Here is a 45,488-nt window from a genome sequence, read left to right on the forward strand (position 1 = left end):
TGGCCGCGCGCTGGGGGGGGGGGGGCCGCCGTTAGCCCCGGGGGGGGGGGCGCCGGGGCTGGGCGCCCCCCCCCCCTCCACTCCCCCCATTTTCCCCGTTCCCCCCGTTCCCCCCGCTTCTGAAGCCGGTTACAGCTTCAGGTCCCATTGCGAGCCGTCGTACTCGAAGCTCGGCGTGACCTCGACGGTCAGGTTCTTCGCGTCCGCCGGGGCGTCGAAGCCGTAGACGACCGTGGCCTTCTTGCCGGGCAGGACCGTGCCCTCGAAGCCCATGGCGACCTTGTCGTCGATGATCTGCTCCGCCTTGGCGCCGTCCTTGCCCGAGCGGGCGTTCGTGGTCAGCAGGGCCGTGTCGAACTTCTCCTTGGAGTCGTTCGTGACGGTGACCGTGACCTTGTAGGCGTGATTGCCGTTCTTGTGGCCCGCCGCGTACTCGCTCGGGCTGAACGCGACCGCGTTGGAGACGGAGACCGTCAGGTCGTCGTCGTAGACCACGGCGTCACCCGCGGCGAGCGTCTCGCCCGCGGCCGGCTTCTCCCCGCCCTTGCCGTCCTTGTCCTTCGCGCCGCCGGACGACTTCGTGTCCTTGGCCTTCGTGTCGGACACCGACTTGTTGATCTCGTCGATCGTGTCGTCCACCGCCTTGAACGTCGTGTACGCCCCGAAGACCGCGAGGCCCATGGCCGCGAGGCCGAGGATCGTGCCGGCCAGGGCGATGCCCTTGTTCGTGGCCTCGCCGCGCTTGGCCCTGCCGCGCCCCGTCAGGCCCAGGACGAGGGCGATCACGCCGAGGATCCCCGCGAGCCAGAACAGCAGCGGGATCAGGCCCGAAAGGGCGCCGATGACGCCGAGGATCAGAGCCGCCGTCCCCAGCCCGTTGCGCGCGACCTGCTGCGGCGGCTGCTGCTGGAACGGCGGGTATTGGGGGTGCTGCTGGGGCGGCTGGGTCTGGGACATAGCTGTTCCTCCGAGATGAGAGAAGCCAACCTCCCCCCGGCTTTCCGTGTATCCGGCGGTTGGCTGAGGCAATAACAGCACTAGCTGTGAACCGAGTCAACCCGGTTCACAAAACTCGGAGCGCTCACGGCTGTGAATGCGGGTCTTACGCGGGAGTCTGTATGGTCGGTGGCACAGGCACGTCAGGACGCCCCGGCGGGACAGGCGTCCGGAGAGGAGTCGGCCCGGTGCAGGACAACGCGACAGAGGTGACGGCCGCGGGGATCGCCCGGCTCGCCGGGGTGGGGCGCGCCGCCGTCAGCAACTGGCGCCGCAGACACGCGGACTTCCCCAGGCCGGTCGGCGGCACCGAGACCAGCCCCTCCTTCGCGCTCGCCGAGGTCGAGGAGTGGCTGCGCGACCAGGGCAAGCTCGCCGAGGTCCCGTTGCGCGAGCGCGTGTGGCAGCAGCTCGCGGGCCACCCGGCGGGCCCGGTCACCGCGCTCCTGCACACGGGCTGCGCCCTGTTGCTCGTGCACGACCGGCCCACGGAATGGCTCGCGCTGGCCGGCGCGGCCGACCGGGACCGGGACCTGGCGCAGCGTCTGTCCGCCGCCCTCGAAGGCGCCCTCACCCCGCGCTTCGGCCACGCCACACAGCGGGCCGTCGCCACGCCGTCGCCCACCGACCTGCTGCCGTCGGTGCCACTGCTGCGCGGCGCCGCCGAACTCGCGGCGGAGCTGGGCGCCCGCGGCACCTTCGCGTTCCTGCTCGGCCGGCACCTCGACGCCAACCCGCGCCAGTACACGCTCACTCCGCCGGGCCCCGCCGAACTGATGGCCGCCCTCGCCGGCCCCGCCACCACCGCCCTCGACCCGGCCTGCGGCACCGGCGCCCTCCTCGACGCCGTGCGCGCCCACGCCCCACGTCCCGGCCGCACCCTGTACGGCCAGGACGCCTCCGCCGAACTCGCGGCGCTCACCGCCCTCCGCATCGCCCTCGACGGCAACGGCGGGACGGACGCCCCGGCCGTGCGCACCGCCGCCGCCGACACCCTGCGCGCCGACGCCCTGAGCGACGTACGGGCCGACGTGGTGCTCGCCCACCCGCCGTTCAACGAGCGCGGCTGGGGGCACGACGAACTGGCCTACGACCCGCGCTGGGAGTACGGGCTCCCCGCCCGCACCGAGTCCGAACTGGCCTGGGTGCAGCACGCGTTGGCGCGCCTGAAGGACGGCGGCAGCGCCGTGCTCCTGATGCCGCCCACCGTCGCCTCGCGCCGCTCGGGCCGCCGGATCCGCGCCGACCTGCTGCGCCGCGGCGCCCTGCGCGCGGTGATCGCCCTGCCCGCCGGGGCCGTCCCGCCCAACAACATCCCGCTGCACCTGTGGGTGCTGCGCCGCCCCGGCACGGGCACCCCCACCGCCCCCGAACTGCTGCTCGTCGACACGGCCTCGCTCGCCGAGTCCGGCGACGTACGGGAGCAGCAGGTGTGGGACGAGGTGCGCAGCACCGTGCTCGACGCCTGGCGCGCCTTCGACCGGGACGGCTCCCTGGAGGAGCAGCCGGGTCTCGCCCGTTCCGTGCCCGTCATCGACCTGCTCGACGACGAGGTCGACCTCGCGCCCGCCCGCCGCCTGCCCCCGCCGGTCACGGGCGGCGGAGCCGCGGAACTGACCGCCGTGCGCGAGGAGCTCGCCGACACGCTGCGGCTGACCACGAAACTCGCCCCGCGGACCGTGCCGGGCACCACGCCCCCGGCCCGCTGGCCACTGACGACGGTCGGCGAACTCGCGCGCGCGGGCGCCCTGTCGCTGCGCACCGCGTCGCCGGGCGGCGGACCGGGAGGGCACGCGCGCGTACCCGTGCTCACCGACCACGACGTGCTGACGAGCACCGCGCCCTCCGGGGGTGCGCACGCCGCGGAGGACGACCCGGTGATCCTCGAAGTGGGGGATGTCGTCGTGCCGGTGGTCGGCGGCGCCGCGGCCGTGCGCGTCGTCGACGAGGCGGACGCGGGCGCCGCGCTCGGCCGGGGCCTGGCCCTGCTGCGGCCCGAACCGGCCGCGCTCGACCCCTGGTTCCTCGCCGGTTTCCTGCGCTCCACCGCCAACAACCGCCAGGCCTCCAGTTACGCCTCCACCGCCACCCGCCTCGACGTCCGCCGCCTCCAGCTCCCGCGCCTCCCCCTGACCGAACAGGCGGGCTACGGCGAACGCTTCAAATCCCTCGCGGCTTTCGAGGACACCCTCCGCCGCGCGGCCCGCCTCGGCGAACAACTGGTCCAGGGCCTTCACGACGGCCTGACAGCGGGCACCCTCCCACCGGACGACCAATGAGCCCCCGCCGGTGCCGCGCACCGGAGGCAACCGTTCCGCCGAACCGGGTGTGAGCGGAGCGACATCCGTTCCGTACAACCCCGGGCCCGTTGTCCGAGTCCGCCTATACGCTCGAAGGAACCGGCATCACCTTGCCGTGCGTGTTCCGACTCGGACGACTGACCAGGAGCTGCCATGTACGGGCCCGGCGCGGGACCGCCCCGCCGCGAGAGCGACGGCGCGGCCATCACCCTGAGGGTGCTGTTCCCTGCGCTGTCCGTGCTCACATGCGGCCTGCTCTCCTGCGCCCCGCTGTTCCGGATCGCGGCACTGCGCCGCAGGCCCGTCGACTGGATCCTGGCGGTCGTCTCGCTCCCGGTCAGCATCACGCTGTTCGGCATCATCGGCTCGCTGCCGGAGGAGGACACGCGTACGGACGTCGCCCTCGCCCTGCTGCTGCTCCTCGCGCTCGGCAGCGCGGTGTACTTCCTCGTCTACGACATACGCAGGCTGTCCCCCGCGCACCCGCCGGGCCCCTACGCGCCGCCGGCACAGCCCGGCCCGTCCGCCTACGGACACCCGCAGCCGCGGCAGCCCTGGCCCACCCCGCCCCCGCAGCAGCACGCGATGCCCACACAGCACTCCATGAACACGGTCACGCCCACGCCCGGACCCGCGCCCACACCCGCCCCGGCCCAGCCGCCCGCCCCGCCGCAGAACCAGGCCCCGCCGCCGCACCGCATCGACCAGGTCCGCGCCGAGCTGGACGAGCTGAGCGACTACCTGCGCAAGCAGGACGGCGGCCAGTGACCGGGCAGCCCAAGGCCGGCGGCGGCCGCGTCGTCGCCGGGCGCTACGAACTCTCCACGCTCATCGGCCAGGGCGGCATGGGCCAGGTCTGGACGGCGTACGACCAGCGCCTCGACCGCCGCGTCGCCGTGAAGCTCGTGCGCCCCGACCGCGTCGCCGGCGCCGAGGCCGACGAGCTGCGCCGCCGCTTCCTGCGCGAATGCCGGGTCACGGCACAGGTCGACCACCCCGGCCTGGTCACCGTGCACGACGCGGGCGCCGAGGGCGACGAGCTCTACCTCGTCATGCAGTACATCGACGGCGCCGACCTCGCCGACCACCTCGCCGAACACAGCCCCTTCCCGTGGCCGTGGGCGGTCGCCGTCGCGGCCCAACTGTGCGCCGTGCTCTCCGCGGTGCACGCCGTGCCGATCGTGCACCGCGACCTCAAGCCGCGGAACGTGATGGTCAAGCAGGACGGCACACTCACCGTCCTCGACCTCGGCGTCGCCTCCGTCCTCGACACCGACACCACCCGCCTCACCCACACCGGCTCGCCCATCGGCACCCCCGCCTACATGGCGCCCGAACAGGCGATGGGCGGCGCCGTCGGCCCGCACACCGACCTGTACGCGCTCGGCGTGCTGCTGCACGAACTGCTCAGCGGCGACGTCCCGTTCGCGGGCACCACCGCCCTCGGCATCCTCCACCGCCACCTCTACGAGGCCCCCGTCCCCGTCCGCCAACTGCGCCCCGAAGTGCCGCAGGCCCTGGAGCACCTCGTGCTGCGGCTGCTCGCCAAGGACCCGCAGGACCGCCCGGCCTCCGCCCAGCAGACGTACGAGGAACTGCTCCCGCTGCTGCCCGCGCGCGGCGTCCCCACCGTCCCGCCCGTCTCCCACCACCGCCCTTCTGGGGAATCGCTTCGCGATGCACCCTCTGTTTTCGACCCCACCCGCCCCTACCTGCGCCCGCACGCCCCCTGGCCCGACCGCGCCGTCACCCCGGCGCCGCAGCCCGCCGGCTCCGACCTCCAGGGCGACCGCCCCGACGTGGCACGGGCCGTCGACGAGGTGAAGGTCCTGCTCGGCGAGGGCCGCATCACGCAGGCCGTCGACATCCTCGGCGCGATCCTGCCCGCCGCGGCCGCCCAGCACGGCGAGCACTCACCCGTCGTCCGCACCCTGCGCAAGCAGTACGCGGCCACCCTCATGGACGACGGCCAGTACCGGCGCGCCCTGCCCGAACTGCGCAGGCTCGCCGACGAGCGGGCGGCGGAAGCAGGACACGCCGACCCGCAGTCCCTCCAGTTCCGCTACGAGTCCGCCCAGTGCCTCGAAGCCCTCGGTGAACCCGCCGCGGCGCTCGCCGAGTACCGCTCCCTCCTCCCGTACTACGAGAACCAGTACGCGACGACGGACCTCAGGCTCGCCCTCGAAGTGCGCCGCCGCATCGGCCAGTTGCTGCTCTCCGTCGGCGACCGGGGCGCGGCCCACGCGACGCTCACCCGGCTGCTGCACGACGCCGAACGGCTGCACGGACCCGGCCACCCGTTCCCGGCGGAGGTGCGCCGCACGCTCCAGTGGCTGGGCCAGGTCAGAGGCTGATCCGCGGCAGCTTCCCCTACCTCCGGTACCTCAACTCGTAGCGAATCGTTGTCGAAAAGGTGGCCGGGCAAGCGGTCACTGCCTAACATCGATCATCGCCGGACTTTGTGCACCGAAGCACAAACTGCTCGCAGGGAGGCCCACCTTGCACCGCCGCAACAGCCGCCGCACCGCGCTCGTCCTGTCCGCCGCCGCCATCGCCGCCGTCCCCGCCCTGACCGCCTGCGGCAACGAAGCGCACCCCGGTGCCGCGGCCGTCGTCGGCGGCCAGCGGATCACCGTCTCGCAGCTGGAGAGCCGGGTGAACGAGGTGCGGGACGCGCAGCAGACCGCCACCAAGGACACCGCGCAGTACGAACAGGCCATCGCCAAGACCGGTGGCCTCACCCGCAACACGCTGCACACGATGGTCCTCGACCGGGTCCTGCACCGCGCCGCCACCGACGCGGGCATCTCCGTCACCCGCAAGGAGATGCAGAGCATGCGGTCCGGCCTCGAACAACAGGCGGGCGGCGCCAAGGCGTTGGAGGTCGCCTGGCTGCAGCAGTACAACATCCCGCCGAAGCGGCTCACGGAGAGCCTGCGCACCGAGATCGAGGCGCAGAAGCTGTCGACCGCGCTCGGCGCGGACATGCAGACCCCCCAGGGCAAGGCCGTCTTCTGGAAGGCGCTCTCCAGCGCCTCCAAGGAACTGAACGTCGACCTCAACCCCCGCTACGGCACGTGGGACGTCACCAAGAACAGCCGGGTCGACGCCAAGACCCCCTGGCTGCGGCAGATCACCAAGGAAGCCCCGGCCGAGCAGCAGACGACGTAGGGCGGGGGAGGCGGGGTTGTCAGTGGCTTGGGTTACGTTCGAGGGGTGAACGAACCCGAGGCGCACGACCCCCACGCCCCCGCCGACGCCAGGGACGACGCCGGCCGCGTCGTCCTGCTCACCACCAGCCACCGGGTCGCCCCCGGGCTCCTGTCCTGGCAGGCGTGGCAGACGCTCCGCACGGCCGACGAGGTGTTGTGCGCCGACTCCGCGCACCCGCAGCTGCCGTACGTGAAGGACGCGGGCGTCCAGGTCACGATCGCCTCGCCCACCGCCCGCGAGCTCGTCGACCGCTGCGCCGACGGCGGGCGCACGCTCGTCGTCCTCGCCACCGCCGAGGGCGACCGGCAGCTCACGGACGGCCTGGCGCGCCTCGCCGGCTCCGGCCGCGAGCAGATGCCGAACCTGGAGCTGCTCCCCGGCTCGTACGACCTGCCGGGCGCCCGCCTCCTCGACCTCGTGCAGGTCATGGACCGCATCCGCCGCGAATGCCCCTGGTCGAAGCAGCGCACCCACGAGGACCTCGCCAAGTACGCGATCGAGGAGGCGTACGAGCTGGTCGAGGCCATCGAGACGGACGACCGCGACGAACTGCGCGAGGAGCTCGGCGACGTACTCCTCCAGGTCGTCTTCCACGCGCGCATCGCCGAGGAGGCCTCCGGCGAGGACGAGCCGTTCTCCATCGACGACGTGGCGGGCGGCATCGTCGACAAGCTCATCCACCGCCACCCGCACGTCTTCGGTGACGAGAGCGCCACGACCCCGGAGGAGGTCCGGGAGATCTGGCTCCGCAAGAAGGGCGAGTCCAAGCGCCGCGCCTCGGTCACGGACGGCGTCCCCCTCGGCCAGCCGGGCCTCGCCCTCGCCGCCAAGCTCGGCTCCCGGGTGCGCACGGCGGACCTGGACGTCCCGGTCCCCTCGGGCGAGGGCGTCGGCTACGAGCTCCTGGCCCTCGCCCTGCGCGCCGAGGCGGAGGGCACCGACCCGGAGGCGGCCCTGAGAGCCGCGGCCCGCGCCTACCGGGACGCGGTACGGGCGACCGAGGGCCTCACCGGCGAGTAGCGCCCGTTACGGTCAGGAGGTGACCGAGAGCCCCACCCCCACCAGCGCCCCCGAACTCTTCAGCTGGGAGTTCGCCGGCGACCCGTACCCCGCCTACGCCTGGCTGCGCGAGCACGCACCCGTGCACCGCACCACGCTGCCGAGCGGCATCGAGGCCTGGCTGGTCACCCGGTACGCGGACGCCCGCCAGGCGCTCGCGGACCAACGGCTCAGCAAGAACGCGGACCACCACGACGAGCCGAGCCACGCCAAGGGCAAGACGGGCATCCCCGGCGAACGCAAGGCCGAGCTGACGACCCACCTCCTCAACATCGACCCGCCGGACCACACCCGGCTGCGCCGCCTCGTCTCGAAGGCCTTCACCCCGCGCCGCGTCGCCGAATTCGCGCCGCGCGTCCAGCAGTTGACGGACGACCTCATCGCCGCCTTCGAGGCGAAGGGCGAGGCCGACCTCATCCACGACTTCGCCTTCCCCCTCCCCATCTACGCCATCTGCGACCTCCTTGGCGTCCCGCGCGAGGACCAGGAGGACTTCCGCGAGTGGGCGGGCATGATGATCCGCCACGGCGGCGGCCCGCGCGGCGGGGTGGGCCGGGCGGTGAAGCGGATCCGCGCGTACCTGGTGGAGCTCATCCACCGCAAGCGCGGCGACCCGGGCGACGACCTCATCTCCGGTCTGATCAGCGCCTCCGACCACGGCGAACACCTCACGGAGAACGAGGCCGCGGCGATGGCCTTCATCCTGCTCTTCGCCGGTTTCGAAACCACGGTCAACTTGATCGGCAACGGCACGTACGCGCTGCTCACGCACCCCGAGCAGCGCGAGCGGCTGCAAGAGTCGATCGCGGCGGGGGAGACGGGTCTGCTGGAGACCGGGATCGAGGAACTGCTGCGCTTCGACGGGCCGGTGGAGATGGCCACCTGGCGGTTCGCGAGGGAGCCGCTGACCATCGGCGGCCAGGAGATCGGCGCGGGCGACCCGGTCCTCGTCGTGCTCGCCGCCGCCGACCGCGACCCCGCGCGTTTCACCGAACCCGACACCCTCGACCTCTCCCGCCGGGACAACCAGCACCTCGGCTACGGACACGGCATCCACTACTGCCTCGGCGCCCCGCTCGCCCGCCTGGAGGGACAGGCCGCCCTCGGCACGCTCCTGACGCGCCTCCCGGACCTGCGACTTGCGGTGGAACCGACCGATTTGCGGTGGCGTGGCGGGCTCATCATGCGCGGACTGCGCACGCTCCCGGTGGAGTTCACCCCGCGTCAGAATCCGACCGGAACTGACGGGCCGTCAACAATGTGACTTTCACGTGATCTACGCTGCATCGACTTGTGACAGGCGTTCGAGTGCAGCTACGTTCACGGATCATCGCGACACATGCACAACCCGCACCACTCGCACCACCCGTCGCGCGTAGCAGCATCAGTCTCGCGAAAGGCAAACGCATGCTCTCCGGGAACGGTCGTCACCGTCGCCCCCGTCAGGCCCCTGCTCTCGTCGTCGCCGCCGGAGTCACCGGCAGCGCCATCGCGATCCCGCTGTTCGCCGCGAGTGGCGCGAGCGCCGCGACCGCGCAGGCGTGGGACAAGCTCGCCGAGTGCGAGAGCGGCGGCCAGTGGAGCCTGGACGCCGGTAACGGCTACTACGGCGGTCTCCAGTTCACGCAGGAGAGATGGGAGGAGTACGGGGGGCTCGACTACGCCCCGCGTGCCGACCAGGCCAGTCGCTCGCAGCAGATAGCCGTCGCCGAGCAGGTTCTCGACGACAAGGGGCCGAGCGCCTGGCCGATGTGCTCGCTCACCTCCGACCTCACCAAGGACGACGGCTCGGCGGATGTCGACCCGGGCGTGTCCGCGTCGCCGTCGGCGCAGCCCTCCGGGTCGTCCGACACCGACGCCGACGACACGTCGGACGAGAAGACCGAGGACGCCACCGCGTCGGCGGACCCGTCCGATTCCACCGGCTCGGCCGATTCCACCGAATCGGCCGATTCGGGAGACAAGGGTCACGACGCGGCCGAGGGCTCCGAGGCCTCGGAGGACCCGTCGGCGGACGAGTCGGCCGATACCTCCGGTAACCAGGACGAGGACTCCTCGACCCCGTCAAGTGACAAGTCCCACGCGCCTTCTGACGACGCCCCCGCCGAGACGGCCTCGCCGTCCGCCCCGCCCACCGGCGAGGCCTCGGACGGTGCCACGTCCGGCCGCCACCGCGGCGACCGCGCCGACGACGACGGTGCCGGCTCCCGTGCGGGAGAGGGACGGCATGCCTCCCGCGACGACAAGCGCGCCGGCGACACGTACGAGGTGCACGCCGGCGACAGTCTCTGGGGCATCGCGAAGGCCCAGGACGTGCAGGGCGGATGGGACGCGCTCTACGAGCGGAACAAGGAGACGGTCGGTACCGACCCAGACCTCATCCTTCCTGGTCAGAGCCTGGATCTTGGGGACGGATCGGACAAAAGGCAGTGAGGGTTCAGGTTGGTTGAGGGGGCTTTGTCCGGTGTCGTTCGAGTGAGACATGGGTCTCAAAGCCCCTGATCGACTTTGAAATCGGGCGGATCGACCGCTTACGTTCGTGACCGCTCGCTTCAGCGGGCCCCGACGGATGTCACGCCGAATCCTGCCAACGTCCGTACGGGAACAGTCGTCGCGTAAGCGCCGTAGGCAGGAGCGGGGGACCCAGGTAAGTGCCCTTCCGGGAGACCGGACGGGCTTGGGGTTAAGCAGCGCACAAGGATGCGACTGCCGGGCACTCACTGGCCCGAACCCGACAGCTCACCTCGCAGGCGTCGGTGAGGAGACATCTCCATGCTGTTTTCCGGCAAGAACAAGCACCGCCGCCCGTCCAAGGCCGTCCGCGTCGCCACGCTCGGCGGCGTCGCCGCTGCCGCCGTCGCCGTGCCGCTGATGGGTGCGACCTCCGCCTCCGCCGCCACCACGTCCGAGTGGGACCAGGTCGCGCAGTGCGAGTCCGGTGGCAACTGGTCCATCAACACGGGCAACGGCTTCTACGGCGGCCTGCAGTTCTCCGCCTCCACCTGGTCCGCCTACGGCGGCGACCAGTACGCCTCCACCGCCGACCAGGCCTCCAAGGCCCAGCAGATAGCCGTCGGCGAGAAGGTTCTCGCCTCCCAGGGCGCGGGCGCCTGGCCGAACTGCGGCTCGGGCCTGTCCTCCACCCCGAACGAGGGTGGCGCCGAGGACTCCTCCGCGCAGCAGCAGGAGACCCAGCAGCAGGACACGCAGCAGCGTGCCGACCGCTCCGAGCAGCGTCAGCAGCCGCAGCAGGAGGCCCCGAAGCAGGAGGCCCCCAAGCAGGAGGCTCCGAAGCAGGACACCGTCACCACCCCGACCGGCAAGCAGGTCGAGAAGGGCGACGGCGAGTACAAGGTCGAGTCCGGCGACACCCTCAGCAAGATCGCCGAGGCGCACGGCACGACCTGGCAGCAGCTGTTCGAGAAGAACAAGGACATCGTCAAGGACGCCAACCTGATCTACCCGGGTCAGCAGCTGCACCTCAGCTAAGACGTCCGGTCCGCACAGGACCACCGGTCCGCACAGGACCACCCGTCCGCACAGGACCCAAGGCCCTCCCAGGCCATCAGGCACGGACTCGGCATCGGCGGACGCCGAGTCCCGCCGCACCCCGTCCCCACGGGCCGCTCAACTTCGGCGACCTCCGTCCCGCTCAGCCGGGACGGAGGTCGCTGTTTTTGTTCCGTTAAGGAACATTTCGCTGTCGGCGTTGTCCACGAGACGGGCGTTCGGATGGCCGATGCCCGCGAGCCGGTTACGCTCAGGGGTGCGGGACCACGTACCAAGCAGCCGCCCGCATAGCCTGCGTCACATCCAAGAAGGAGATGCTCGTGCCGTCCATCGACGTCGTCGTAGCCCGGGAAATCCTGGACTCCCGAGGCAACCCCACGGTCGAGGTCGAGGTCGGCCTCGACGACGGGAGCACCGGCCGCGCGGCCGTCCCGTCGGGCGCCTCCACCGGTGCCTTCGAGGCCATCGAACTCCGTGACGGTGACCCCAACCGTTACCTCGGCAAGGGTGTCGAGAAGGCCGTCCTCGCCGTCATCGAGCAGATCGGCCCGGAGCTCGTCGGTTACGACGCCACCGAGCAGCGCCTGATCGACCAGGCGATGTTCGACCTGGACGCGACCGACAACAAGGGCTCGCTCGGCGCCAACGCCATCCTCGGCGTCTCGCTCGCCGTCGCCCACGCCGCCTCCGAGGCCAGCGACCTTCCGCTGTTCCGCTACCTCGGCGGTCCGAACGCGCACCTGCTCCCGGTGCCGATGATGAACATCCTGAACGGTGGGTCGCACGCCGACTCCAACGTCGACATCCAGGAGTTCATGATCGCCCCGATCGGCGCGGAGTCCTTCTCCGAGGCCCTGCGCTGGGGCGCCGAGGTCTACCACACGCTGAAGAAGGTCCTGAAGAGCAAGGGCCTGGCCACCGGCCTGGGCGACGAGGGCGGCTTCGCCCCGAACCTGGGCTCGAACCGCGAGGCCCTCGACCTGATCCTCGAGGCCATCAAGGAAGCCGGTTACGTCCCCGGCCAGCAGATCGCCCTCGCCCTCGACGTCGCCGCCTCCGAGTTCTACAAGGACGGCAAGTACCAGTTCGAGGGCAAGGAGCGCTCCGCCGCCGAGATGACGGAGTACTACGAGGAGCTCGTCTCCGCGTACCCGCTCGTCTCCATCGAGGACCCGCTGTACGAGGACGACTGGGCCGGCTGGAACGTCATCACCGAGAAGCTGGGCGACAAGGTCCAGCTCGTCGGCGACGACCTCTTCGTCACCAACCCGGAGCGCCTCGCCCGCGGCATCGAGGAGAACTCGGCGAACGCCCTGCTCGTGAAGGTGAACCAGATCGGTTCGCTGACCGAGACCCTGGACGCCGTCGAGCTCGCCCAGCGCAACGGCTTCAAGTGCATGATGTCGCACCGTTCCGGTGAGACCGAGGACGTCACGATCGCCGACCTCGCCGTCGCCACGAACTGCGGCCAGATCAAGACCGGCGCCCCGGCCCGCTCCGAGCGCGTCGCCAAGTACAACCAGCTCCTGCGCATCGAGGAGATCCTGGACGACGCGGCGGTCTACGCCGGTCGCTCGGCGTTCCCGCGCTTCAAGGGCTGAGCCTCACTGAGGCAGCAGTTCCGTACGTCCCCGCACTCGGTCCCGTACCGTGTGCGGGGACGTACGTACGTGAGCGGGGAGGCGGGAGCAGGCGATGCCCGGAAAGGTCCGAGACAGGGACTCCAGAGATCGCTTCTCGACGGCCACCCGCCTGCGTGTGCTGGGCGAGCAGACCGCCGAGCGCGTCTACCGCTCGCAGAACAAGCGGCAGGCCCGCCGCTCCCGGCTCACGGGCCGTGCGGCGCTGCTGGCCCTGGTCCTGTGCACCCTCGTGGTCGCGCTCGCGTACCCGATAAGGCAGTACGTGTCGCAGCGCGGCGAGATCGAGGACCTGCGGCGCCAGCAGCAGGAGGCCAAGGAGCGCGTCGACAAGCTGCGCGACCAGAAGGCCCGCTGGCAGGACGACGCGTTCGCCGAGCAGCGCATCCGTGAGCGCCTGCACATGGTGATGCCGGGCGAGACCGGCTACGTGGTGCCGAGCGAGCGCACCGCCGCCGAGCGCGCCGAGCAGGGCGCGGAGGACCGCCCCTGGTACTCCAACGTCTGGGACGGCGTCGACAAGGCCGACCAGGCCGACAACTGACGAACACTGAAGGAAACACCCGAGCGATGGAAACTCCCCCGCCGCAGACCGAGCCCACCGCGCCCACGGACGCCGACATCCAGGCGTTCAAGGAGCAGCTGGGGCGCCCGCCGCGCGGCCTGCGCGCCATCGCGCACCGCTGCCCCTGCGGCAACCCGGACGTGGTCGAGACGGCCCCGCGTCTGGAGGACGGCACCCCGTTCCCGACGACGTACTACCTCACGTGCCCGCGTGCGGCGTCGGCGATCGGCACGCTCGAGGCCAACGGCGTGATGAAGGAGATGACGGAGCGGCTCCAGACGGACCCGGAGCTGGCCCGCCAGTACCGTGCGGCCCACGAGGACTACATCGCGCGCCGCGACGCCATCGAGGTCCTGGAGGGCTTCCCGAGCGCCGGCGGCATGCCCGACCGTGTGAAGTGCCTGCACGTCCTGGTCGGGCACTCGCTGGCCGCGGGCCCCGGCGTGAACCCGCTGGGCGACGAGGCGATCGCGATGCTCCCGGAGTGGTGGCGCAAGGGCGCCTGCGTCACGTCCGAGCCCACGGACTGACCTCCTTTCCCCCACCCCGCCCCTTCCCGAAAGTCCTCAATCGCCGGACGGGCTCGAAGTACTAGTCCCGCCGGACGGGCTCGGGGTCCGGTCCTGCTGGACGGGCTCGGGGTCCGGTCCTGCTGGACGGGTTCGGGGTCCGGTCCTGCCGGGCGGGTTCGGGGTCCGGTCCTGCTGGACGGGCTCGCAGTTCAGTCCCGCCGGACGGGCTCGGAGTTCAGTTCTGCCGGGCGGGTTCGGGGTCCGGTCCTGCCGGGCGGGTTCGGGGTCCGGTCCTGCTGGACGGGTTCGGGGTCCGGTCCTGCTGGACGGGCTCGCAGTTCAGTCCCGCCGGACGGGCTCGGAGCTCAGTCCTTCCGGACGGGCTCGGAGTTCAGTCCCGCCGGACGGGCCGCCTCAATCGTCGGCGGGGCTTGAAAGATCGAGCCCCGCTCTTGGGCGAGAGGCCGTGGGGGTCCGGGGGCGGAGCCCCCGGGGACGGGACGGGAAGGGGCGGCGGGGGCGAATCCATGTATCACCATCACCACGACGACGATCACAGGAGACCACCGCCATGACCAGGGTCGCCGCCATCGACTGCGGTACCAACAGCATCCGGCTGCTCGTCGCGGACGCGAATCCGGAGACCGGTGAACTCGTCGACCTCGACCGTCGGATGACGATCGTCCGGCTCGGCCAGGGCGTCGACAAGACGGGCCGGCTCGCGCCGGAGGCGCTGGAGCGGACGTTCGCGGCGTGCCGCGAGTACGCCGAGGTCATCAAGGAGCACGGCGCCGAAAAGCTCCGCTTCGTGGCGACGTCGGCGTCCCGCGACGCCGAGAACCGCGAGGACTTCGTGCGCGGCGTCCTCAACATCCTGGGCGTCGAGCCCGAGGTCATCACCGGTGACCAGGAGGCGACGTTCTCCTTCACGGGTGCGACGAAGGAACTCACCGGCCGCGCCGACCTGGACAAGCCGTACCTCGTCGTCGACATCGGCGGCGGCTCCACCGAGTTCGTCGTCGGCGACGACTCCGTGCGCGCCGCGCGCTCCGTGGACATCGGCTGCGTACGGATGACGGAGCGCCACCTCGTCGCCGAGGACGGCACGGTCTCCGACCCGCCGACCCCGGCGCAGGTCGAGGCGATCCGCCAGGACATCGCCGAGGCCCTCGACCTGGTCAACCAGACGGTGCCGCTGACCGAGGCCCGCACGCTGGTGGGCCTCGCGGGCTCGGTCGCGACCGTGTCCGCGCTGGCGCTCGGCCTGAGCGAGTACGACTCGACGGCGATCCACCACTCCCGGATCTCCTTCGACAAGGTCGCCGAGCTGACCGACTGGCTGCTGGAGTCCACGCACGACCAGCGCGCCCTGAAGCCGGTCATCCACCCCGGCCGGGTCGATGTCATCGCCTCTGGCGCGCTCGTGCTGCGCCTCATCATGGAGTGGACCGGAGCGCGCGAGGTGGTCGTGAGCGAGCACGACATCCTCGACGGGATCGCCTGGTCCGTCGCCTGATTTCCAGGGCGATTCGCGTCTCTCCTGAGCGCCCCGCACAGCGTCTGAGCGCCGTGCGGGGCGCTTCTGGCACCCCGCCACGACACGCTGTCGGGAAAGTTCGTGAACTTCTTCACAAGGAAATCGGCCCACTTGGTGGCTGTTACGCACTCCCGGGCCCGTTCGGGGGCTCGCGGGGGCGCAAGCGCGGGTCGCACGTGAGGTTGCCGCAGTGTTGCGAGCCGGTTGCGGACCGAAGTGGTCCAGTACCGCCAAATGCCCACTGTGGCTGCTCAAGAGGGGTGAGCAACGTCTGGGGCGGTGCCGTGGTTCCCCCGGAGTGTCATGACATGGGTCACGTGGGCGGCGCAGTGTAGCAGAGCCCCCCTACAAGCTTGTGAAGGGGCGCACGAGCACCCCCCGCCAGACGGGTGGATACTCGATGGCATGAGCACCACGGAGCGTCCCAGGATCCTCATTGTCGGGGGTGGGTACGTAGGCCTGTACGCGGCGCGGCGCATTCTCAAGAAGATGCGCTACGGCGAAGCGACCGTCACGGTCGTGGACCCGCGCTCGTACATGACGTACCAGCCCTTCCTCCCCGAGACCGCCGCCGGCAGCATCTCGCCGCGCAACGTCGTCGTCCCCATGCGACGCGCTGTGCCGGGCGCCGAGATTCTCACCGGCCGCGTCACCTCCATCGACCAGGACCGCAAGGTCGCCTCCGTCGCGCCGATCGTCGGCGAGGCGTACGAGGTTCCCTTCGACTACCTGGTGATCGCGCTCGGCGCGGTCTCCCGCACCTTCCCGACGCCGGGCCTCGCCGAGGCCGGTATCGGTATGAAGGGTGTCGAGGAGGCCGTCGGCCTGCGCAACCACGTTCTCGAGCAGCTCGACAAGGCCGAGTCGACCACGGACGAGGAGATCCGCCGCAAGGCGCTCACCTTCGTCTTCGTCGGCGGTGGCTTCGCGGGCGCCGAGACCATCGGTGAGGTCGAGGACCTGGCGCGCGACGCGGCCAAGTTCTACAAGAACGTGAAGCGCGAGGACATGCGCTTCGTGCTCGTCGACGCCGCCGACAAGGTGCTGCCCGAGGTCGGTCCCGACCTGGGCCTGTACGGCAAGAAGCACCTGGAGTCCCGCGGTATCGAGGTCTACCTCGGCACCACGATGCCGTCCTGCGTCGACGGCCACGTCGTCCTCAGCAACGGCCTCGAGGTCGACTCCAACACCATCGTGTGGACCGCGGGCGTCAAGCCGAACCCGGCGCTCTCCCGCTTCGGTCTGCCGCTCGGCCCGCGTGGCCACGTGGACACCCAGGCCACCCTCCAGGTCGCCGGCAGCGACTACATCTGGGCCGCGGGCGACAACGCCCAGGTTCCGGACCTCGTCGGTCGCGCCAACGGCAACCCGAACGCCTGGTGCCCGCCGAACGCCCAGCACGCGATGCGCCAGGCCAAGGTCCTCGGCGACAACGTGGTCTCGGGCATGCGGGGCTTCCCGCAGGGCGAGTACAAGCACGCCAACAAGGGTGCGGTGGCCGGTCTCGGCCTCCACAAGGGCGTCGCGATGATCGTCATGGGCAAGATGAAGATCAAGCTCAAGGGTCGTCTCGCCTGGTACATGCACCGTGGCTACCACGGGCTCGCCATGCCGACGTACAACCGCAAGATCCGTGTGATCGCCGAGTGGACGATCAACATGTTCCAGAAGCGCGACATCACCGCGCTCGGCGCCCTGGAGACTCCGCGCGAGGAGTTCTACGAGGCCGCCAAGCCGGCTCCGAAGCCCGCGGCCGAGGCGCCGAAGGCGGAGGAGAAGAAGGACAGCAAGGTCGAGGAGAAGGCCAAGGCCTCCTGACCTGCGGTTAGCTCAGCCCGAAGGGGTCGTCCGCCATCCGTGGTGCGGGCGGCCCCTTCGGCGTTCCCGCACCGGTATACGTGGTGGCTACAAGTATTTTGCCGTTCCGTGACTCGGTAACGGGACTGCGCAGGCGCCCTGTCGGTGTTTACGTGGTGTTGAACCGTTCCGGGATTTCCGAGAATCGTCTCGTCACGGAGGTGTCCGCCATGCAGAACGCCGCACAGCGGCTGAAGGATCTCGCCGAGAAGTTGTTCGGCGTCGAACTCCCGGTGCGCCTGCGCGCCTGGGACGGCTCGGAGGCGGGCCCTCCGGACGCCCCCGTGCTCATCGTCCGCAACCGTCGCGCGCTGCGCCGACTGATCTGGAAGCCGGGAGAGTTGGGCCTCGCCAGGGCCTGGGTGGCGGGCGACCTGGACGTGGAGGGCGACCTGTACGCGGCCCTCGACCGGATGGCCGGCCTCATCTGGGAGCGGGACCCCGACGAGGACGCCGAGGGCTCCAGGAGCCTCGTGCAGGCCCTCAAGGACCCCGAGGTGCGCGCCGCGGCCAAGGAGCTGGTGAAGCTCGCCGGCACCCCGCTGCCGCCCGCCCCGCCGCCCGAGGAGATGCGCAGGGGTGGCCGTCTCCACCTGCACACCAAGGGCAGCGACAAGCAGGCCATCAGCCACCACTACGACGTGGGCAACGACTTCTACGAGCTGGTCCTCGGCCCGTCCATGGTCTACTCCTGCGCCTACTGGGAGTCGCCCGAGTCCGGTCTCGAAGCGGCCCAGCGCGACAAGCTGGAGCTGATCTCCCGCAAGCTGGCGCTGAAGCCCGGCATGCGGCTGCTCGACGTGGGCTGCGGCTGGGGCTCCATGGCGATCCACGCCGCGCGCGAGCACGGGGTGAGCGTCGTGGGTGTCACGCTCTCCCAGGAGCAGGCCGCGTACGCCAGGAAGCGGGTCGCCGACGAGGGTCTGACCGACCGCGTCGAGATCCGCGTCCAGGACTACCGCGACGTGCGCGACGGCCCGTACGACGCGATCTCGTCCATCGGCATGGCCGAGCACGTGGGCGCCGAGCGGTACCTGGAGTACGCGTCCGACGTGTACGCCCTCCTCAAGCCCGGCGGCCGGCTCCTCAACCACCAGATCGCGCGGCGGCCGCAGCGGGACGAGTCGGCGTACGAGGTCGACGAGTTCATCGACGCGTACGTCTTCCCGGACGGGGAGCTCGCGCCGGTCGGCTCCACCGCGGGCCTTCTCGAGCGGGCCGGGTTCGAGGTGCGGGACGTCGAGGCGATCCGCGAGCACTACGCGCTCACGCTGCGCCAGTGGGTCAGGAACCTGGAGGCCCGCTGGGCCGAGGCCCTGAGGCTGGTGAGCCCCGGCAGGGCCCGGGTCTGGCGGCTCTACATGGCGGCCTCGGCGCTCAGCTTCGAACGCAACCGCATCGGGGTCAACCAGATCCTCGCGGTGCGGACACCGGAGAGCGGGGCGTCCGGGGTCCCGCTGCGGGCGCGCACCTGGAACATCGTCAGCTAGGGCCTGTCGTTCCCGTACGCGCGTCGGGGGGGCGAAGCCCCAGGGGGGGGGCCCCCCGGGAGGATAAAACCCAACCCGAAGACGGCCAGTTGGGGTGGTGCCAGGTGTGGGGGGGGCCCCCGGGGGGCGGGCCCCCCACTTCCCCCGGACGTCCTCAGACCGGGCGGACGCCGCTCAGCGCGCCGTGCGGGTCGAGGACGTACTTACGGCTCGCGCCCTGGTCGAACTCCGCGTAGCCGCGCGGCGCGTCCTCGATGCCGATCACGGTCGCGTTGACGGCCTTCGCGATGTGCACGCGCTCGTGCAGGATCGCCATCATCAGGCCCCGGTGGTACTGCATCACCGGGCACTGCCCCGTCGTGAACTGGTGACTCTTCGCCCAGCCGAGACCGAGCCGCACCTTCAGCGTCCCGGTGCGCGCGTCCTGGTCGACGCCGCCCGGATCGTCGGTGACGTAGAGGCCGGGGATGCCGAGCGCGCCACCGGCCGCCGTGAGCCCCATGAGCGAGTTGAGGACCGTGGCCGGCGCCTCGGGCGCGTCCGGGCCGTGCGCGCGGGCCTCGAAGCCGACCGCGTCCACCGCCGCGTCCACCTCGGGAACCCCGAGTATCTCGGCGACCTGCTCCTCCACGGTGCCGCGCGTGAGGTCGACCGTCTCGCAGCCGAAGCTCCGTGCCTGCGCGAGCCGTTCGGCGTTCATGTCGCCGACGATCACGACGGCCGCGCCCAGCAGATGCGCCGACGCCGCCGCCGCGAGCCCGACGGGCCCGGCCCCGGCCACGTACACTGTCGAACCGACCTTCGTGCCCGCCGTCACCGCACCGTGGAAGCCGGTCGGGAAGATGTCGGAGAGCATCGTCAGGTCGAGGAGCTTCTCGCGCGCCTGGTCGGCGTCGGGGAAGCGCAGCGCGTTGAAGTCCGCGTAGGGGATCATCGCGTACTCGGCCTGGCCGCCGACCCAGCCGCCCATGTCGACATAGCCGTAAGCCGCCCCGGGTCGTGCCGGGTTGACGTTCAGGCAGATGCCGGTCTTGCGCTCCTTGCAGTTGCGGCAGCGCCCGCACGCGATGTTGAACGGCACGGAGACGATGTCACCGACGTCCAGGAACTCGACGTCCGGGCCCTTCTCCACGATCTCGCCGGTGATCTCGTGGCCCAGGACGAGGCCCTCGGGCGCCGTGGTGCGGCCGCGCACCATGTGCTGGTCGCTGCCGCAGATGTTGGTGGCGAGCACCTTGAGGATCACGCCGTGCCGACAGGTCCTGCCCACGTTCTGCGAGGCCACTCCGGGCCCGTCCTTCAGTTCGAGCGTCGGGTGCTCGATGGTCCTGACCTCCACCGTGCCCGGCTTGAGATATGCGACTGCCCTGTTTCCGCTCATGCCTGATCGCCGTCCCTTCGGCTCCGTGACTCGTCTACGGCGGATGCTCCGGCTGTGCGCACGGCGGAGTCTGCTACCGAAACGGCGTTCTGAGGAGCCTTCCGGCCGGAGTTGTTGAAGCCTCGACGAGCCGTCCAGTCGGCGGGGCCCGTACGGCACAGGCCGTCCAGTGAGAGGAGAGGCACAGGTCATCTACGGTGACTGGTCATGACCACGAACGACCGACCCGCAAGCTCCCCGGGCTCCTTCGCCGTCCGCGTCCCGGACGTGGACCTCGAACCCGAGCCGCTCGACCCCGCCCAGATCGTCTCCGGCGCCCCCGAGGTGACCGGCAAGGTGCTGTGGGAGTCGGCCGACGGCAAGCAGCTGCGCGGCATCTGGCAGATCACGCCCGGCGTGGTCACCGACACCGAGGCGAACGAGCTGTTCGTGGTCGTCAGTGGCCGCGCCACCGTCGCGGTCGAGGGCGGTGAGACCTTGGAGCTCGGCCCCGGCACGGCCGCCGTGCTGCGCGAGGGCGACCGCACCACGTGGACCGTGCACGAGACGCTGCGCAAGGCGTACCACATCACCCTGGGCTGACCGCGTGCGAACTGCCGCTCCCGCTACGGGCTTTGGGTGCGCCGCGTGAACAGCGCCAGCGCCCCGAGCGGGAGCAGCAGGCAGGCCGCCGCCAGGTTCAGCCAGGCGTAGCTCGCCGTCGCCACCACGATTCCCGCCGCCGCGCCGCCGATTCCCGCCGACAGGCTTGTCGTGAGGTCGGACAGGCCCTGCGCCGCGGCCCGCGCGGCCTGCGGCACGGAGTCGGTGAGCAGCGCGGAGCCCGCGACGAGCCCGGCCGACCAGCCGAGGCCCAGCAGGAACAGCGCCGCCGCGCTCTGCCCGTGGCTGCCGCCGGCGGTTCCGGCGAGCAGCGCCGCACACGCCAGCAGCCCCACCGCGAGCCCGATCACCGTGAGCCGCCCGAACCGGTCCGCGAGCCACCCCATCACCGGCGAGAACGCGTACATTCCCGCGATGTGCCCACTGATGACGAGCCCGATCAACTCGATGCCCGCCCCGTGGTGTTCGAGGTCGACCGGGGTCATCGACATGACGGACACCATCGCGGTGTGCGCCACAGCCACCGTCACCAGCGCGAGCCGGGCCCGCGGGGACGCCGACACGGCCGCAAGCCCCGCCCGTACGGAACGCGCGGCGGGCGACTGGTCCTCGGCCGGCGCCAGCGCCCGGGCGGTCAGCAGCGGGTCGGGGCGCAGCCGTATGTGCACCACGAACGCCGCTATCAGGAACACCCCGGCCGCCCAGACGAAGGGCCCCGCCTCCGCGGGTATGCCGAACCCGGACACGCTGCGGCCCGCGGGCGCCGCGATGTTCGGCCCGAGGACCGCGCCGATCGTCGTGGCCCACACGACCGTCGAGATGGCGCGGGCCCGGTGGTCGGCCTCGGCGAGGTCGGCGGCCGCGTACCGGGCCTGGAGGTTCGCGGAGGAGGCCGCCCCGAACCCCATGAGCCCGATGAGCAGCAGCGGGAAACTCCCGATCACCGCGGCGACGACGGTCACCACGGCGCCCAGCGTGCCGATCAGATAGGCCAGCACGAGCCCGGCCCGTCGCCCGCGCGCGTTCATCAGCGCCGCCAGCGGCACCGAGAGCACTGCCGTGCCCGCGACGCTCGCCGTGGACGCGAGCCCGGAGAGCGCCTCGTTGCCGCTGACCTTCTTGGCGAGCACGGCGGCAAGAGCGATCCCGGTGGCGGTGCCGAGCCCGCCGAGTATCTGCGAGGCCACGAGCACCCGCTGCGTGCGCCGCTGCAGCGCCTCGGTGTCGGGACCCGGCTCGCTGCCCGTACGTCCGAGGTCCTCGCGCGGGTCGACATCCTCCGCGCGCCCGGTGCCGTCGGCACGGTCGACGCGCTTCGCGCGCACGCCTTCCGCGGGCTCGTCCGTTCGTCGTTCGAGGCGACCCTCGTCCGCGCTCAACGCACACCCCCGCCCGGAGCAACCCCGCGGACACCGCTCGTCCGCCCCGCCCCAGGACCGTCTCAGAACAACGGCTCGGGCAACACCCCTTCCAGCGCGAGCAACTTCCGCTTCGTCTCGAGGCCGCCCCCGAAGCCGCCGATCCCGCCGTCGCGCTCCACGACCCGGTGGCACGGCACCACGACCGGCAGCGGATTCGACCCCATCGCCAGGCCCACGGCCTGCGCGGCGCCCGGCTGTCCGACCCGGTGGGCCAGATCCCCGTACCCGACGACCGCCCCGAACGGGACACCGGCGAACAGCTCGCGCAGCACCTCCCGGTTGAACCCGGTGATCAGCGACCAGTCGAGCGGCACGTCGAACTCGCGGCGCCGCCCGGCGAAGTACTCCGCGAGCTGCCGTATCACCTCGGCGAGCAGCGGTGAGTCAGGTGCCTCGACGGGCTCGGCCCCCAGCCGGGAGCCGAGCCGGTCGAGAGCCTTGTCCCGCACCGCGTCGGTGGCGTGGAAGACCACGTTCACCACACCGGCGTCCGTCGCGGCGAGCAGCAGCGGGCCGATGTCGCTGCGCACGACGGCCCACACTGCCTGCCGCGGCGCGGCGGGAGCGGTCTCGCTCGATCCAGTGGCGTTCATGCCGACCACGGTACGGCCGGGCACTGACAACGCCCGGCGGGTCAGCCTCCGATGGCCGCGCGCACCACGTCAGGGGCGTTGCTGATGATCCCGTCGACGCCGAAGCCGGCCACCTTCTGCGCCGTCTGCGCGTCGTTGACGGTCCAGGTGTAGGTCTCGAGCTGCTTGCCGTGCGGGCCCTTGAGCGCGTGCACGGCCTTGACGTAGTCCGCGGACGTCGTCGTGTGCGACGGATTGATCTGGTCGGCGAACTTGGCGTACTTGGGCAGCTCGGACACGGCGGGTGTGCCGAGGAAGCCGGTCTTGATGTCGGGGCGCCGGTCGTGCACGGTCCGTACGCTGTCGGCGTTGAAGCTCTGGATGATCAGCCGGTGCTTGACGTCCCAGGAGTCCAGCCAGCCGTCCCTGCGCAGCTGGCGCAGGATCTGGTCCTCGATGCCCGGGTACAGCTCGGGCGCCTTGATCTCCATGAGCAGCTTCTGACCGTTTCGGTCGACGCGCCGCAGGTACTCGTGGAGCGTCGGGATCCGGGTGCCCGCGTACTCGGCGCCCTTCCAGCTGCCGGCGTCCAGCCTGGCGAGCTCACTCGAGGTGAAGTCCGCCACGTTCCACGGGGAGCGGTTCGGATAGAGCTGCTCGACGTTGGTGGTGCGGGCCAGCGTGGTGTCGTGAAGCACGACCAGGACACCGTCCCTGGTGCGCTGCACGTCGTTCTCGACCCAGCTGATTCCCAGGGCGCTCGCCCTGTCGACGGCCGGGAGGGTGTTCTCGGGTGCGTACGCGGAGGCACCGCGGTGGGCGACGACCACGGTTCTGTCGTTTGCGGGGGCGGCTTGTGCGGCGGTGGGCAGGACCAGGACACCGATGACGACGGAGCCCGCCACTGAGGTCAGAGCGGCTGCTGCGCGTGCGTGCACGTGTGCTCCTCATACGTCGTGGGATCACGGACTGTACGAGATTGACAGCTGAGAGCGAACGAAAAGTAGGCGCAGGATGGTCACGAGTTGAATGGAGTCACTCAACTGCGGTCGACCCCCGTGTCGTGCCTCGGGGTTCTTTGCCGGAAAATCGTTCGGACGTTCCCGTGTGCGCTTTAATCTCTGCCTCACCCGCGGCCGCCTCGGCCGCCGCGCGCGAAGGGACGAGCTGCACATCTCACGGAAAACCAGTCGGAAGGGCTGTCACGCATGCAGGGTTCGGTCGACGGCTTCAGTTACGGGCTCGTCACCCCCGTGGTGGCGTATCTCATGGCCTGCCTCGGAGGCGCCCTGGGACTGCGCTGCACCACCAGATCCCTGCTCGTCGCCAACACCTGGCGGGTGGGTTGGCTCGCCCTGGGCTCGGCGGCGATCGGCTCCGGGATCTGGACCATGCACTTCATCGCGATGATGGGCTTCAGCGTGAAGGGCATGGCGATCCGCTACGACCCGCTGACGACGTTCGCGAGCCTCGGTGTGGCCGTCCTCATGGTCGGCATTGGCGTCTTCATCGTCGGCTACAAGGGTGCGACCGGCCCCGCCCTGTTCACCGGAGGCACCATCACGGGCCTCGGGGTGGCATCGATGCACTACCTCGGAATGGCCGGAATGCGCCTTCACGGGACAATCAGTTACAACACGTTCACCGTGGTCGCCTCCGTGATCATCGCCATGGCCGCGGCGACCGCCGCCCTGTGGGCCGCCGTCCAGGTACGGGGCATCATGTGGAGCCTCGTCGCGAGCCTGATCATGGGGCTCGCCGTCTCGGGGATGCACTACATGGCGATGGCGGGCGTCAGCGTCCACGCGCACGCCGACGCCGGCGGCGCCCTCGGAGGGGACTCGGCCGCCGCCATCCTCGGACCCATGCTGATCGGCCCGCTGAGCTTCCTCCTGCTGGCCGGGGCGGTCGTCGTATTCGACCCGATGCTGGTCACGGGCCGCCCCGACTGCCGCGACAGCCGAGCGGCCGAGGCCCGGCTCGGCACCCCCGCCCCGGCCGTCACGCGGCTGCGCCGCCCCCTGGGTCGCACCTCGCGCACGCCGCAGGACCGGTGACCCGGAGCCCGCCCCGGAACCCCTGAAGGCCGGGCCCGACAGTGGTTCGGGCCCGGTTGTCAGTGGTGGGTCGTACGGTTGATTCCATGCGGCCCGTATCCAAGATCGAACGCACGGTGGCGCCCTTCGAGGTCGTCAGCCCGTACCAGCCCAGCGGTGACCAGCCCGCGGCCATCGCCGAGCTGGAGAAGCGCGTCTCCGGGGGCGAGAAGGACGTCGTCCTGCTCGGCGCGACCGGCACCGGCAAGTCCGCCACCACCGCGTGGATGATCGAAAAGCTCCAGCGCCCCACGCTCGTGATGGCGCCGAACAAGACGCTGGCCGCCCAGCTGGCCAACGAGTTCCGCGAGCTGCTGCCGAACAACGCGGTCGAGTACTTCGTCTCGTACTACGACTACTACCAACCCGAGGCGTACGTTCCGCAGTCGGACACGTACATCGAGAAGGACTCCTCGATCAACGAGGAGGTGGAGCGCCTGCGCCACTCCGCGACGAACTCGCTGCTGACCCGCAGGGACGTCGTCGTGGTCGCCTCCGTCTCCTGCATCTACGGCCTGGGCACCCCGCAGGAGTACGTGGACCGCATGGTCCCCCTGAAGGTCGGGGACGAGATCGACCGGGACGACCTGCTGCGCCGCTTCGTGGACATCCAGTACACGCGCAACGACGTGGCGTTCCAGCGCGGCACCTTCCGGGTGCGCGGCGACACCATCGAGATCTTCCCCGTCTACGAAGAGCTCGCGGTCCGCATCGAGATGTTCGGCGACGAGATCGAGTCGCTGTCCACGCTGCACCCACTCACCGGCGAGGTCATCAGCGACGACGACTCGCTGTACATCTTCCCGGCGACCCACTACGTGGCGGGCCCCGAGCGCCTGGAGCGCGCGGCGAACGACATCGAGAAGGAGCTGGAGGAGCGTCTCGCCGAGCTGGAGAAGCAGGGCAAGATGCTCGAGGCCCAGCGCCTTCGCATGCGGACCACGTACGACCTGGAGATGCTCCGCCAGATCGGCTCCTGCTCCGGCGTCGAGAACTACTCGATGCACTTCGACGGCCGCGAGCCCGGCTCCCCGCCGAACACGCTGCTCGACTACTTCCCGGACGACTTCCTGCTCGTGATCGACGAGTCGCACGTCACCGTGCCGCAGATCGGCGCCATGTACGAGGGCGACGCCTCCCGCAAGCGCACCCTCGTGGACCACGGCTTCCGCCTGCCCTCCGCGCTCGACAACCGCCCGCTGAAGTGGGAGGAGTTCCAGGAGCGCATCGGCCAGACCGTCTATCTGTCGGCGACCCCCGGCAACTACGAGCTCTCGCGCGCGGACGGTCACGTCGAGCAGATCATCCGCCCCACCGGGCTCGTCGACCCCGAGGTCGTCGTGAAGCCCACCGAGGGCCAGATCGACGACCTGGTGCACGAGATCCGTACGCGCACGGAGAAGGACGAGCGCGTCCTGGTCACCACGCTCACGAAGAAGATGGCCGAGGACCTCACCGACTACTTCATCGAGCTCGGCATCCAGGTCCGCTATCTGCACAGCGACGTCGACACCCTGCGCCGCGTCGAGCTGCTGCGCGAGCTGCGCGCGGGCGAGTTCGACGTCCTGGTCGGCATCAACCTGCTGCGTGAGGGCCTCGACCTGCCCGAGGTCTCCCTGGTGGCGATCCTCGACGCCGACAAGGAGGGCTTCCTGCGCTCCGGCACCTCGCTGATCCAGACGATCGGCCGTGCGGCGCGAAACGTCTCGGGCCAGGTCCACATGTACGCGGACAAGATCACCCCGGCGATGGAGAAGGCCATCGACGAGACCAACCGCCGCCGCGAGAAGCAGGTCGCGTACAACGAGGCGAACGGGATCGACCCCCAGCCCCTCCGGAAGAAGATCAACGACATCGTGGCGTCCATCGCGCGCGAGGACGTCGACACGGAGGCGCTGCTCGGCACCGGATACCGCAAGGGCGGCAAGGACGGAAAGGGTGCCAAGGCCCCCGTGCCCTCGGCCGGGAAGGCGGAGAAGGCACCGGCCAAGAAGAAGCGCGGCAAGGCGGAGGAGACGGTTCCCACCGACCGTCCCGCGGCCGAGCTGTCCGGGCAGATCGAGGAGATGACCGAGCGGATGCGGGCGGCCGCCGCCGACCTGCAGTTCGAGGTCGCGGCACGGCTGCGCGACGAGGTGTCGGAGATGAAGAAGGAACTGCGGCAGATGAAGGAGGCAGGCATCGCCTGACCTGCCACGACGGGCGGGGTGCCGGGGGCGTGTTGCAAGACCGCCACAAAACCCCGCCCGCGGTGGCGGCGCTGTCAGTGCCGCCCTCTAGGGTTTGGGCCAACCGCGCACTTGGCGCGGCAACAGGGGACGGTTCGAGAGGGGACAGGGCGTGGGCATCGACTTGACCAAGGGTCAGGCCATCAGCCTGGAGAAGCAGGGCGGGGGCACCCTCACCGCCGTACGGATGGGACTCGGCTGGCAGGCGGCCCCTCGGCGCGGCCTGTTCGGCACCCGCACGCGCGAGGTCGACCTCGACGCGTCGGCGGTCCTCTTCGCCGACAAGCAGCCCGTCGACGTGGTCTTCTTCCGCCACCTCGTCAGCGACGACGGCTCGGTGCGGCACACCGGTGACAATCTGGTCGGCGGCGCGGGCCAGGGTGGCGACGACGAGTCGATCGTCGTCGACCTGCAGCGCGTCCCGGTCCACATCGACCAGATCGTCTTCACGGTCAACTCCTTCACGGGACAGACCTTCCAAGAGGTGCAGAACGCGTTCTGCCGCCTGGTCGACGAGACGACGGGCGAGGAGCTCGCCCGCTACACGCTGGACGGCGGCGGAAAGTACACGGCGCAGATCATGGCGAAGGTGCACAGGGACGGCGCGGGCTGGAAGATGACGGCGCTGGGAGAAGCGGCCCAGGGGCGCACCTTCCAGGACCTGATGCCCTCGATCCTGCCCAGCCTGTAGCGGGCCCACCATGGCGGCCGAACTGGTGAGGGGGCAGAACCACCCCCTCACCCAGACCCGTCTGGAGATCCGGGTGTCGGCCGGCCGCCCGGTCGTCGCGGGCGCCACGCTCGCCGACGACCGGGGCGCCGTGCGCGGCGCGGACCGGATCGTCCACCCCGGCGCGCCCGCGCTGCCGGGCCTCGAAGTGCCGCGCCGGGCCGCGGCCGACCATCTCCTGGCCGTCGACCTGGAGGCGATGCCTCAGGACGTGCACCGCGTCACCGTGCTGCTCGCGCTGCCCGTGAGCGACGGCGGCCAGGACCGGTTCGGCGCCGCGGCGGCCCCGTTCCTCGCCGTCAGCGGGCCGGACGGCACGGAGGAGGCCAGCTACACGATCACCGACCTCGACACGGAGTCGGCCGTCGTCGCCCTGGAGCTCTACCGCAGGCACAGCGCCTGGAAGGTGCGCGCCGTCGGCCAGGGCTACGCCGAAGGCCTCGCCGCGCTCCTCGCCGATCAGGGCCTGCCGGACGCGCAGGCCCTCGCGGGCGCCATCCACGACGCGGTCGCCCACGGCGACGACCGCGCTCCGGCGCCCGCGCCGCGTGCCCCGGAGACCCGTGCCCGGGAGCCCCGTGCTCCGGAGCCCTGCACGCCGGAGACCGTGGACGGGGCGCACGTCCGCGCGGCGGCCACCGCGGGCCACGCGGCCGGGGCCCTGCCTCCGGCCGCCCCCACGACGCCCACCCCGGCGCCGGGCGGACCCATCGACTACACGCACCCCGGCCGCCAGGACCGCGCTCCGTCCGCGCCCGCGCAACAGCCCGCGGCGCCGGTCGCCGGGGACGCGACGGGCTGGTCCCTGGAGGAGCGGCTCTACAACCAGGTGTGGGGCATGTTCGAGGACCTGGCCCGCACCACGGCCGCGTACCGCGGCGCCGTCGAGTTCGCGGACTCCCGCATGGAGCGCGAGCTCGACGGGGCGCTGGCCGACTCCGCCGACCCGCGCGGCCGCCTCGACGGCCAGGGCGACACCGCGCGCGAGGCCGCCCGCTCCAGGCACGCCGCCCTGGTCGACCGGGCCAGAGAAGCGCTCGACCGGGACCTGGCGCAGCTCGCCGCCGAGGCCGAGACCGTCGAGCCCGCGCTCCCGGCGGCGTACGCGGGCTGGGACAGCCCCTGCTGGCACGCCTACCGCAGCCCCCTGGAGAACCCCATGGCGGTCCGTCTCGGCGAGCTGAGCCTGCCCGAGAGCCGGAGCGCGGGGCTGCGCATCCCGATGCTCGTACGGCTGCCGCTGGAGCGCGGACTGTGGATCGACGCGGGGCCCTCCGCGGCCGACAGCCTCACCGACGCCGACGCACTACGCGCGCGTGCCGCCCACACCGCCGTCCTCCATGCGACCCGGCTGCTCGCGGCCCATCCCGCGGGCGGGTTCAGCGTGCACGTCATCGACCCGGCGGGCACCGCGGCGGGCGCACTCGCCCCGCTCGTGGACGCGGGCGTGCTCGCCGGACCGCCGGCCAGGGGAGCGGCGGGGGTCGCGGACACACTGACGCGGCTGACCGAGCGCGTCGACCTCGTGCAGATGGCGGTCCGCGCGGGCGCGACCGACGCGCTGCCGCCGGACCTGGACGTCGCCGAGCAGCTCCTGATCGTGCACGACTTCCCGCACGGCTTCGACGACCGGGCCGTCACCCGGCTGCGCTATCTCGCGGACGAGGGGCCGGCGGTCGGCGTGCACCTGATGCTCGTGGCCGACCGGGAGGACGCCGCCGAGTACGGACCGCTGCTCGACCCCCTGTGGCGCGCCCTGCTGCGCCTCACCCCCGTACCCGACGATCACCTGGCGGACCCCTGGGTGGGCCACGCATGGACGTATGAGCCGTCGACGATCCCGCCGGGCAGCGGAATCCTGCGGCACGTGCTCGCGGAAGTGGCGGAAGCCCGTCGGAAAAGGAGTCCTTGACCTGCGGACTTGGTGACTCCTTTACCTTCCCCTTTACCTTTCATGGGTGTTTCGAGTACGCTCCTTGACGCGGAGGGGAGTACTCCAACGCGGCGTTCCCGTCAGTACGGACGACAGGCCAGAAGGCATCGATCCCGGGGCGCCGGCCCGAGACGCGCCAAGGCGCTCGGGTGGAAGAGACCTCCGGCAGCGACGACGCTGATCAGTAGCCGTACGACGCCGGAGGCGCAGTAGTGGACGTATCAATGACTGTGTGGGTGCTGACCGTTCTCGGTCTGTGCGCCCTCATCGCGGTCGACTTCTTCATCGGGCGCAAGCCCCACGACGTGTCGATCAAGGAAGCGGGCATCTGGACGATCGTCTGGATCGTGCTCGCCGCGCTGTTCGGCGTCGGCGTGATGATCTGGGGGAGCAGCCAGGCAGGCGGCGAGTTCTTCGCGGGCTTCATCACCGAGAAGTCGCTCAGTGTGGACAACCTCTTCGTCTTCATCCTGATCATGGCGAAGTTCTCGGTCCCGACCCAGCTGCAGCAGCGCGTGCTGCTGTTCGGTGTGCTGATCGCACTCGTGCTGCGAGCGATCTTCATCGCGGCCGGCGCGGCGATCATCTCCAGCTTCTCGTGGGTGTTCTACCTCTTCGGCGCCTTCCTCCTCTACACCGCCTGGAAGCTCATCAAGGAGGCCATGGCGGACGAGGAAGAGGAGGAGTTCGAGGAGAACCGGATCCTCAAGTCGATCGAGAAGAAGTTCGGCGTCGCGGACCGGTACCACGGCACGAAGCTCTTCATCCAGCAGCACGGCAAGAAGGTCATGACGCCGCTCCTGGTCGTCATGCTCGCCATCGGCATGACCGACGTGCTGTTCGCGATGGACTCGATCCCGGCGATCTTCGGCCTGACCCAGGACCCGTACATCGTCTTCACGGCCAACGCGTTCGCCCTGATGGGTCTGCGGCAGCTGTACTTCCTCATCGGCGGACTGCTCAAGAAGCTGGTGCACCTCAGCTACGGCCTGTCGGTGATCCTCGGATTCATCGGCGTGAAGCTGATCCTGCACGCGCTGCACGAGTCCGGGGTGCACGTACCGGAGATCTCCATCCCGGTCTCGCTCTCCGTCATCTGCGGCGTCCTGATCATCACGACGATCACCAGCCTCATCGCCTCGAAGAAGCAGGCCGAGAAGGACGCGGCCGAGGCGGCTAAGAAGGACAGCATCGAGGCCTGACGGCGTCGGGCGTAGGAATTACCAGCACCGGGAGCGGTGCGCGGCCGATTGCCGCGTGCCCCTCCCGGTGCTTCTTTGTGCCCTGAGCGCGTCCCGCGGGGGCGCGAGGGCACGACGGGGGAGGACCCCATGAAGTTCGTCCAGATCATCGACTTCGAGTCCCAGCGCTTCGGCGAGATGCGGGAGCTGCTGGAGGCCTTCGAGCAGCGGATGCAGGGCACCCCGGGCGGCCCCACGCACCGGATGATGCTCAAGGACCGGGACACCACGGGCCGCTATCTCGCGGTGATCGAGTTCGAGTCCTACGAGGACGCGATGCGCAGCAACGAACACCCCGAGGTGGCCGAGCTCAACAAGCAGCTCTCGGCCCTGTGCACCCGCCCGCCGGCCTTCACCAACTGCGACCTGAAGGACGCGCGCGAGCTCAAGTGACGTACGCGCGCGGCGCCCCGCGTCCGCCGGGCGCCGCCGCCCGCGAAGTCGCGCCCCCGCCCCGCCACGGGCACCATCGATGAATGATCACCAGAGTGCGGGCGCTGAGTACGCAGTGGACCGTGGTGGTGCCGCTGGTCGCGATCGTGCTGCTCGCGTTCACCTGGGGGCGCGATCTGCCCGGTGCCGTGGTCGCCGTTGTCGCGGTGGTCCTCGCGGTCTCCGTGCTCGCGGCCGTGCACCACGCGGAAGTCGTCGCCCACCGGGTCGGCGAACCCTTCGGCTCGCTCGTGCTCGCCGTGGCCGTGACGATCATCGAGGTCGCGCTCATCGTCACCTTGATGGCCGACGGCGGGCCCAAGAGCTCGACGCTCGCCCGCGACACCGTGTTCGCCGCCGTCATGATCACCTGCAACGGCATCGTCGGCGTGAGCCTGCTCGCGGCCGCGCTGCGGCACCGTGTGGCGGTCTTCCAGTCCGAGGGCACCGGGGGAGCCCTCGCCACCGTGGCCACGCTCGCGACGCTCTGCCTGGTCCTGCCGACCTTCACCACCAGCAAGCTCGGCCCTGAGTTCTCCACCTCGCAGCTGGTCTTCTCGGCGGTCGCCGCGCTCGTCCTGTACGGGCTCTTCGTCGCGACACAGACCGTCCGCCACCGCGACTACTTCCTGCCGATCACCAAGCACGGCGAGGTGATCGACGCCGACGACCACGCCGACGTGCCGAGCACCCGGACCGCCCTGTTCAGCCTCGGCCTGCTGGCGGTCGCCCTGGTCGCCGTCGTCGGGCTCACCAAGGGCGTCTCGAAGACGATCGAGCAGGGGGTGGAGGCGGCCGGCATGCCGCAGGCGGTGGTCGGCGTGATCATCGCGCTGCTCGTGCTGTTGCCCGAGACCATCGCGGCGCTCCGCGCGGCCCGCAGGGACCGGGTGCAGACCAGCCTCAACCTCGCGCTCGGCTCGTCCATGGCCAGCATCGGCCTCACGGTGCCCGCCGTCGCCATCGCCTCGTACTGGCTGACCGGGCCGCTCGTCCTCGGGCTCGGCGCCACCCACATGGTGCTGCTCGCGCTGACCATGGTGGTCGCGACCCTCACCATCGTCCCGGGCCGTGCCACACCGCTGCAGGGCGGCGTCCATCTGGTGATCCTCGCCGCGTACATCGAACTCGCCGTCACGCCCTGACCGCCCTCCGAACACCCCCTTCGGGCGGTGGCGGCGCCGTGATAGACCCTCAAGGAGCAAACGCTCTTCTACGGAGGTCCCTCGTGCCGCGCACGCTCGCCAACGCCCCGATCATGGTTCTCAACGGCCCGAACCTGAACCTGCTCGGCAAGCGCCAGCCGGAGATCTACGGCCGCGACACCCTCGCCGACGTCGAGGCCCTGTGCGTGAAGGCGGCCACCGCGCACGGCGCCACCGTGGACTTCCGGCAGTCCAACCACGAGGGCGAGCTCGTCGACTGGATCCACGAGGCGCGCGAGAACCACGTCGGCATCGTGATCAACCCGGCCGCCTACTCGCACACGTCCGTGGCGATCCTGGACGCGCTCAACACCTGCGACGGCATGCCGGTGGTGGAGGTCCACATCTCCAACATCCACCAGCGCGAGGAGTTCAGGCACCACTCCTACGTGTCGCTGCGCGCCGACGGCGTGATCGCCGGATGCGGCGTGCAGGGCTACGCGTTCGGCGTGGAGCGGGTGGCGGCGCTCGCCGCGCCGGGGACGGCGCAGGCGTAAAAACGCTGCCTATAGGCGGGCCGAAACGAAACGGCCCACCAAAGAGGTCACCAGCCCCGCTCGCGCCACTCCTGGAGGTGGGGGCGCTCGGCGCCCAGCGTCGTGTCGCCCCCGTGGCCCGGGTAGACCCACGTCTCGTCCGGGAGCGTGCCGAAGATCTTGGTCTCCACGTCCTCGATGAGGCTCGCGAAGGCCTCGGGGTCCTTCCACGTGTTGCCCACGCCGCCCGGGAACAGGCAGTCACCGGTGAAGACGTGCGGGTGACCGTGCGGGTCGTCGTAGACCAGGGCGATCGAACCGGGCGTGTGGCCGACCAGGTGGCGGGCGGTGAGCGTGATCCGGCCGAACTCGATGGTCTCCCCGTCGGCGACGGCCACGTCCGTCGCCACCGGGATCCCCTCGACGTCCTCGCGCCCCGCGTACGTGCGCGCGCCGGTCGCCTCGACGACCTCCTGGAGGGCCTGCCAGTGGTCGCCGTGCCGGTGCGTGGTGACGACGGCCGCGATGCCGTCCGTACCGATGAGGCCCAGCAGCGTCTGCGCTTCGTTCGCCGCGTCGATCAGGAGCTGCTGATCGGTCGCGCGGCAGCGCAACAGGTAGGCGTTGTTGTCCATCGGTCCGACCGCGACCTTGGAGATCATCAGATCCCGCAGCTCGTGCACATCCGCCGGGCCGCCGACCTTCACGCTTCCGCTGTACGTCATGGATTCAGCCTATAGCGGGGGCAGGTCCGGCAGGGAGCCCCGGTCGACGGTGAGGGCGCCGCCGTCCCTGCGGCCCGCGAGCCAGCCCAGGAGGTCCGCCTGGCGGCCCTTGACGACGATGCCGAGGGGCGGCAGGGGGGCGCCGTCCTTGATCTCGTCCATGGTGAGCGTCTGCACGGCCCCCGTGGAGATCATCCGGCCGTCGTCCTGCTTGATCAGCAGGGGCGGCAGGCCCGGGTGGTCGCGGAACCGCTTCGCGAGGAAGTTGATCTCCCGCTGGGTGAACTCGGCCGAGAGGTCCTCCAGTTCGTAGCCGATCCCGAGGTCCACGTGGTGCAGCTCGATCTCGATCCAGCGCCGGAACGGCACGTTCGAGGCAAGGTCCTTCACGCCGTTGCGCAGCTCCACGGTGCGCGCCCAGTCGGCGTCCTCGGCGCCCAGGCGCTGGAAGCGCTCCGCGCTCTCCTGCACGTCGCCGAGCTGCTCGCGAAGGCCGCGCGGGGCGTCCCGGTCGATGTCGGCGTCCCGGACCTGGGCGCTCGCGTACATGGGGCGGCCCTCGAGGACGTTGACGAGCGCGTCCGCGTTGCGGGCCAGGTGGGCGAGAACGTGCCCGCGGCTCCACCCCGGAAGCCGTGAAGGACCGGCCACGGCGGCGTTGTCCAGGGTGCCGACCGCGGCGAGCAGCCGGTCGGTCGCTTCGCGTACTGACGCCAGGTCGCGCACATGATCACTCATGGCGCCGACGATAGCCCCGCGACACGTTCGGGTGAAGGTGGCCTACGATCCGCATGAATCGAATGTACGTGCTATATGGTCGAGGGCGGCGTCGGGCATCCTGGAAGTTCCGCGGGGCCCAGTTTGTTACCAAGCAGGGAATCCGACCGGCGTTGTCAGTGGCTCCCTCTAGTCTTCGAAGGACAGCCTTCCAAGGGCCGCTCCGCCTCGATCGCGGCGTGAGCGCCCTCGAAGCCAGACCTGGAGAGACGGGGGCCCGCCCCTGTCACTTATCTCAAGAAAGGTGCGGACCGGCGTGGCCGACCGTCTCATCGTCCGTGGCGCGCGCGAGCACAATCTTCGGAATGTCTCGCTCGACCTCCCGCGCGACTCCCTCATCGTCTTCACCGGTCTGTCCGGCTCCGGTAAGTCCTCCCTCGCCTTCGACACGATCTTCGCCGAGGGCCAGCGCCGGTACGTCGAATCGCTGTCCTCGTACGCGCGCCAGTTCCTCGGCCAGATGGACAAGCCGGACGTCGACTTCATCGAGGGCCTCTCCCCGGCCGTCTCGATCGACCAGAAGTCGACCTCGCGCAACCCGCGCTCCACGGTCGGCACCATCACCGAGGTCTACGACTACCTGCGCCTGCTCTTCGCGCGCGTGGGCAAGCCGCACTGCCCGGAGTGCGGGCGCCCCATCGCCCGCCAGTCGCCGCAGGCCATCGTCGACAAGGTCCTGGAGCTGCCCGAGGGCAGCCGCTTCCAGGTCCTGTCGCCGCTCGTGCGCGAGCGCAAGGGCGAGTTCGTCGACCTCTTCAGCGACCTCCAGACCAAGGGCTACTCCCGCGCGCGGGTGGACGGGCAGACGATCCAGCTGTCCGAGCCGCCGACGCTGAAGAAGCAGGAGAAGCACACGATCGAGGTGGTCGTCGACCGCCTCACCGTGAAGAGCTCCGCCAAGCGCCGCCTCACCGACTCCGTGGAGACCGCGCTCGGCCTCTCCGGCGGCATGGTCGTGCTCGACTTCGTCGACCTCCCCGAGGACGACCCGGAGCGCGAGCGGATGTACTCGGAGCACCTGTACTGCACGTACGACGACCTGTCCTTCGAGGAGCTGGAGCCGCGCTCCTTCTCCTTCAACTCGCCCTTCGGCGCCTGCCCCGACTGCACCGGCATCGGTACGCGCATGGAGGTCGACCCCGAGCTGATCGTCCCCGACGAGGACAAGTCGCTCGACGAGGGCGCCATCCACCCGTGGTCGCACGGGCACACGAAGGACTACTTCGGCCGCCTCATCGGCGCCCTCGCGGACGCGCTCGGCTTCCGTACGGACATCCCCTTCGCGGGCCTGCCGCAGCGCGCCAAGAAGGCGCTCCTGAACGGGCACAAGACGCAGATCGAGGTCCGCTACCGCAACCGGTACGGGCGCGAGCGCCGCTACACGACGCCGTTCGAGGGCGCGGTCCCGTTCGTGAAGCGCCGGCACAGCGAGGCCGAGTCGGACGCGAGCCGCGAGCGCTTCGAGGGCTACATGCGCGAGGTGCCCTGCCCGACGTGTGAGGGCACGCGACTGAAGCCGCTCATCCTGGCCGTCACGATCATGGGCAAGTCGATCGCCGAGGTCTCGGCCATGTCGATCAGCGACTGCGCCGACTTCCTGAGCGAGCTGAAGCTCAACGCGCGCGACAAGAAGATCGCCGAGCGCGTCATGAAGGAGGTCAACGAGCGGCTGCGCTTCCTCGTCGACGTCGGCCTCGACTATCTGTCGCTCAACCGCGCGGCGGGCACCCTCTCCGGCGGCGAGGCCCAGCGGATCCGGCTCGCCACCCAGATCGGCTCCGGCCTGGTCGGTGTCCTGTACGTGCTGGACGAGCCGTCCATCGGCCTGCACCAGCGCGACAACCACCGGCTCATCGAGACGCTCGTGCGGCTCCGTGACATGGGCAACACGCTCATCGTGGTCGAGCACGACGAGGACACCATCAAGGTCGCCGACTGGATCGTCGACATCGGCCCCGGCGCGGGCGAGCACGGCGGCAAGGTCGTGCACAGCGGCCCGTTGAAGGAGCTGCTGGCGAACCCCGAGTCGATGACCGGCCAGTACTTGGCGGGCAAGAAGGCCATCGCGATCCCGGACATCCGGCGGCCCGCCGACCCGGCACGCCGCCTCACCGTGCACGGCGCCAAGGAGAACAACCTCCAGGACATCGACGTGTCGTTCCCGCTGGGCGTCCTGACGGCCGTCACCGGCGTCTCGGGCTCCGGCAAGTCGACGCTGGTGAACGACATCCTCTACACGCACCTGGCCAGGGAGTTGAACGGGGCGCGCTCCGTGCCGGGCCGGCACACGCGCGTGGACGGCGACGAGCTCGTGGATAAGGTTGTGCACGTCGACCAGTCGCCCATCGGCCGCACGCCCCGGTCGAACCCGGCGACGTACACCGGAGTCTTCGACAACGTCCGCAAGCTGTTCGCCGAGACGACCGAGGCGAAGGTCCGCGGCTATCTGCCGGGGCGCTTCTCCTTCAACGTCAAGGGCGGCCGCTGCGAGAACTGCTCCGGCGACGGCACCATCAAGATCGAGATGAACTTCCTGCCGGACGTGTACGTCCCGTGCGAGGTCTGCCACGGCGCGCGGTACAACCGGGAGACCCTTGAGGTCCACTACAAGGGCAAGTCCATCTCCGAGGTCCTGGACATGCCGATCGAGGAGGCGCACACCTTCTTCGAGGCCGTCCCGGCGATCGCCCGCCACCTCAAGACGCTCAACGACGTGGGCCTCGGCTACGTCCGGCTCGGGCAGCCCGCGCCGACGCTCTCCGGTGGTGAGGCGCAGCGCGTGAAGCTCGCCAGCGAGCTGCAGAAGCGTTCCACGGGCCGCACGGTGTACGTGCTCGACGAGCCGACCACGGGTCTGCACTTCGAGGACATCAGCAAGCTCATCACCGTGCTGTCCGGGCTCGTCGACAAGGGCAACTCGGTCATCGTCATCGAGCACAACCTCGACGTCATCAAGACCGCGGACTGGGTCGTCGACATGGGCCCCGAGGGTGGCAACGGCGGCGGTCTCGTCGTCGCCGAGGGCACCCCGGAGCAGGTCGCGGCCGTGCCGACCAGCCACACCGGCAAGTTCCTGCGCGACGTCCTCGGCGCCGACCGGGTCAGCGACGCGGCCGTGCCCGCCACGCGCGCCCGCAAGGCGGCGAAGAAGACCGTGGCGGCGACGAAGGCCCCGGCCAAGAAGACGGCCACGGCGAAGTCGACGACCGCCAAGAAGACGGCCACCAAGTCGGCCACCACCAAGGCCGCCGCGAAGAAGCCCGCCGCCAAGAAGGCGACCGGGAAGACCCGCAAGGCCTGACGCGGGCCCGGCCCCCGTCGGCACACGAGCGAAGGCGCCCCGTGGGAACTCCCCACGGGGCGCCGTGCGTTCAGGCCAGTTCGGTGGCGTACGGCGGTTCCGCGCCCGCCCGGGAGCAAGTGACGGCCGCGGCCCGCGCGGCGAACCGCAGCAGCTGGGACCAGTCCTCGCCGTCGAGCCCGGCGATGGCGGCGGGGGAGAGGGCGTCACGCCGCGAAAGCCCGTGCAGCAGCGCCGCGTTGACGGTGTCACCGGCGCCGATCGTGTCCACGACGTCGACCCGCTCGCCCGGCACGGAGTACTCGCCCCCGTCCCGCGTGAGCACGGTGAGCCCCTCCCCGCCGCGCGTGATCACCACGGCAGCGGGGCCCGCGGCCAGCCACTCCCGCGGCGTGCCGCCCAGCCACTCGGCGTCGTCCTCGGAGAGCTTCAGCAGCGTCGTCGACGCGAGCCAGCTCTTGAAACGGGCCCGGTAGGCGTCCGCGTCCGGGATCAGGCCGGCCCGGATGTTCGGGTCGAGCGCCGTGCACACGCCCTGCGCCGCGGCCGAGCGCATCATCTCCTCGTACGCGGTGGCGCCCGGTTCGAGGACCAGCGAGCAGGTGCCGAACGACACCGCGCGCGTGCCGGCCGGCAGCCCCTCGGGCACCGCGAAGAGTCGGTCGGCGGTCCCCTCCACGTAGAAGGAGTACCCGGCGGAGCCGTCGGCGCCGATCGAGGCCACGGCGAGCGTCGTCGGCTCGTCGCCGCGCTGCACCGGGGACACGTCCACCCCTGCCGCCCGCAGCCCGCCGAGCAGCGCCTCCCCGAAGGCGTCCCGCGACACCCGTGAGCAGAACGCCACGGACGAGCCGAGGCGGCCGAGCGCCACCGCCGTGTTGTACGGGCCGCCGCCGAGCCGCGGGGCGAGGTCGGGAAGGCCCGTGCCGGGGCCGCCGTCGGTGGGCACGCCCTGCGGGACGAGGTCGATCAGTGCCTCTCCGGCGACGACGATCACGGTGTTTCCTTCCGAGCGGACGAGCGGACGAGCAAGCGAGTGGGCGGGCCCCGCAGCGGAGCCCGCAGGCACCGTCGACGCTAAAGCCTCACGCCCTCCCCGGCACCCGCCTCACCCGAACCGGGCACGCACACCGCGCACCCGGGCACATGCACCCGCGAATCCGGGCACGTAAGCCCCGCGCCCCGGCCACGTTCACTCCCAGTCCCAGCCGATCCCCACAAGCCCCGCCCGCACCTGCGGCTCCACCATGTGCACGGACCGGTGGGGGCCGCTCAGCGTGAGTTCGCGGCGGCCCTCGCGCGGGGCCGCGGCCGACCGCTGGGCGAAGCGGTGGCAGCGCACGGGCAGCGCGTCGTCCGCGAACCTGACCTGGAGCGCGTACTGCCCGCCGGCGAAGCCGAACCCGCGGACGTACTCGGAGGCGGAACCGGCCGTCCCGTCCTCGAATCCGTAGCGGAACAGGTGGGTGTCGCCCGCCCGGAGCCGCGCGTCGAAGAGCAGCTCCGCGACCAGGACGCCCGTCCCGGAGTCCCAGCGAACCCGTCCCGTACGGCAGTTCTCCATGGCGTAGACCGCCACATCAGCGGGGGAACACCCCGGGTCGCCATGGTGGACGGCCAGATAGCGGTCCACGCCGTCGCGGTGCGCCCGCACGATCTGCTGCGAGTCCCTGCCGAGGAGCTGCCGGTGCCCGCCGATCCGTACCCGCTCGTGGTGCCCGACGGTGTGCAGCCCGCCGTCCGGCGGCGACTCCAGCTCCGTGAGCAGCCGCTCGACGGCCCCGGACGCCTCGGTGCGCGCACGGTACGAGCGGCCCGCCCGGCGCCTGGACACGGCCGCTTCGGGAGCCGGGCCGAGCAGCCGGATCAGCGATTCCTCGGGCAGTTCGAGGATCTCCTCCAGGGCCCGCACGGCCCGCATCGACTCGGGGCGCTGCGGCCGCCGCGCGCCCTGCTGCCAGTAGCTCAGGCTGGTGACGCCGATGTGGACGCCCCGGCGCGCCAGGTGGTGGCGCACGCGGTGCAGGGGGAGCCGCCGGGCGGCGATGGCGGCCCGCAGCGCGCTGCTGAACGGGCCGGAGCGCAGCGCCGCCTCCAGGTTCGGCACCCGCGCCGTTTCGGTGCGTCGTTCGTCGAGCCGCATGCCCACCGCCTCAAGTCACCCGGCATTGAAGCGTGTTGACTCCCGCCCCACAAGCCTCGATGCGCACCACACCGACCGCCACCGCGCGACCACGCACAGGCGTCGGAAGCCGCGGACGGCCGCGCGCCGCCGGGAGCCCGGCGCCACCACCCCAGGGCACCCCGAACTGTCACACACCGCCAGTAGGGTGTCTGACATGGCCGACCCCTCCAGCTACCGCCCCAAGCCGGGACAGATCCCCGACTCCCCAGGGGTGTACAGGTTCCGCGACGAGCACCGCCGAGTGATCTACGTCGGGAAGGCGAAGAGCCTGCGCCAGCGCCTGGCGAGCTACTTCCAGGACCTGGCGAACCTGCACCCCCGTACGCGCACGATGGTCACCACGGCCGCGTCCGTGGAGTGGACGGTGGTGTCCACGGAGGTCGAGGCGCTGCAGCTGGAGTACTCCTGGATCAAGGAGTACGACCCCCGGTTCAACGTCAAGTACCGCGACGACAAGAGCTATCCGTACCTCGCGGTGACGATGAACGAGGACTTCCCGCGGGTCCAGGTGATGCGCGGCCAGAAGAAGAAGGGCGTGCGCTACTTCGGTCCGTACGGGCACGCGTGGGCGATCCGCGACACCGTGGACCTGCTCCTGCGCGTCTTCCCCGTACGCACGTGCTCCAAGGGCGTGTTCAAGAACGCGGAGCGCACCGGCCGCCCCTGCCTGCTCGGCTACATCGGCAAGTGCTCGGCGCCCTGCGTCGGTCGCGTCACGCCGGACGAGCACCGCGAACTGGCCGAGGAGTTCTGCGACTTCATGACGGGGCGTACGGGGACGTACATCCGGCGCCTGGAGAAGGACATGGCCGCGGCGGCCGACGAGATGGAGTACGAGCGGGCGGCCCGCCTGCGCGACGACATCGAGGCGCTCAAGAAGGCCATGGAGAAGAGCGCGGTCGTCCTCACCGACGCCACCGACGCCGACCTCGTCGCCCTCGCGGAGGACGAGCTGGAGGCCGCCGTCCAGATCTTCCACGTGCGCGGCGGACGCGTGCGCGGCCAGCGCGGCTGGGTCACCGACAAGGTCGAGGCGGTCACCAGCGGCGACCTCGTCGAGCACGCGCTGCAGCAGCTCTACGGGGAGGAGACCGGGGACGCCGTCCCCAAGGAGGTCCTCGTCCCCGCGCTGCCCGACCCCCTGGAGCCCGTCCAGGCCTGGCTCACCGAGCGCCGCGGGGCGAACGTGTCGTTGCGCATCCCGCAGCGCGGCGACAAGAAGGCCCTGATGGAGACGGTCCACCGCAACGCCCAGCAGTCACTCGTCCTGCACAAGACGAAGCGCGCCTCCGACCTCACCACGCGCTCGCGCGCCCTTGAGGAGATCGCCGCCGCCCTCGACCTGGACAGCGCGCCGCTGCGCATCGAGTGCTACGACATCTCGCACCTCCAGGGCGACGACGTCGTGGCCTCCATGGTCGTCTTCGAGGACGGCCTCGCCCGCAAGAGCGAGTACCGCCGTTTCGAGATCAAGGGCTTCGAGGGGCAGGACGACGTCCGGTCCATGCACGAGGTCATCACCCGCCGCTTCAAGCGGTACCTCTCCGCACAGGAGAAGTCGCGCGAGTGGTCCGACGAGGAGCCGGACTCCGCCGCCGGCGCCGAGGGGGCCGACGGGACGATCGTCGAGGAGTCGCGGCTCACGGAGGACGACGGCCGCCCCAAGAAGTTCGCCTACCCGCCGCAGCTCGTGGTGGTCGACGGCGGGCAGCCGCAGGTCGCGGCGGCCAAGCGGGCCCTGGACGAGCTCGGCATCGACGACATCGCGGTCTGCGGCCTCGCCAAGCGCCTCGAAGAGGTCTGGGTGCCGGACGAGGAGGACCCCGTGGTCCTGCCCCGCACCAGCGAAGGGCTCTACCTGCTCCAGCGCGTGCGCGACGAGGCGCACCGCTTCGCGATCACGTACCAGCGCAGCAAGCGGGCCAAGCGCTTCCGGGCGGGCCCGCTGGACGAGGTGCCCGGGCTCGGCGACTCGCGCAAGCAGGCGCTGCTCAAGCACTTCGGGTCGGTGAAGCGGCTGCGGGCCGCCACCATCGACCAGATCTGCGAGGTGCCCGGCATAGGCCGCAAGACGGCCGAGGCCATCGTGGCGGCCTTCGCGCAGGCCGCGCCCGCGGCTCCGGCGGTGAACACCGCCACCGGAGAGATCATTGAAGAAGAGGACGGCACGACGGACGTGCCGACCGGCGGGGAGCCCGTCAGCGCGGGCGCCCCGGAAGAACGACGGGGGCAGGAGCCATGAGCGAGCAGGACCACGAGAGCAGCGACACCAGCGGCACGCCACAGGGCCCCGCAGCACAAGAACAGCAGCCGCAACCACAGCACGGAGCACACGTGAGCACGGGCACCGGATCAGGGACAGGACCAGGCACCGAACCACCGGCAGGCGCGGACGCGGACGGCGCCGCGGGAGCCGGCAAGTCCGTCGAGGCGCCGGGCGTCCCCGACGCCGCCATCCCCGAGCTGGTGATCATCTCCGGGATGTCGGGCGCGGGCCGCTCCACGGCGGCGAAGTGCCTGGAGGACCTCGGCTGGTTCGTCGTCGACAACCTGCCGCCCGCGCTGATCCCCACCATGGTGGAGCTCGGCGCCCGCTCGCAGGGCAACGTCGCGCGGATCGCGGTCGTCGTCGACGTCCGCGGACGGCGCTTCTTCGACAACCTCCGGCAGTCCCTCGCCGACCTGGAGGCCAAGCACGTCACGCGCCGCATCGTCTTCCTGGAGTCCTCCGACGAGGCCCTGGTGCGCCGCTTCGAGTCCGTGCGCCGCCCGCACCCCCTGCAGGGCGACGGCCGCATCGTCGACGGCATCGCCGCCGAGCGCGAACTCCTTCGCGAGCTGCGCGGCGACGCCGACCTGGTCATCGACACCTCCAGCCTGAACGTCCACGAACTGCGCGCCAAGATGGACGCCCAGTTCGCCGGCGACGAGGAGCCCGAGCTGCGGGCCACCGTCATGTCGTTCGGCTTCAAGTACGGCCTGCCGGTCGACGCCGACCTCGTGGTCGACATGCGCTTCCTGCCGAACCCGCACTGGGTCCCCGAGCTGCGCCCCTTCACCGGGCTCAACGAGGAGGTGTCGAACTACGTCTTCTCGCAGCCCAGCGCCAAGGAGTTCCTCGACCGCTACACCGAGCTGCTCCAGCTGATCGCCGCCGGCTACCGCCGCGAGGGCAAGCGCTACGTGACGATCGCCGTCGGCTGTACGGGCGGCAAGCACCGCTCCGTCGCGACGTCGGAGAAGCTCGCCGCCCGCCTCGCCGCCCAGGGCGTGGAGACCGTGGTCGTCCACCGCGACATGGGACGGGAATGACGGGACGCACCCTGCGGCTCACCAGCAGGATCCGCCGCAGAACCTCACCGGTGAAGCCGGGCAAGGGCGCCACACCCAAGGTCGTCGCCCTCGGCGGCGGCATGGGTCTTTCGGCGTCCCTGGCCGCGCTGCGCCGCATCACGAACAACCTCACCGCCGTCGTCACGGTCGCCGACGACGGGGGCTCCAGCGGCCGCCTGCGGGACGAACTGGGCGTGCTGCCGCCCGGCGACCTGCGCAAGGCCCTCGCGGCCCTGTGCGGGGACGACGACTGGGGCCAGACCTGGGCCCGCGTCATCCAGCACCGCTTCCAGTCCCAGGGCGAGCTGCACGAGCACGCGGTCGGCAATCTGCTGATCGTCGCCCTGTGGGAGCAGCTCGGCGACCATGTGCAGGCTCTCGACCTGGTCGGCAAGCTGCTCGGCGCGCAGGGCCGTGTGCTGCCCATGTCCGCCGTCCCGCTGGAGCTCCAGGCCCAGGTCAAGGGGCACGACCCGACGTGCCCGGAGGACATCGAGACGGTGCGCGGACAGGCCACGGTCGCGCTCACCCGCGGCGAGGTCCAGTCCGTGCACGTGGTGCCGCACGACCCGCCGGCCGTCCCGGAGGCGGTCGCCGCGGTGCTCGACGCGGACTGGGTGGTGCTCGGCCCGGGCTCCTGGTTCTCCTCCGTGATCCCGCATCTGCTGGTCCCGGAGCTGCTCGACGCGCTGGTCGAGACGAAGGCCCGCAAGGTCCTCTCACTGAACCTCGCTCCGCAACCCGGAGAAACTGAGGGGTTCTCCCCGCAGCGTCATTTGGAAGTTTTGGGACGACACGCCCCTAAACTCGCCCTGGACGTGGTGCTGGCCGACGAGGCCGCCGTGCCCGATCGCGAGTCCCTTGTCGAAACCGCGCGTGAGCGTTTCGGTGCCGCGGTCGAGCTGGCGCCGGTGGCCAGGCCCGACGGCACTCCGAGGCACGACCCGGAGCTGTTGGCCGCCGCGTACGACCGTATTTTTCGGATGCATGGAAGGATCGGCCCATGGCGATGACGGCAGCGGTGAAGGACGAGATCTCCCGGCTCCCCGTCACCCGGACCTGCTGCAGGAAGGCCGAGGTATCGGCCATTCTGCGGTTTGCGGGCGGCCTTCACCTGGTGAGCGGCCGCATCGTGATCGAGGCGGAGCTGGACACCGCGATGGCCGCACGGCGGCTCAAGCGGGACATTCTCGAGATCTTCGGGCACAGCTCGGAGCTGATCGTGATGGCGCCCGGCGGGCTGCGCCGCGGCTCGCGGTTCGTCGTACGAGTAGTGGCGGGCGGCGACCAGCTGGCCCGGCAGACGGGTCTGGTGGACGGCCGCGGCCGTCCGATCCGGGGCCTGCCGCCCCAGGTGGTCTCGGGGGCCACCTGCGACGCGGAGGCGGCCTGGCGCGGCGCGTTCCTGGCGCACGGCTCGCTCACCGAGCCGGGACGCTCCAGCTCCCTTGAGGTGACGTGCCCCGGCCCCGAGGCGGCGCTGGCCCTGGTCGGCGCGGCCCGCAGACTGCAGATCGCGGGCAAGGCCCGTGAGGTGCGCGGCGTGGACCGCGTGGTGGTGCGTGACGGCGACGCGATCGGCGCCCTGCTCACCCGAATGGGGGCGCACGAGTCGGTGCTGGCCTGGGAGGAGCGGCGGATGCGCCGCGAGGTGCGCGCCACGGCGAACCGCCTCGCGAACTTCGACGACGCGAACCTGCGGCGCTCGGCCCGCGCCGCGGTCGCGGCCGGCGCCCGGGTGCAGCGCGCCCTGGAGATCCTCGCGGACGACGTGCCGGAGCACCTCGCCGCGGCCGGACGGCTGCGCATGGAGCACAAGCAGGCCTCCCTTGAGGAGCTGGGCGCGCTCGCCGACCCGCCGCTGACCAAGGACGCCGTCGCGGGCCGGATCCGCCGCCTGCTGGCCATGGCGGACAAGCGGGCCCAGGACCTCGGCCTTCCCGGCACGGAGTCCAACATCACCGAGGACATGGCCGAGGAGATGACGGAGGAGATGACGCAGGAGATGGCGCAGAGCCTCGCGCAGAACATGGCGGGCTGATTCGCGGCACCTTTTCGACGAGCCGGTGGCGGGGGGCCGGCGCGGGGGGCGGCCCCCCCGCGTGACAAACCCCGGGAAGGGGGGGGTGGGGGGGGGGTGTTAAAAAAAGAAACAGAGCACGCACCAAGG

The 45,488-nt window shown here is 71.1% G+C and carries 37 protein-coding genes and 1 riboswitch; of the genes, 28 read left to right on the forward strand and 9 right to left on the reverse strand.

The features are described from left to right. Positions 1-129: 129 nt before the first annotated feature. Positions 130-957, reverse strand: a complete 828-nt coding sequence (locus ACFV9W_RS36220) for a DUF4190 domain-containing protein (protein WP_385769788.1) — start codon at positions 955-957, stop codon at positions 130-132. Positions 958-1,184: 227 nt separating this feature from the next. On the opposite strand from ACFV9W_RS36220, the gene ACFV9W_RS36225 reads away from it, so the two are divergent. The 14 genes from ACFV9W_RS36225 to ACFV9W_RS36290 all read left to right on the forward strand — a co-directional run bounded on the left by ACFV9W_RS36225 (position 1,185) and on the right by ACFV9W_RS36290 (position 18,679). After that, positions 1,185-3,275, forward strand: coding sequence for an N-6 DNA methylase (locus ACFV9W_RS36225; protein WP_385769790.1), 2,091 nt, complete (start codon positions 1,185-1,187; stop codon positions 3,273-3,275). Between the two features lie 174 nt (positions 3,276-3,449). After that, entirely contained in the window at positions 3,450-4,064 is a 615-nt protein-coding gene (locus ACFV9W_RS36230) for a hypothetical protein (RefSeq protein ID WP_385769792.1), read from the forward strand. Further along, positions 4,061-5,650: a protein kinase gene (locus ACFV9W_RS36235; protein ID WP_385769794.1), complete on the forward strand. Its 1,590-nt coding sequence runs from the start codon at positions 4,061-4,063 to the stop codon at positions 5,648-5,650. Before ACFV9W_RS36230 ends, ACFV9W_RS36235 begins: the two co-directional genes overlap by 4 nt. Before the next feature lie 145 nt (positions 5,651-5,795). Further along, complete coding sequence (locus ACFV9W_RS36240; RefSeq protein WP_385769796.1) at positions 5,796-6,467, forward strand: SurA N-terminal domain-containing protein; 672 nt, start codon at positions 5,796-5,798, stop codon at positions 6,465-6,467. A 45-nt stretch (positions 6,468-6,512) separates the two neighbouring features. Further along, positions 6,513-7,529 carry a nucleoside triphosphate pyrophosphohydrolase gene (locus ACFV9W_RS36245; protein WP_385769798.1) on the forward strand — a complete coding sequence of 339 codons (1,017 nt, stop codon included), beginning with the start codon at positions 6,513-6,515 and terminating at the stop codon, positions 7,527-7,529. A gap of 19 nt (positions 7,530-7,548) precedes the next feature. Continuing rightward, entirely contained in the window at positions 7,549-8,832 is a 1,284-nt protein-coding gene (locus ACFV9W_RS36250; protein WP_385769800.1) for a cytochrome P450, read from the forward strand. A 143-nt stretch (positions 8,833-8,975) separates the two neighbouring features. Beyond that, positions 8,976-10,001, forward strand: a complete 1,026-nt coding sequence (locus tag ACFV9W_RS36255; RefSeq protein ID WP_385769802.1) for a transglycosylase family protein — start codon at positions 8,976-8,978, stop codon at positions 9,999-10,001. A 132-nt stretch (positions 10,002-10,133) separates the two neighbouring features. Beyond that, positions 10,134-10,336, forward strand: a riboswitch (cyclic di-AMP (ydaO/yuaA leader). 4 nt (positions 10,337-10,340) lie between these two features. Next, on the forward strand, positions 10,341-11,057 hold the full coding sequence (locus ACFV9W_RS36260) for a transglycosylase family protein (RefSeq protein WP_385769804.1): 717 nt from the start codon (positions 10,341-10,343) through the stop codon (positions 11,055-11,057). Positions 11,058-11,398: 341 nt separating this feature from the next. Further along, on the forward strand, positions 11,399-12,679 hold the full coding sequence (gene eno, locus ACFV9W_RS36265; protein WP_385769806.1) for a phosphopyruvate hydratase: 1,281 nt from the start codon (positions 11,399-11,401) through the stop codon (positions 12,677-12,679). 94 nt (positions 12,680-12,773) lie between these two features. After that, the gene (locus ACFV9W_RS36270; protein WP_385769808.1) at positions 12,774-13,262 is read left to right on the forward strand and encodes a septum formation initiator family protein; all 489 of its coding nucleotides are present in this window, start codon (positions 12,774-12,776) and stop codon (positions 13,260-13,262) included. Between the two features lie 26 nt (positions 13,263-13,288). Further along, on the forward strand, positions 13,289-13,813 hold the full coding sequence (locus ACFV9W_RS36275) for a DUF501 domain-containing protein (protein WP_385769810.1): 525 nt from the start codon (positions 13,289-13,291) through the stop codon (positions 13,811-13,813). A 553-nt stretch (positions 13,814-14,366) separates the two neighbouring features. After that, on the forward strand, positions 14,367-15,311 hold the full coding sequence (locus ACFV9W_RS36280) for an exopolyphosphatase (RefSeq protein ID WP_385769812.1): 945 nt from the start codon (positions 14,367-14,369) through the stop codon (positions 15,309-15,311). 426 nt (positions 15,312-15,737) lie between these two features. Then, entirely contained in the window at positions 15,738-17,150 is a 1,413-nt protein-coding gene (locus ACFV9W_RS36285) for an NAD(P)/FAD-dependent oxidoreductase (RefSeq protein ID WP_385769814.1), read from the forward strand. Positions 17,151-17,359: 209 nt separating this feature from the next. Continuing rightward, positions 17,360-18,679 (forward strand): class I SAM-dependent methyltransferase, encoded by a 1,320-nt coding sequence (locus ACFV9W_RS36290; protein WP_385769816.1) that lies wholly within the window; start codon positions 17,360-17,362, stop codon positions 18,677-18,679. Between the two features lie 154 nt (positions 18,680-18,833). On the opposite strand, the gene fdhA is transcribed toward ACFV9W_RS36290, so the two are convergent. Continuing rightward, positions 18,834-20,060, reverse strand: a complete 1,227-nt coding sequence (fdhA, locus tag ACFV9W_RS36295) for a formaldehyde dehydrogenase, glutathione-independent (RefSeq protein WP_385769818.1) — start codon at positions 20,058-20,060, stop codon at positions 18,834-18,836. A gap of 207 nt (positions 20,061-20,267) precedes the next feature. Between fdhA and ACFV9W_RS36300 the strand changes: the two genes are divergently transcribed. Further along, complete coding sequence (locus ACFV9W_RS36300) at positions 20,268-20,642, forward strand: cupin domain-containing protein (RefSeq protein WP_385769820.1); 375 nt, start codon at positions 20,268-20,270, stop codon at positions 20,640-20,642. Positions 20,643-20,665: 23 nt separating this feature from the next. Here the strand turns inward: ACFV9W_RS36300 and ACFV9W_RS36305 are convergent, their stop codons facing one another. The 3 genes from ACFV9W_RS36305 to ACFV9W_RS36315 form a co-directional block, all read right to left on the reverse strand. After that, a complete protein-coding gene (locus tag ACFV9W_RS36305) occupies positions 20,666-21,877 on the reverse strand; it encodes an MFS transporter (protein ID WP_385769857.1) in 1,212 nt (403 codons plus the stop codon). A 227-nt stretch (positions 21,878-22,104) separates the two neighbouring features. Beyond that, positions 22,105-22,677, reverse strand: coding sequence for a methylated-DNA--[protein]-cysteine S-methyltransferase (locus ACFV9W_RS36310; protein WP_385769822.1), 573 nt, complete (start codon positions 22,675-22,677; stop codon positions 22,105-22,107). 41 nt (positions 22,678-22,718) lie between these two features. Beyond that, positions 22,719-23,594: a glycerophosphodiester phosphodiesterase gene (locus tag ACFV9W_RS36315; protein WP_385769823.1), complete on the reverse strand. Its 876-nt coding sequence runs from the start codon at positions 23,592-23,594 to the stop codon at positions 22,719-22,721. A 270-nt stretch (positions 23,595-23,864) separates the two neighbouring features. Here ACFV9W_RS36315 and ACFV9W_RS36320 point away from each other — a divergent pair, with 270 nt between their 5' ends. The 8 genes from ACFV9W_RS36320 (at position 23,865) to aroQ (ending at position 33,018) form a co-directional block, all read left to right on the forward strand. Then, the gene (locus ACFV9W_RS36320) at positions 23,865-24,713 is read left to right on the forward strand and encodes an MHYT domain-containing protein (RefSeq protein WP_385769825.1); all 849 of its coding nucleotides are present in this window, start codon (positions 23,865-23,867) and stop codon (positions 24,711-24,713) included. Positions 24,714-24,799: 86 nt separating this feature from the next. After that, positions 24,800-26,941: an excinuclease ABC subunit UvrB gene (uvrB, locus tag ACFV9W_RS36325; protein ID WP_385769827.1), complete on the forward strand. Its 2,142-nt coding sequence runs from the start codon at positions 24,800-24,802 to the stop codon at positions 26,939-26,941. Positions 26,942-27,092: 151 nt separating this feature from the next. Then, a complete protein-coding gene (locus ACFV9W_RS36330; RefSeq protein ID WP_385769829.1) occupies positions 27,093-27,671 on the forward strand; it encodes a TerD family protein in 579 nt (192 codons plus the stop codon). A 10-nt stretch (positions 27,672-27,681) separates the two neighbouring features. Continuing rightward, positions 27,682-29,622 carry a TerD family protein gene (locus tag ACFV9W_RS36335; RefSeq protein WP_385769831.1) on the forward strand — a complete coding sequence of 647 codons (1,941 nt, stop codon included), beginning with the start codon at positions 27,682-27,684 and terminating at the stop codon, positions 29,620-29,622. Between the two features lie 233 nt (positions 29,623-29,855). After that, positions 29,856-30,845: a TerC/Alx family metal homeostasis membrane protein gene (locus ACFV9W_RS36340; RefSeq protein ID WP_385769833.1), complete on the forward strand. Its 990-nt coding sequence runs from the start codon at positions 29,856-29,858 to the stop codon at positions 30,843-30,845. 129 nt (positions 30,846-30,974) lie between these two features. Then, entirely contained in the window at positions 30,975-31,277 is a 303-nt protein-coding gene (locus ACFV9W_RS36345; protein WP_385769835.1) for a hypothetical protein, read from the forward strand. A gap of 83 nt (positions 31,278-31,360) precedes the next feature. Beyond that, positions 31,361-32,461, forward strand: coding sequence for a calcium:proton antiporter (locus tag ACFV9W_RS36350; protein WP_385769837.1), 1,101 nt, complete (start codon positions 31,361-31,363; stop codon positions 32,459-32,461). Positions 32,462-32,544: 83 nt separating this feature from the next. Continuing rightward, positions 32,545-33,018 (forward strand): type II 3-dehydroquinate dehydratase, encoded by a 474-nt coding sequence (gene aroQ, locus ACFV9W_RS36355; RefSeq protein ID WP_306322556.1) that lies wholly within the window; start codon positions 32,545-32,547, stop codon positions 33,016-33,018. A gap of 47 nt (positions 33,019-33,065) precedes the next feature. Here aroQ and ACFV9W_RS36360 read toward each other — a convergent pair whose 3' ends face one another. Both ACFV9W_RS36360 and ACFV9W_RS36365 read right to left on the reverse strand, forming a co-directional pair. Beyond that, on the reverse strand, positions 33,066-33,722 hold the full coding sequence (locus ACFV9W_RS36360; RefSeq protein WP_385769839.1) for an MBL fold metallo-hydrolase: 657 nt from the start codon (positions 33,720-33,722) through the stop codon (positions 33,066-33,068). Positions 33,723-33,731: 9 nt separating this feature from the next. Next, positions 33,732-34,460: a maleylpyruvate isomerase family mycothiol-dependent enzyme gene (locus ACFV9W_RS36365; RefSeq protein WP_385769841.1), complete on the reverse strand. Its 729-nt coding sequence runs from the start codon at positions 34,458-34,460 to the stop codon at positions 33,732-33,734. 295 nt (positions 34,461-34,755) lie between these two features. Here ACFV9W_RS36365 and uvrA point away from each other — a divergent pair, with 295 nt between their 5' ends. Further along, a complete protein-coding gene (uvrA, locus tag ACFV9W_RS36370; protein ID WP_385769843.1) occupies positions 34,756-37,800 on the forward strand; it encodes an excinuclease ABC subunit UvrA in 3,045 nt (1,014 codons plus the stop codon). A 70-nt stretch (positions 37,801-37,870) separates the two neighbouring features. On the opposite strand, the gene ACFV9W_RS36375 is transcribed toward uvrA, so the two are convergent. Then, positions 37,871-38,797 (reverse strand): carbohydrate kinase, encoded by a 927-nt coding sequence (locus ACFV9W_RS36375; RefSeq protein ID WP_385769845.1) that lies wholly within the window; start codon positions 38,795-38,797, stop codon positions 37,871-37,873. A gap of 195 nt (positions 38,798-38,992) precedes the next feature. Next, complete coding sequence (locus ACFV9W_RS36380; protein WP_385769847.1) at positions 38,993-39,943, reverse strand: hypothetical protein; 951 nt, start codon at positions 39,941-39,943, stop codon at positions 38,993-38,995. Between the two features lie 196 nt (positions 39,944-40,139). On the opposite strand from ACFV9W_RS36380, the gene uvrC reads away from it, so the two are divergent. Genes uvrC through whiA form a run of 4 tightly spaced genes read left to right on the forward strand, consistent with a single transcriptional unit; the run spans position 40,140 to position 45,359 of the window. Further along, a complete protein-coding gene (uvrC, locus tag ACFV9W_RS36385) occupies positions 40,140-42,227 on the forward strand; it encodes an excinuclease ABC subunit UvrC (protein ID WP_385769849.1) in 2,088 nt (695 codons plus the stop codon). After that, positions 42,224-43,297, forward strand: a complete 1,074-nt coding sequence (gene rapZ / locus ACFV9W_RS36390; RefSeq protein ID WP_385769851.1) for an RNase adapter RapZ — start codon at positions 42,224-42,226, stop codon at positions 43,295-43,297. Before uvrC ends, rapZ begins: the two co-directional genes overlap by 4 nt. Next, positions 43,294-44,331, forward strand: a complete 1,038-nt coding sequence (gene yvcK / locus ACFV9W_RS36395) for a uridine diphosphate-N-acetylglucosamine-binding protein YvcK (protein WP_385769853.1) — start codon at positions 43,294-43,296, stop codon at positions 44,329-44,331. The genes rapZ and yvcK overlap by 4 nt, the downstream gene beginning before the upstream one ends. Further along, positions 44,322-45,359, forward strand: a complete 1,038-nt coding sequence (gene whiA / locus ACFV9W_RS36400) for a DNA-binding protein WhiA (RefSeq protein WP_385769855.1) — start codon at positions 44,322-44,324, stop codon at positions 45,357-45,359. Before yvcK ends, whiA begins: the two co-directional genes overlap by 10 nt. Positions 45,360-45,488 lie beyond the last annotated feature (129 nt).

Source organism: Streptomyces sp. NPDC059897 (genome assembly GCF_042730865.1).
In the GTDB taxonomy this organism is placed as follows: domain Bacteria; phylum Actinomycetota; class Actinomycetes; order Streptomycetales; family Streptomycetaceae; genus Streptomyces.

Bases quoted from the DNA above. Each gene is read 5' to 3' on its own strand.
- ACFV9W_RS36220 (WP_385769788.1), bottom strand. From the start codon at position 957: ATGTCCCAGACCCAGCCGCCCCAGCAGCACCCCCAATACCCGCCGTTC.
- ACFV9W_RS36230 (WP_385769792.1), top strand. From the start codon at position 3,450: ATGTACGGGCCCGGCGCGGGACCGCCCCGCCGCGAGAGCGACGGCGCG.
- ACFV9W_RS36255 (WP_385769802.1), top strand. From the start codon at position 8,976: ATGCTCTCCGGGAACGGTCGTCACCGTCGCCCCCGTCAGGCCCCTGCT.
- ACFV9W_RS36260 (WP_385769804.1), top strand. From the start codon at position 10,341: ATGCTGTTTTCCGGCAAGAACAAGCACCGCCGCCCGTCCAAGGCCGTC.
- ACFV9W_RS36270 (WP_385769808.1), top strand. From the start codon at position 12,774: ATGCCCGGAAAGGTCCGAGACAGGGACTCCAGAGATCGCTTCTCGACG.
- ACFV9W_RS36275 (WP_385769810.1), top strand. From the start codon at position 13,289: ATGGAAACTCCCCCGCCGCAGACCGAGCCCACCGCGCCCACGGACGCC.
- ACFV9W_RS36280 (WP_385769812.1), top strand. From the start codon at position 14,367: ATGACCAGGGTCGCCGCCATCGACTGCGGTACCAACAGCATCCGGCTG.
- ACFV9W_RS36285 (WP_385769814.1), top strand. From the start codon at position 15,738: ATGAGCACCACGGAGCGTCCCAGGATCCTCATTGTCGGGGGTGGGTAC.
- ACFV9W_RS36290 (WP_385769816.1), top strand. From the start codon at position 17,360: ATGCAGAACGCCGCACAGCGGCTGAAGGATCTCGCCGAGAAGTTGTTC.
- fdhA (WP_385769818.1), bottom strand. From the start codon at position 20,060: ATGAGCGGAAACAGGGCAGTCGCATATCTCAAGCCGGGCACGGTGGAG.
- ACFV9W_RS36300 (WP_385769820.1), top strand. From the start codon at position 20,268: ATGACCACGAACGACCGACCCGCAAGCTCCCCGGGCTCCTTCGCCGTC.
- ACFV9W_RS36310 (WP_385769822.1), bottom strand. From the start codon at position 22,677: ATGAACGCCACTGGATCGAGCGAGACCGCTCCCGCCGCGCCGCGGCAG.
- ACFV9W_RS36320 (WP_385769825.1), top strand. From the start codon at position 23,865: ATGCAGGGTTCGGTCGACGGCTTCAGTTACGGGCTCGTCACCCCCGTG.
- uvrB (WP_385769827.1), top strand. From the start codon at position 24,800: ATGCGGCCCGTATCCAAGATCGAACGCACGGTGGCGCCCTTCGAGGTC.
- ACFV9W_RS36335 (WP_385769831.1), top strand. From the start codon at position 27,682: ATGGCGGCCGAACTGGTGAGGGGGCAGAACCACCCCCTCACCCAGACC.
- ACFV9W_RS36345 (WP_385769835.1), top strand. From the start codon at position 30,975: ATGAAGTTCGTCCAGATCATCGACTTCGAGTCCCAGCGCTTCGGCGAG.
- ACFV9W_RS36350 (WP_385769837.1), top strand. From the start codon at position 31,361: ATGATCACCAGAGTGCGGGCGCTGAGTACGCAGTGGACCGTGGTGGTG.
- ACFV9W_RS36360 (WP_385769839.1), bottom strand. From the start codon at position 33,722: ATGACGTACAGCGGAAGCGTGAAGGTCGGCGGCCCGGCGGATGTGCAC.
- ACFV9W_RS36365 (WP_385769841.1), bottom strand. From the start codon at position 34,460: ATGAGTGATCATGTGCGCGACCTGGCGTCAGTACGCGAAGCGACCGAC.
- ACFV9W_RS36380 (WP_385769847.1), bottom strand. From the start codon at position 39,943: ATGCGGCTCGACGAACGACGCACCGAAACGGCGCGGGTGCCGAACCTG.
- uvrC (WP_385769849.1), top strand. From the start codon at position 40,140: ATGGCCGACCCCTCCAGCTACCGCCCCAAGCCGGGACAGATCCCCGAC.
- rapZ (WP_385769851.1), top strand. From the start codon at position 42,224: ATGAGCGAGCAGGACCACGAGAGCAGCGACACCAGCGGCACGCCACAG.
- yvcK (WP_385769853.1), top strand. From the start codon at position 43,294: ATGACGGGACGCACCCTGCGGCTCACCAGCAGGATCCGCCGCAGAACC.
- whiA (WP_385769855.1), top strand. From the start codon at position 44,322: ATGGCGATGACGGCAGCGGTGAAGGACGAGATCTCCCGGCTCCCCGTC.